Source organism: Luteococcus sediminum, from assembly GCF_054783495.1.
The window spans coordinates 1-43,404 of sequence record NZ_BAAGQL010000045.1 but is presented as its reverse complement, the minus strand read 5'-3'; the positions used below and the strand labels follow the sequence as shown (position 1 = coordinate 43,404).

The following is a 43,404-nucleotide window of genomic DNA, read 5'->3' as shown; positions in this document are numbered from 1 at the left end:
TCGCGCGCACCGCTAGCTCAACTGGCAGAGCAGCTGACTCTTAATCAGCGGGTTCAGGGTTCGAGTCCCTGGCGGTGTACCACCTGAATGAGAAGAAGGCCCCGATGAATGGTCGGGGCCTTCTTCTCGTTCCGGGGCCTTGTGGCCTCCAGAATGGCTGTCAGCGGTCGAGCAGCGCCAGCTCGTCATCGCCCAGCTGCAGCTCGGCGGCCTTGGCGGAGTCGGTGATGGACTCGGGTCGGCTGGCGCCGGGGATCGGAATGAGCTTGCTGCTCTTGGCCATTTCCCAGGCCAGTACCACCTGCTGCGGGCTCACGCCGTGCTCGCGGGCGACCTCACCGAAGGCCGAGAAGCGTTCCCCGACGGCCGTCGCATCGCCGCCCGTGCCGCCCAGCGGGCTCCAGGGCAGGAAGTTGATGCCGTGCTGGTCGCAGTGGGCGAGCTCGTTGGCCGAGCTGCGGAAGCGCGGCGAGAACTCGTTCTGGACGCTGACCAGGCCGCCCTCGTCGAGGACCTCCTGGGCCACCTCGATCTCCTCCACATTGGCATTGCTGATGCCGATGGCCTTGACCAGGCCCTCCTTCTGGAAGTCGGCGAAGTGCTGCACCACCTCGCCGTAGACCTTCCAGCGGTCGGGGCGGTGCCACTGGTACAGGTCGATGCAATCCACCTCCAGTGCGCGCAGGGATGCCTCCAGCGCCTTGCGCAGGTAGGCCTTGGAGCCGTCGCGGCCCCAAGTCTCGCCCTCTCCGCGGGTGATGCCGCCCTTGGTGGCCACCACGATGCCGTCACGGCCGGAGATCCCGCGCAGCGCGTCAGCCACCACGCGTTCGTTGTGACCCATCTGGTCCCAGCTGGGCGCATAGATGTCGGCGGTGTCGAAGAAGGTGATTCCGGCGTCCAGCGCCGCGTGGATGGTGGCGCGCGCCTGCTCCGGGCTGGGCTGCGGCTCCCGGGCCATGCTCAGGGGCATGCAACCCATCCCGATGGCGCTGACGGTGAATGGACCGAGCTGTCGAGTCCTCATGGACTCGACGCTAGCGCGTGGACGGAATGAATCCGTGGGAATCCTTGCGGATCAGCGCAAGAAGGATCTAGGCTGACACGTGTCAGGTTCTCAATGAGGAGTGCACTATGGCAGACCTTTCACGCCGTGCCTTGCTTGGTACCGCCGGTGCCGGGGCGGTTGGCACCGCACTCAGCTGGAAGCGGCTCTCTGGCCGCGACATTCCCGGACGTGGTCGCGACGAACTCAGCATCGCGATCAACGGCACGGCCCAGGACGCCGCCTCCAACCAAGGGCTCATCGACGCATTCCAGGTGAAGCAGCCCGACATCAAGGTGCGGATCGTCCCCATCCAGGGAACGGACTGGGGTGACTTCTTCGCCAAGATCCTGACGCTGGTTGCTGCTGGAACCCCACCGGACGTGGTGATGGTGGCCACGGAAGGCACGCAGCTCTTTGCCGAGCGCCTCGCCCATCCACTGGATGAGTTCGTCACGCGCGACCACGAGGAGATGCGGGAGTTCTTCGATGACGTGCACCCGTCGCTGATCGAGGCATTCATGTACCAGGGCAGTCTCTTCCAGTTGCCCTTGAGCTGGAATGCGGCGAACATCTACTTCTCGGCCAAGGCCATGGATGTTGCTGGTCTGGACTATCCGCGAATGGACTGGAGCTGGGACGACTTCCGCAGCCATCTGATGGCGATGAAGCGTAGTGCGACGGGCGCCTTCCGCCCCTTCTTCTGGACCAATCGCATGTGGGGCGGCGTCGTTCCGTGGCTGTACAGCAACGACACCTCCTTCCTCAAGCCGAGTCGATTCGAGGGAGGCAAGTGGCTCTGGGACGCCTTCTACCCCCACGAGAAGAACCGCAGTGGCGGCTACCGGTGGACCGAGCCGAATGCCGATGATCCCAAGGTGCTGGAGAGCTTTGAATTCCTGCAGTCCCTGGTGGCCGATGGTCTGGGCTCCTCGCCGGCCCAGGGTGGCGGCAATGAGCTGGTGAGCCGCTTCGGATCAGGTGTCATCGGCATGACGCCCTCCGGTGGTTACTGGGTGCACGGCTTGGCCCAAGCTGGCATGGAGCGAGACGACTATGACGTGTGCTACTTCCCGAAGGGGCGCACCCAGCAGCACCAGTTCGGCGCTGCTGGTTACGCCATCATGAAGGATTCCAAGCGCAAGGACGCTGCTTGGGAATGGTTGAAGTTCTGTGTCTCGCGCGAAGGCATGGCGATCGCGCAGAAGAACCCGGATTCCAACAGCGCCCGCCGCTCGCACAACACCGAGCTCTACAAACCGCACGGTCCCAAGCACTGGCAAGTGTTCTACGGAACCCTTGACGCCCACCCGACCACCGCGCCGATCCCCGCGCCACCCCAGGCGGCAGCGGTCGAAACGGCACTCATCAAGAACGTTCTGGGAGCGGTCACCGGTTCACAGGCGTCCGTTCGCACGTCCCTGGCCACCCTGCAGCGTGATCTCGAACTCGCGCTGGGGAAGGAGTGAAGATGAGCACCGTCACACCCGTCGTCCGCACGGATGACCAGATGACCGCACCACCCAGCTCCAAGGGACGCCCCGGAGAAGGGCGACTGGCGGCACTCCTGCTCGCACCCACGGTGATCGGCATCGGCTTGTTCACCGTGGTACCGATCATCGGATCACTGGTCCTGGCCTTCTTCAGCTGGGACATCATCTCCAGCCCCCGCTTCGTCGGCCTGCAGAATTTCCAGACCCTGGCCACCTCGCCCACCATCCGCGTCAGCTTCCTGAACACCTTCGGCTTCGTCCTCGTGGCCGTCGCACTGCAGATCGCCGTGGCTCTGGGTCTGGCGGTCCTGGTCCAGTCGAGGATGCCCGGTTGGCTTCGCGCCTTCTTCCGGTCCGTCTTCTTCTTCCCACTGATCCTCTCGGCCGCGTCGGTCTCCTTGATCATGTCCTACCTGTTCAATGAGGACTTCGGCACGGTCAACAAGATCTTGGGCCTGCTGGGGGCCAGCCCCGTGCCGTGGCTGACCAGCACCACGGGTGCCATGGTCGTCACCGTTCTGGTCTACGTCTGGCAGAACTTCGGCTTCACCTTCCTGCTCTTCATCGGAGGCCTGTCGTCCATCCCGCGGGACGTCTACGAGGCAGCAGACATCGACGGCGCGAGCACCTGGAACCGGTTCTGGCGGCTCACCCTTCCCCTGATCAGTCCCACCATGCTCGTGGCCAGCGTGATGGCCATCATCTCTGCCCTGCAGATCTTCGACCAGCCCTATGTGCTCACCCGAGGTGGTCCCGGCGATTCGACCCGCACCGCCGTCATGGTGATCTACCAGTCGGCCTTCCAGGAGCTGCACTTCGGCCTGGCCGCCGCCATTGGCCTCGTGCTGATGCTCATCATCATGTTCGTCACGTGGCTCCAGTTCCGACTCAGCCGCCGCTTCGTCTTCTACATGTGAGGGGCCACACCATGTCCACCACCACCCACGAGGGCCGCGGCTCCCGTCGCGCCCTCCAGCACGCCTCCCTTGCCGGACGCATCCTGGTCCTGCTCGTCGCCCTCTTCCTGACCCTCGGACCTGTCGTCTGGACACTGTGGGTGGCGCTGACGCCAACCGATGCAGCAGGCAATCGCACCCTCAGCCTGGCGGCCTTCCGTGATGTCTCCACCAAGGTCGACATCCTTCGCCTGTTCTGGAACTCCACCCTTGTGACCGGCTTGGCCGCGGCCGGGCAGATGTTCACCGCGGCCCTGGCCGGGTACGCCTTCGCGCGCCTGCGCTTTCGGGGAAGCAACCTGTTGTTCGGCGTCATCCTGGCCACGATGATGGTCCCGATGCAGGTGACGATCGTGCCCGTGTTCATGCTGGTTCGCGGCATGGGGCTGGCCGACACCCTGCTGGCCCTCATCCTGCCGGCCATCCCGACGGCCTTCGGCACCTTCCTGATGCGCCAGTACTTCATGGGCATCCCCGACAGCTTGGCCGAGGCTGCCCAGCTGGACGGAGCCAGTCCCTGGAAGGTCTTCTGGAAGATCTACCTGCCACTGTCCACGCCTGGTCTGGCGATCGTGGGAATCCTGGCCTTCAACGGCATCTGGAACGAGTTCTTCCGCCCGCTCATCATGACCATCAGCCAGGAGAACTTCACCCTGCCCCTGGGCATGGTGAGCCTGCAGGGCCAGCTCGGCACCGGCAGCATGTCCACCGTCCTTGCCGGAGTCGTGCTCTCCATGATCCCCGCCCTCATCGTCTTCGTCATCGGTCAGCGGCCGTTGCGTGAAGGCCTGACGGCAGGAAGCGTCAAGTGACAGATCTGGCACTGCCCATCCACCATGTCCGTCCGCCCAGGGGCTGGCTCAACGACCCCAACGGGCTGGTCCACCATGCCGGGCGCTGGCACGTCTTCTTCCAGTACAACCCTGATTCGCACCGGCACCATCGGATCCGTTGGGGCCATGCCAGCTCCGTGGACCTGCTGCACTGGCGCCTGGAGCCGGATGCCCTGGTTCCCCGAGATGGTGCCATCAACGGTGTCGGTTCGTGGAGCGGCTGCCTGACAAGTGACGAACAGGGACCAACGATCTGCTACACCGCAGTTGGCACCGACCCACGAGAGGCCGTCGGTGCCATTGCGCGGGGTAGCGATGACCTGGTCGACTGGGAGGTCGTCGAGACGGTGGCCGCGAAGCGTCATGGGCCAGCAAGGGCCGAGACCCGTGATCCCTTCGTGGTGGAGATCGAAGGCCATCGCTACCTCATCCAGGGGCACGGCGGGCCCGGGCTGCCGGCGAAGGTGCTCGTGCATGACGCCCAGGACCTGTCCCACTGGCCCCTGCTGGGAGACCTGTGCACGATCGACGACCCGGTGGCCGTCGAGCACGCCGCTGCCGACATCTGGGAATGCCCCAACCTGGTCCGTGTTGACGGCCAGTGGGTGTTGATCCTCAGCCTGTGGCGTCACGACGGCGTACAGGGGCAGTTGTCCGGTGTGCGCTGGCTGGTCGGCGACGTGCAGGTCGTGGGCGGTTGCCCGCGCTTCACCGCTCGTACAGGAGGCGTGCTCGATGACGGGCCGGCGCTCTATGCGCCCCAGGTGGTCACTCATGACGGCCGTAGCCTGCTGTTTGGCTGGTCCTGGGAGGTCGACTGTTCCGGCGAGGAAGTCTCCGAGCGTGGCTGGGCAGGAGTGGTCACCAGCCCGCGCGAGCTGCATGTGGTCGACGACCAACTGGTCCAGCAGTTCCCGGAGGAGATCTTGTCCGCCGAAGGAGCTGGGCTGGGGACCCACTGGCGCGCTTCGGAAGAGCGGCATGTGCTGTTGGAAGCAAGCAGCGCGGGCATCCTGAGCTGTATGCCCTCGGGCGGCGCCAAGGTGGTGGAAGTGCCAACGGGTGCCACCGTGTCCGTCGACGGCTCCCTGGTGGAGGTCCTTGCCCATGGGCGCAGCCACACCACGCGGATCTATCCCCACCGGGACTCGACGTGGCAGTTCAGCGGAACGGCGCGGGTGCGCTCACTTCGCGACTGACCCGCCCACGACCGCTCAGCGGTCTGGGGATGGTGGTGCGATGGATCCTCGTGGCACGGGCTCAACCTCGACCAGGACGTCCTGGTCGGGCAGAGCCCTGCCGTCGATGGCGTCGAGCAACAGTTCTGCCGCGCGTTCGCCCATGCGTCGGTGGGGGAGCAGCACGGTGCTGATCCCCAACTGCGGAGCCACATTGGGGTCGTCGTCATAGCCGACCACCGAGAGGTCCTGCGGAATGCGCAGGCCGCGCTGGGCGGCCGCGAGGAAGACTCCGGCGGCCACCCGGTCATTGGCGCACAGCACGGCCGAGGGCCGTAGCTCGTCGAGCACCCGGGCGCCCACCTCCAGCCCCTTGTCGATCTCCCAGCCGCACTCCACCACGCGGGGATGCAGGCCGTGCTCCTGCATCACGTCACGGTGGCCCCGCACGCGGAGCTCACCTGCCTCCACGCCGAGTCCACCGGCCAGGTGGACGATGTCCCGGTGACCCTGCTCGAGCAGCATGGCAGTGGCGATCCGGCCACCGGTGTACTCGTCCGGGAAGACACCGACCGCCCTGCCGCCGGGATCATGGGCATTGACCAGCAGACAGGGGGCCTCGAGGAAGGCAGGCGGCGGTTCCCACGAGACCAAGCCTTCGGCCACGAACATCAGTGCGTCACACTGCCGGGAGTGGAGCACGGCGATCGCATCGGCTTCCACCGTCTTGTCCCTGTGGGCGTCCACCACCAGCAAGAGGTGCTCTCGGGTGGCCGCCACCTGAGAGGCGCCAGACAGCATGGCGCCACCGAAGGCTCCGCTGCCCACGGAGTCGGTGACCACACCGATGGTGTTGCTGGCGGAGCTGCGAAGACTGCGCGCCACGCTGTTCGGGCGGTAGTGGAGCGCTTCGGCCGCGCGCCGGACGGCCTCCTGCTTGTCGGGGGCGATGTCACCGTCGGCTCGACCATTGAGAACCATCGACACGGCACTGCGAGAGACTCCCGCCACCCGCGCGACGTCCTTGGCCGTCACCTTGCGCGCCATCTCCCTGCTCACCTCACAAGCTGCGGGCGTGCTCGATGCGCTGGCGGCGCAACTGGTCGAGCTCGGGCATGGGCAGCGGATCGAGCTGCTGCCCGGTGGCCAGCTGCAGCAGGTGGTCGGCCAGTTCGGGGTTGCGGGCCAGCACCGGCCCGTGCGGGTAGGTGCCGATCACGCGACCATCGGGGCTGACGGCGCCCTCGGTGCCGCGGCCGTCATTGCCGACCCCCACCTCCACCCGAGCCAGGGGAGCGGCGCCCGGCCCCAGGCTGGTGTGGCCGCCATGGTTCTCGAAGCCGGTGATGATGCTCTCGGAACCGTCCGGGCGCGTCCAGCGGTGCAGCACCTCGCCCACCGCACGCTCGGGTCCGCGACGGGTGGTGACGTCGAGCAGGCCCAGGCCCTCGGTCACCTCGTCGCGGTCCCCGACGGTGAAGGAGTTGCCGCAGACCTGGTAGCCGGCGCACACGGCCAGCAGCACGCCGCCAGCCTGCAGCCCCTTCGCGAGGCCACCATCGGTGCGGATCGCCTTCAGTGCGCTGATCTGGGCCATGTCCTCGCCGCCACCGAGCAGGTAGAGCTGTGCGTCGGCCGGCACGGCATCACCGGGCTCGACGACCACCAGCTCGGCCCCGATGCCGCGCCTCCGCAGCCGCTGCACGGCCACGGTGGCATTGCCCTGGTCGCCGTAGATGCCCAGCAGGCTCTGGTAGACCAGAACGATCTTGACGGGAGTGTGTGCGGGGCTCATGCGAGGCCTCCCAGCTTGCGCAGCTTCTGGAATGGTGTGTAGGTGCTCAGGACGTCGATGACGACGTCCTCGCCGGCCAGTTCGCCGGCGCGGGCGATGGCTGCCGACAGGTCGGGCACCACCTCGTGGCCGACGCCGCCATAGGTCAGGCGCACGGCCAGGTCGAGGGCACGCGGGCCCGTGCAGATGACCCGGCGACCGGCCAGCTGTTCGTAGTCGACGTCCCACAGCCAGCTGACATCCTTGCCGTCGGCGGCGATCGCGTCGATGGCCAGCACGACGGGGTCGGTGGCGGCCAGCGGCAGGCTCTCGGCCCAGCCGGCAGGGTTCTTGCTCAGCATCAGCCGTGCCTTCACCGGCCGGCCGGAGGCGGCACCGAAGGTGGCCACGGCATAACGCCCGGCAGGGCTGGTGACCGTCTGCATGCCGCGCAGCGCCACCTCCGGCTCGATGCCCATCAGTCGGGCGGCGGCCAGCGCACAGGCGGCGTTGGCGCGGTTGAACCGGCCGGGCACCTGCAGGTCGAGGGTCCACGTGGTCCCGTCGGCCTCGGTGACCTCGTCACCGTGCACGGTGTAGTCGGCGACCGGCTGGGTGAGGGGGCACTCGGGGCAGTCCCAGTGGCCACGGTCGAGCGACCCTGGAGCGAGCGGGGCGCTCGTGTGCCGCAGCACCGCGCCGCAGTTCGGGCACAGTGCGGCGTCCTGGGTCCATCCGGCGCCGGTGTCGATCCAGACCACCGTGCGCGCGGTCCCGGCGGCCCAGGTGGTGAGCGGGTCGCAGGCATTGGCGACGACCATGGGCCCGTCGGCCCCGGCAGCCTCCAGTGCGACGCGCCAGCCGCGGCCCAGGCTCTTGATCTCGTGGTTGCGGTCCATCTGGTCGCGGCTGAAGTTCAGCAGCACCAGCACCTCGGGGCGGCCCTCGGCGATGATGCGGGGCACGATCCGTTCGTCGGTCTCCAGGACGGCGATGCCGGCCTGCGGCGCCTCGGCCAGTGCGGAGGCGACGCCGTGGTACAGGTTGGCGCCGTCGGCATTGGTGACCACCTGGCGCTGGCCGTCGGGGGTTCCGGCGCGCACGGCGGCGGCCAGCAGGTGTGTGGTGGTGGTCTTGCCATTGGTGCCGGTGACCGCGGCGATGCGCCGCTCGGCCAGCAACTTGCCCAGCGCCTGCGGGTCGATGCGCATCATCACCTGGCCCCGGATCGAGGCGCCGGAGCCGCGACCGGCCAGACGGGAGGCCAGGGCGGCGGCGCGTCCTGCGGTGGTGGCCAGGCCCAGGCGCAGGTCGGGCCGTGAGGAAGACGTGCGAGACATGGGGTCCATTGTGGCACCACGATTTTCCCGAGATGCCCACCTGGACGACTGACCGCATGGTTTTCTGGGGCATCCGGTCAAGTCCTGGCCGTCGCACCGCAGGAGAACACGAATGATGCTTGCAATCTGGGGCTACCTCATCGTGGTCGTCTTCATGATCCTGATCATGACGAAGAGGGCCACTCCCTTCACGGCCCTGGTCCTGGTCCCCCTGGTCATCGGCACGCTGGCAGGCTTCGGCCTGCGCATCGGGCCCTACAGCCTCGACGGCATCAAGGCCGTCGCCCCCACCGCGGTGATGTTGCTGTTCGCCATCCTCTACTTCGGCCTGATGATCACCGCCGGGCTCTTCGACCCACTGGTCCGTTTCATCCTGCGCATCGTCAAGGGTGATCCCCTCAAGGTGCTGGTCGGCACCGCCATCCTTGCCTCGGTGGTGAGTGTCGACGGCGACGGGAGCACGACCACGATGATCGTGTGTTCCGCCATGATCCCGGTCTACAAGCGTCTGGGCCTGAAGATGATGGACCTGGCGGTCATCGTCATCCTCGCCAACTCGGTGATGAACCTGCTGCCGTGGGGCGGGCCCACCGCCCGCATCATCGCCGCCCTGAACGTGGACGAGGGGGAGCTGCTGCGCCGCATCCTGCCCGGCATGTTCCTGGCCATCATCTGGGTGGTCTGCGTCTCGGTGATCCGCGGGCTCCAGGAGCGCAAGCGCCTGGGCATCCGCGAGCTCGACGAGGACGACATCGCCCATCTGGACGCCAGCATGTCCCACGACGACGACTACCTGCAGCGACCCCGGATGCTGTGGCCCAACTTCCTGCTCACCGCCGTGTTGATGGTGATGCTCGTCTTCGGCGGCATGTACGGCCTGCCGAAGGTGCCGGCCGCGGCGCTGTTCGAGATCGGCTTCGCGGTCGCCCTGGTGCTGAACTACCACAACGTGAAGGACCAGCAGAAGATCATCGAGATCCATGGCGCCAATGCACTGCAGGTGGTGACCATGGTGCTGGCCGCCGGCATCTTCATGGGCATGCTCAACGGCTCGGGCATGAGCCAGGCCATCGGGCAGTCGCTGGCCGACTGGGTGCCCTCCGCGCTGGGCGGGCAGTGGCCGCTGGTGACCGCCATCGTCTCGGCGCCCGGCACCTTCCTGCTGAGCAATGACGCCTTCTACCTGGGCGTGCTGCCGATCCTGGCCCAGACCGGCGCCCAGTACGGCTTCAGCCCGATGGAGATCGGCGTCGCCTCCACCGTCGGGCAGGCCTTCCACCTGCTCAGCCCGCTGGTGGGATTCATCTACCTGCTGCTCAACCTGACCGGCGTCGACATGGGCGCCTGGCAGCGGCAGGCGGGCAAGTGGGCCTGTGGAACCTTCCTGGTCTTCCTGGTGAGCATGTACGTCTTCGGGGGAGTACCGCTGTGATCCGACCGCAATCCCTGCCAGTGTCGGTGGCGCTGGATAGGGTGGGGCCATGGTGACTGACAACGGACCCCAGCCCAATGTCTTCGACATCGAGACGGAGACCAGGCAGAACGAGAACTACCGCACGGTGGCCTGGAGCGGCAAGTACCTCCAGGTGACCCTGATGAGCATCAAGCCCGGTGAGGACATCGGCCTCGAGGTGCATCACGACACCGACCAGTTCCTGCGACTCGACGCGGGCAAGGGCAAGGTGCAGATGGGCCCCTCGAAGGACGAGTTGACCTTCGAGCAGGAGGTCAGCGACGGGTGGAGCATCCAGGTCCCGGCCGGCACCTGGCACAACGTCACCAACATCGGTGACGAGCCGATGCAGGTCTACGCCATCTACGCCCCGGTGCACCACGCGGCCGGAGTGGTCCACACCGACTTCGCCGACGCCGAGGCGCAGGAGGAGGCCGGCAAGGACGAGCCGCCGAGCTGGAGCATCCAGCCCGAACAGTCGCGCTCCGACGAGATCGCCTGAGCGCTCCCGACGAGGCACTGACCACGATGCCGCCCGGCTTGCCGGGCGGCATCGTCGCGTCTTGGGAGCCTTCGGTCGACCCCGCCCACAATGGTAAAACCACACGATGTTACGGTGGCTGAAAGCTTCGCCGAGGGGTCTTCGGTGGCGTCTGGGGCCCGTTCGGTGACGACGACGAGCAGGAGGTCTCAATGCCGAGCCACGATGCCGCCGCAGTGCCCGCACGCAGGGCAGCGGTGGCCGACACCACAATCCAAACCCCCACTGGCAGTCCCACCACGAGCACGTCCCTCGCCCCGCTCGACGAGCAGCGTCGCCCGGCCGGGCACACCGGCGGCATCTCCAATGCCACCTGCAAGGTCGTGATGGCCCTCACCGGCGTCATCTTCGGACTCTTCGTCCTGGTGCACATGGTGGGCAACCTCAAGATCTACACCGGGCCTGAGCACTTCAACGGCTACGCCCACTGGCTCCGCGCCGCCTTCGTCCCCGTCCTGCCCCACGAGGGGCTGCTGTGGATCCTGCGCGCCTTCCTGCTGGCCTGCCTGGCAGGTCACCTGTGGTGCGGCTGGCTGGTGCGCACCCGCGGTCGCGCGGCGCGCGGCTCCACCCGGCGCAAGGGCATGGCAGCCTCCACCTGGATGGCCAGCTCGATGCCGCTGACCGGGCTCATCCTGCTCGGCTTCCTCGTCTTCCACCTGCTCGACCTCACCACGGGCACCGCCCCCGTCGCCGCCGACGCCTTCCGCAGCCCTGAGCTGGAGGCCTCCTTCGCCTACTCCAATGTGGTGGCCTCGTTCAGCCGCTGGCCCGTCTCGCTCGTCTACGGCCTGACCATGCTCGCCCTGTGCGCCCACCTCGCCCACGGACTGGTGAGCGTCCTGCTCGACCTGGGCGCCGCCCCCGGCCGCGCGGCGGTCAAGAAGGCCAGCGCCATTGCCCTCGCGATCGGGCTCGTGGTGGCCATCGGCAACCTGACCATCCCGATCGCCGTCCTGACAGGAGTGGTGAAGTGAGCCCCGCAAAGATCGACATTCCCCGCGCAAGTACTCCGCTCGAAATTCCCCACGCGAGCACTCCGCTCGAAATTCCTCACGCGAGCACCCCGCTCGAAATTCCCCACGCGAGCACTCCGCTCGACGGCCGTGCCCCCGACGGCGACCCGGCCACCGCGTGGAGCCGCGCCAAGTTGCACTACCGGCAGGTGAGCCCACTGAACCGGCGCAAGTTCACCATCGTCGTGGTCGGCACGGGCCTGGCCGGCTCGGGCGCCGCGGCGGCGCTGGGCGAACTGGGCTTCAACGTCGTCGCCTACACCTTCCACGACGCGGCACGCCGGGCCCACTCGGTGGCCGCCCAGGGCGGCATCAATGCCGCCCGCGCCCGCAAGGTGGACGGCGACTCCCTGGAGCGCTTCGTCAAGGACACCGTCAAGGGCGGCGACTTCCGAGCCCGTGAGGCCGACGTCTTCCGGCTGGCGGAGGAGTCGGTGCGTGTCATCGACCACATGGACGCGATCGGGGCGCCCTTCGCCCGCGAGTACGGTGGCCAGCTGCGCACCCGCTCCTTCGGTGGCGTGCAGGTGAGCCGCACCTACTACACCCGCGGCCAGACCGGCCAGCAGCTGCAGGTGGCCGCCGCCCGGTCCCTGCAACGACAGGTCAAGGCGGGCACCGTGACGCTGCGCACCCACCGCGAGGTGCTCGACCTGGTGGTCACCGACGGCAGGGTCAGGGGAGTGGTCGCCCGAGACCTGCGCACCGGCCGGATCGAGGTGCAGCCCGCCCACGCGGTGGTGCTGGCCACGGGCGGCTACGGCAAGACCTTCTTCCACTCGACCCTCGCGCACAACTCGAACGTGAGTGCTGCCTGGCGCGCCCACCGCCGCGGTGCGCTGTTCGCCTCGCCCTCCTACATCCAGTTCCACCCGACTGCGCTCCCGGTGAGCTCCCAGTGGCAGTCCAAGACCACCCTGATGAGCGAGTCGCTGCGCAATGACGGCCGCATCTGGGTGCCCAGGAAGCCCGGTGACGACCGCCCCGCCAACGACATCCCCGAGGAGGAGCGCGACTACTACCTGGAACGCAAGTACCCGGCCTACGGCAACCTGGCACCCCGCGACATCTCCTCGCGGGCGGCGCGGGAACAGATCGAGTCCGGCCACGGTGTCGGGCCGCTGCACAACAGCGTCTACCTCGACTTCCGCGATGCCATTGCCAGGCTGGGCAAGCAGACCATCGCGGAACGTTACGGCAACCTGTTCGAGATGTACCGCGATGCCACCGACGAGGACCCGTACACGGCGCCGATGCGCATCGCCCCCGGCGCGCACTTCGCCATGGGTGGCCTGTGGAGCGACTACAACATGCAGACCTCCATCGAGGGGCTCTTCGTCGGCGGGGAGGCGGGCTGGGGCTATCACGGCGCCAACCGCCTGGGCGCCAACTCGCTGCTCAGCGCCTGCGTCGACGGCATGTTCACCCTCCCGTACACGATCCCCGACTACCTCGCCGGGCACCTCAACGAACCACTGATCGGCCTCGACGACCCGGCCGTGCAGCAGACGGTCAGCCAGGCCACCGGGCGCCTCGACCGCCTCATGGGCATCGGCGGCACCACCGGCGTCGACCGCTTCCACCGCGAGCTCGGGGAGATCCTCTACACCGGCTGTGGCGTGGCCCGCAGCGCAGAGGGCCTGGTCGAGGCCATCGGCAAGGTGCGCGAGCTCAGGCAACGCTTCTGGAGCGACCTGCGCATCCCCGGCAGCGGGGCCGAGCTCAACCAGGAGCTCGAACGGGCCGGCCGCGTCGCCGACTACCTCGAGATCGCCGAGCTGATGTGCCTCGACGCGCTGGACCGCGACGAGTCGTGCGGGGCCCACTTCCGCGTGGAGCACCAGACCCCCGACGGGGAGGCGCTTCGCGATGACGAGAACTGGTGCTTCGTCTCGGCCTGGGAGCACACCCCGGGTGCCGATGGGCAGCCGGGGATGCCGGTGCGCCACGCCGAACCCCTGTCCTTCACCGCCGTCCCACTGCAGCAGAGGAACTACCAATGAGGATCACACTGGAGGTCTGGCGCCAGGCCTCATCCCAGGCACCGGGGAAGTTCGTCACCTACCAGGTCGACGATGCCACCCCGCAGATGTCGATGCCGGAACTGCTCGACCGGCTCAACGACCAGATCGTCGAGTCCGGCGGGGAGCCTGTAGCCTTCGAGAGCGACTGCCGTGAGGGCATCTGTGGCTGCTGCGGCATCACCGTCGACGACCGCCCGCACGGGCCGGTGCCCAACACGCCCACCTGTCAGCAGCACCTGCGCAACTTCAATGACGGCGACATCGTGCGGCTGGAGCCCTTCCGCTCGGCGGCCTTCCCCGTCGTGAAGGACCTCGTGGTGGACCGCACGGCCCTGGATGAGGTGGTCTCCAGCGGCGGCTATGTCAGCGTCGACACCGGCACCGCGCCCGATGCGGAGGACCGGCAGATCACCTTCGCCCGGGCCGAGAAGGCGCTCGACTTTGCGGCCTGCATCGGCTGCGGGGCCTGCGTCGCGGCCTGCCCCAATGGTGCCGCCCACCTGTTCGGCGGTGCCTTGCTGACCCACTTCGCCACCCTGCCGCAGGGCCGGGCGGAGCGGTCCAAACGGGCACGGGAGGTGGGGGCCGCACTGGAGGACAACTTCGGTCCCTGCTCCACCTACGCCGAGTGCGTGGACGTGTGCCCGGCCGGGATCCCGCTGGCAGCCATCGGTGCGGTCAACCGCGAGAAGATCAGGCTGGCCTGGCGCCGCGGCAGCGACGACTGAGCTCAGCCCGTCAGGCTGAGAAGTCCGCGCACCAGTGAGGTGGCTCCACCCAGGCTCGCCAGCAGCAGCGCCAGCTGGCGGGCCCGGGTGGCCGTCACCCGGCGGGCGAGCCGTGTACCGATTCGGACCCCCACCAGGACGGTCGTCACGACCACCAGGGGGAACCACCATGGGGGAGTGCCGGTGGAGGTGGCGCCCAGCAGGGTCTTGGCGAGCACCGAGAGCAGGCCCATCGTCATGAAGACCGGTTGCAGTGTGGCCTGGAAGGGGCGCTGTTCCCACCGGGCCAGACGCGAGTAGACCACCATCACCGGGGCTGCGATCCCTGCGGTGGTGTTGAAGGCGCCGCCCAGCAGGCCAGCCAGCCTCAACGGGCCACGGCCAGTGGCCCGAGGCAGCTCGGGAAGCCAGACGCTCACCGCGATGGCCAGCATCACCACCGAGCCCAGCACCACCTGCAGCCAGGCGGCCGACAGCTCACGCACCAGCAGTGCCCCGGCCACAGCCCCCGGCACTGCCCAGCAGACCAGCACGCCGGCCCGTCGCCAGTCGACGTCACGCCGCACCGCCAGCATGATGAGCAAGCCCGAGACGGTGGTGGTGGCATTGGTGACCAGCACGCCCTGGGCCGAGCCCAGCAAGAGCGCCAGCACCGGCGCGCAGACCAACCCCACGCCCGTGCCGGACAGTCGTTGCAGGACGGTGCCCACCAGGATGGCGCAGGCGGCCACGAGCCAGACGGTCATGGACCCATCGTGACAGGACGGGGGGGGGAGACCAGTGGGGCGCTCGCCGGGAATGGTTGAAGGCCCCGGTCTGGTGACCGGGGCCTTCAACTTCGTGGGGTGAGTAACGGGACTTGAACCCGCGACCACCTGGACCACAACCAGGTGCTCTACCAACTGAGCTATACCCACCATGAGGTCGGAACCGGAGCTCCGAACTGCTGGATCAGCCTAGCGTCAAATGACGCCAGTGTGAAATCGGGATGTCTCAGGCCGTCAGATCGGCGGGACGGGCACCGGTCAGGATGCCTTGGTGCTTGCGCGCGATCGCCTTCGCCTCACTGGTCGAGGGGCCCGGCGCGGGAACGAAGACGGCCTCGCGGTAGTAGCGCAGCTCCTCGATGGACTCCTGGATGTCGGCCAGCGCGCGGTGGTTCCCGCTCTTGGCAGGCGACTGGTAGTAGGCGCGGGGGAACCAGCGACGGCTCAGTTCCTTGATGCTGGAGACATCCACGTTGCGGTAGTGCACCCAGCCCTCCAGCTCGGCCATGTCGCGGGCCAGGAAGGCGCGGTCGGTGCCGATGGTGTTGCCGGCCAGCGGGGCCTTTCGCGCAGCCGGCGCGTGGGTGCGCACATAGTCGAGCACCTGCTTCTCGGCCTCGGCCATCGTGGTGCCCGAGGCAAGTTCGTCGAGCAGCCCCGACTTGGTGTGCATCTCCCGCACGAAGTCGCCCATCTGGGCCAGCGCCTCGTCGGAGGGTTTGATCAGGACGTCAACGCCTTCGCCCTGCACGTTGAGCTCGGAGTCGGTCACCAGGGCCGCCACCTCGATCAGCGCATCATTGGCCAGGTCGAGCCCGGTCATCTCACAATCGATCCACACCATCATGTCGTTCACCCGTCCACCCTACGCTGCCCTCCGCGCCGGGCCGCTAGCATGGACCCGGCCAGCCCCAGTAGCTCAGCGGATAGAGCAGCAGCCTTCTAATCTGTCGGTCGCAGGTTCGATTCCTGCCTGGGGCGCCATTTGACCGCCGTACAGGATGGATGCATGGAGCAGATCGCGCGAACCGCCTGGACCCTGGGTGGACAGCTGGCCCCCGACGCCCAGGTGGCTCCCGAGCGGCGTGCCCGGGCCCTGTCCGGCCTGCCCGCCCGCCCGGGGCCCCGCCGGCACTGGCTGCGACGGCTCGCCACGAGCTGGCTCACCTGGTTCAGCCTGGCCTTGTTCGTCGCCTACGGTGCCGGACTGTGGTCGGTCTGGCGGATGCTCTCGGCCGACCAGGTGACCCCCGAGGGCACCATCCCCGGCCTGGACTGGCCCACCATCAAGCAGTGCGCCCGCTACGCCGCACCCACCGCACTGGTCTGGTCGCTGGCCTTCATCCTGCTCGACCGGCTGCGGCCGCTGCGGCCGCTGTGGTGGCTGCTGGCCTTCGGCTGGGGCTCGTGCATGTCCATCTGGTTCAGCATCCACGTCAACTCGTGGGTCTCCACCCTGCTCAACGTCTCCGCGAGCCCCGGCGACCCAGCCGCCCAAGCCAGGCCCGCCGTCTTCGCCGCCCCCTTTGTCGAGGAGGCATCCAAGGCCACGATCATCTTCCTGGTGGCGGTCCTGGTGCGCTACCGGGTCGTCTCGGTGCTTCAGTCCGTCTGCCTCGCGGGACTGGCGGCGGTGGGCTTCGCCTTCACCGAGAACATCGTCTACTACGCTCGCGCCATGGTCTACGGCTCGGTCACCATCGGCACCGGCGACGTCGAGGAGGCCGTGCAGCAACTGGTCTTCCTGCGTGGCGTGATCACCAGCTACGGCCACCCGCTGTTCACCATGTTCACCGGCATCGGCATGGTGCTGGGGCTGCGCACCCGCAGCAAGCTGGTGCGCGTGCTGGCACCCCTGACCGGCTTCGTGCTGGCCGCCCTGGGGCACATGTTCTTCAACGGCATGAGCTCACTCAGCCAGGACTCGATGACCTCGCTGGTGATCCGCTTCGTCCTCGTGGTCGGCTTCATGCTGCTCTTCCTGCTGCGCCAGCTGTTCAAGGAGCTCAAGCGGATCCGCACCCGCCTGGAGGACTACCAGCGCCTCGGCTGGCTGGCCCCCGGGCTGGCCGAGACCTATGGCAGCGCCCGCTCCCGCAGCTGGCTGCTGGTCGTCGCGGCCCGCCGCGGCTGGCGCTGCCTGCGCGACACCCTGTCCATGATGCGCGCCGCCACCGAGCTGGCCTATCTGCGCGACGCGATGGTGCGGGGGATCGTCGATGCCGCCGGCCAGGAGCGCGAGGCCGAGCTGCTCACCCAGATCGCAGCACTGCGGCCCGTCGCCCTGCACCAGGCCAATGGCCTGCGCCTCGACCTGCCCTGGCACCGCCTCGCCGTCTGGCGCCGTCGCCGGGCCAGGCAACTTGGCGCCCACGGGTGAGCCCACGCAGGGGAAACCCTCAACCACCGGGGAGCGTGACACTCCACTTCATGCCAAGGTGGTGCAGTGATCTGCGGGGCACGCCCTGCATCCAGCCGAAAGGAAACCGGTGAGCAGTCAACTCCTGGCCCAGTCCCTGACCGAGCTGCGCGAGTCCCTCGCGCCCGTCAGGCTTCCCCTCGCTCTTCCCCAGGCCATCGAGCAGGCCCGGGCCGCCCGGGAGATGTCGACCCAGCTCGACGACTACGTGCTGCCCCGCCTGGCCACCATCGAGGCCCCGCTGCTGGCCGTGGTCGGCGGCTCCACCGGCGCAGGCAAGTCGACGCTGGTCAACTCGCTGGTCGGACGAGTCGTCACCACCCCCGGCGTGATCCGCCCCACCACCAAGTCCCCAGTGCTGATCTGCCACCCCGACGACGTGCGCTGGTTCGCCGACGAGCGGATCCTGCCCGGCCTGGTGCGTTCGCGTGCCAGCTCCCAGGACTCCAACAGCCTGCAGGTGGTCGACGAGCCCACCATTCCCCGCGGCCTGGCCATCCTGGACGCCCCCGACGTCGACTCCGTCGTCGAGCAGAACCGCCAGCTGGCCGCCCAGCTGCTGCAGGCCGCCGACCTGTGGGTCTTCGTGACCTCCGCCGCCCGCTATGCCGACGCCGTCCCGTGGGACTTCCTGAAGCAGGCCGTCGACCGCAGCGCCGCCGTGGCTGTCGTGCTGGACCGCATCCCGCCAGCCGCCATGAACCAGGTGCCGCCGCACCTGGGCCGGCTGATGACCGAGCGTGGGCTGGCCGACTCGCCGCTGTTCGCCGTCCCCGAGACCGAGACGACCAGCGAGGGCCTGCTGCCCGACGCCGCCGTCTCCCCGATCCGCACCTGGCTGGCCACGCTGGCCGCCGACCAGGCCAGCCGCCAGCGCGTGGTCATGCAGACCCTGGACGGCGCCATCGGCTCGCTGCTCACCCGGGCCCCGGCCGTCGCCGATGCCATCGATGCCCAGGCCGACGCGCTGGAGAGCCTGCGCAGTGACGCCGCCGCGAGTTATGCCGAGGCCGTGCGTGCTGTGAGCGTGCAGTCGGCCGACGGCACCCTGCTGCGCGGCGAGGTGATGGCCCGCTGGCAGGAGTTCGTCGGCACCGGCGAGTTCATGAAGACCGTCGAGCACCGCATCTCGTGGCTGCGCGACCGGGCCGTCAGCGCCTTCAAGGGCACGCCCCCGGAGGCGGACAACGTGAAGGTGGCCGTCGAGTCCGGCCTGGAGGCCCTGGTGCTGGAGCAGGGCGAGGCCGCCGCCGAACGCGCCGAGGCTGCCTGGCGCGCCACCCCCTTCGGTCGCGACGTGCTGCGCGCCAACACCGGCGTGGACCTCGCGCGCACCTCGCCCGGCTTCCAGGCCGAGGTCTCGCGCGCCATCCGCGAATGGCAGGGCGACGTGATGGAGCTGGTACAGGAGGTGGGCATGGGCAAGCGCACCCAGGCCCGTTACCTGGCGCTGGGTGTCAACGGCGTCTCGGTGGCGCTGATGGTCTACGTCTTCGCCCACACCGCCGGCCTGTCCGGCGCCGAGGTCGGCATCGCCGGCGGATCGGCCGTGCTGTCGCAGAAGCTGCTGGAGGCCGTCTTCGGTGACGATGCGGTGCGCCGCCTCGCCGAGCAGGCCAAGCAGCACCTGGATGCCCGCATCGAAGGCGTGATGGCCCAGGAGATGCAGCGTTTCGACGACGCGCTGCGCGGCATGGCCTCCGACCGTGACCAGGCCGTGCGCATCCGCGAGGCCGTCGAGGCGGTCACCTTCGCCCGCCATCAGGACGAGGACGTGATGGCCGTCGACGCAGCCCTGCAGCCGCAGGAGATTGCCGCGGCCGGCAGCGACCAGACCGTCGACCGCTCCGACGACGCCGAGCGTGAGGTCGGCCACCAGGAGCGACCCGAGCTGGAGGCGCCGCGCGCCGACCGCAACCCGATCCAGATCAACACCGTCACTGGTCTCGATGATGCCGAGGTCGTCGAGGCCGAGATCGTCACCGACCGACAGGACCTGCGCTGATGGCACGCCGCAATCCCGACCGCTCCACCGTCGCCACTCGGGTGGTGGCCCTGTCCGAGACCGTCGAGCTGTGCGACGGCCGCATCGAGCCCGGGCTGCTGGAACGGGCCCGCAGCATCGTCGGTCACACCGACCAGCGGATGGCCTTCAGCGGTGACCTCACCGTCGTCGCGCTGGCTGGCGCCACCGGCTCGGGCAAGTCGTCCACCTTCAACGCCCTGTCGGGCACCCAGCTGGCCGTCCCCGGCGTCACCCGGCCCACCACCAGCAAGGCGATGGCCGCCTGCTGGGGCCGCGAGGTGCCCAATGACCTGCTCGACTGGCTGCAGGTGCCCACCCGGCACGTCGTCAGCGGGGGAGACCCGGCCCTCGACGGGCTGGTCCTGCTCGACCTGCCCGACCACGACTCCACCGAGCGCGCCCACCGCGACGAGGTGGACCGCCTGGTGCAGCTGGTCGACATGTTCATCTGGGTGGTCGACCCGCAGAAGTATGCCGACGCCGCCCTGCACGACCGCTACCTCAAGCCGATGGCCGACCACGCCGACGTGATGCTCGTCGTGCTCAACCAGGCCGACCGCCTGCCGGCCGGCCAGCTCGAACCGACCATGCGCGACCTGCGCAATCTGCTGGACTCCGAGGGCCTGGGCAAGGCGCGCATCGCCGCGATCAGCGCCACCACGGGGATGGGCGTCGACGAGCTGCGCGCCCAGCTCAAGAAGGCCGTCCAGGACAAGCAGATGGCCGCCAAGCGGTTGGAGGCCGACGTCATCCGTGTGGCCCGCGAGCTGCAGGCAGAAATAGGTCATGCCGAGCCGACCGAGATCGGCAAGTCCCGCGAGTCCCCGCTGAACAAGGCCCTGGGCGAGGCCGCGGGTGTGGGTGTGGTGAGCGAGGCGGTGCTGAAGGCCACCCGCCACCGTGGCACCCTGGCCACCGGCTGGCCGGCGATCAGCTGGGTGAAGCACCTTCGTCCCGACCCGCTCAAGCGCCTGCACCTGGATGCCATCAGCAGTCGCACCGGCAAGGCCGGCAAGTCCGACTCGCTGGAGCCCGTGCGCGTGCAGCGCACCGGTATCAACAGCGGGCAGCGCGGCTTCAACGGCGTCCAGCAGGCCCGCGTCGACTCGGCGGTGCGCTCGCTGGCCGACGAGGCCTCCGCCGGGTTGCCGCGCGGCTGGCAGGACGCAGTGCGCCGTGCCTCGCGCCGTGACGAGGACAAGCTGGCCGACGAGCTCGACCAGGCCGTGGCCACCACCGACCTGGCGATGGACCGCGGCAGGGGCTGGTGGAAGATCTTCCAGGTGCTGCAGTGGATCCTGATCACCGCCGTGGTGATCGGCGCCGGCTGGCTGGCGCTGCGGATGGCGCTGATGTACTTCGGCTTCCCGCCGCTCTCGCTCGGCCCGACCTATCGCGGTTTCGCCACGCCCACGCTGATGGTGATCGGCGGCGTCGCGGCAGGCCTGCTGCTGGCCGCCATCAGCCGGGTGCTGGTGGAGTTCGCCGCCAAGCGCAAGGCCGAGCGCGCCACCCGCGTGCTGGAGAAGGCGATCGGCGAGGTCTCCCGCCAGCGGATCATCGACCCGGTCAACAGCGAGCTGCGCCGTTACGAGCAGGCGAGGGACCAAGTGGCACGAGCTCTGTGAGCAGTCTTTCCCCGGGTCGGGCTCACTGCCCGGGCACCCGGAAGACGGTGGCCAGGAAGTGCACGCTGACCTCGAGTTCGTTGAGGCCGGCGAGACGCTCCTGGCCCTCGCGCGGGGTGTTCCACCGGTAGGGCGTCATGCCCCAGACCTCGTGCAACTCTTGGGCGCTGGCCAGGTGGACGGTGTCGGTGAACCGGCGCCGCTCCACCACCTCCAGCTCCTCGGTGAGCCGCACCAGCTCGTCGTGGGGGCGGTAGTGCGGGTACAGCACCTGGCGCAGCTCGGCCAGGTGTGAGTCGCCGGGGGAAACCACCAGGATCCGTGACCCGGGCCGGGTGACGCGGGCGAACTCGGCCTCGTGCAGCGGCGCCATGATGCTGGCCAGCAGGTCGACGCTGCCGTCGAGCACCGGCATGTCGATCACCGAGGCGACGGCCGGCAGCACCGACGGGGCGCGTCGGGCGGCCAGCTGCATCGCGGGACGGGAGATGTCGAAGGCCATCGTGGGTGCCTCACCGGTCTCCAGCGCATCGGCCATGGCCGCGGTGAAGGTCCCCTCGCCGCAGCCGACGTCGAGCAGTGACGCGACGGGCTCGTCGGCGTGCAGGTCGGTGACCAGCTGCCGCACGCCGTCGGCCAGGACCCGGTAGTGCCCGCGGTCGAGGAAGCGGCGACGGTCGGCCACCATCTCCTTGTCGTCGCCGATCACCTCCTTGCGCGCCTTGCCGGGGCGCAGCAGGTTGGTGAAACCCTGCTTGGCGCGGTCGAAGCGGTGACCCCGTTCGCAGACCAGCTCCCGGGCCTCGACCGCCAGCCGATGGTGGCAGACGGGGCAGGCCGCGATGCCGTGCGGTGTGGGCTGGGTGGGTTCGGTGGTCTGCGTCACCCGACGAGCCTAGTCACTCCATCCACCATCCCGGCGACGAGCTTGATGTCGCGGTGCGTGCGTCACAGGAGGTCAGCGCACCAGCTTGGCGCGCTCGCCCACGGTGATTGCCGCCGGGGTGACGACCCGGGCGTAGACGCCCAGGTTCATGTCGCGCTCCTGTCCGAGGCGTTCCAGCCAGTCCTCCCCGGCTGGGGCACCGTCCTGCGGCACGTCGATCATCCGGCAGCGAGGGATGCGTTCGGTGACGTGGAGGCGCGCGATGTCGAAGGCCAGGTCGCGCCCCACCCAGGTCTCCTCCACGAAGGGCGTGCTGGTCTGCAGCACCACGTTGACGCGGAGGCGGCGGGGATCGGCGTCGATTCCCCACTCGCGGGCACACCAGTCGAGGGTCGCACTTCCGACCAGGGAGACGGGGCTGCCGTCGTGGTGTGGCGCGAGGCCCTCGGGGTGGAGGGAGACGGGCGTGCCCATGCGCGCCGAGAGGTGGGTATCCAGCTCGGGGTCTCCGGCCATCCAGCTCTGTCCGTCACCGTCCACGGGGACGGTGAAGCCTTCGGTGCGGGCCGAGAAGTCGAAAACCTCGTCATGGCGACGGAAGCGGCGCGAGTCCTTGCCCGAGACCAGGTGCCCCTGGTCGTCGACGACCGCGAACCAACGGTCGCCCGCCACACCACGGTGGTCGAGCTGGACGAAGCGGAGTTCCTCGCCGCCCATCGACTTGACGGGATAGCGGCGGATGCGGGTGACGCGCAAGGGCATGGACCAAAGCTAGTGGGCGGCGCTGTCGCTGCAAGGGCCCTGTTGGGATGGCAACTGCCCGGTGACCGTGGCCCCAGGTCGCCCGTCTTGTGGGCATTTGTTGTTGGTCCACCCACCACAAATGCCCACAAGACGACGGTGAAGGCGTCACGCAGACGGTTGGCTCCCTGTCGCTGGCTGGCCGGGACTTGCCTCACCCGGGCCAGGGGCGGCGGCCACAGGCGGTGCGACGCGATTGATGGTGCGGGGCAGGAAGATGCCGAGCAGTGGCCCCATGGACAGCGCGACCACCCCCCCATTCCAAAGCCCAGGGTTCCGCCCAGAAGCCATCCGAGGGTGGCGACTGTCACTTCAATCCCCGTGCGTACCCGGCGTACTGGCTGCTTGGTGATGCGGGTGAGGCCGACGCTCGGGGCATCCGCACACTGCTGGTGACGACCAGCAGGGTCGTCGACGAAGGGAGACATCACTGCTCACGCCGGAAGTCTGATCAATTCAGCCCAGGTTCAACGGCGTGCGTCCGGCAAGGTCGGATGTTGCCGGGGGCAATCGCACACCAGTCCAAGGCCTTGTCCATGCGATATTCGCAAGGTAACTTGTTGTCATGGACGAGCCGATCATCGCCGCCTCGGCACTCAAGCACGGTCTCGGTGAAGAAGAGATCCTGCACGCATACCGCAACCCGATCCGTGCGTGGGACCTCGGCGACGGGTTCACGATGATCGTGGGTGCCAACCAGGCGGCGATCATCCTTGAGGTCGGCTACATCCAGGGCTCCACGGCCATCGTGATCGTCCACGCGATGCGGGCCCGCGAGAAGTTCCTGAGGTGATGACGATGCCCCGTACTGTCGACGAGATCCTGGCCCATGCGGACGAGTTGGCCGCGCGCTTCGAGAACTACGAACCCAGCGAGGCCGACGAGCTCGACATCACGGCCGTCAGGGCCCTCTGTGCAGCCGTGGCCGAGCAGTCTGCCGCTGAGCGGCACGTGCTCGAAGCGGTTCGCACCGCGCGCCAGGCAGGCATGTCCTGGAATGCGATCGGAACCTTTGTTGGAACGTCCGGCGAGGCTGCGCGGCAGCGTTACATGGCGAAGGTCGCCTGAACGGTCCGTTGGGCGCGCCCTGCGGTCAGTCGACCCGCGGCACCGGTGGGCAGCTGGGGGAGCGCCCAGCTCGCCGCCGTCACTGTCAGACCTCTGTACCCCTGACATCTTCAAGACCACCTGCATCGGGTGGGTTGTCCACAGCTGCCGGGCGCCGAGGATTCGTCCACAGCCCCGGCTGACGGTGATCCTGACACGTAGCCAATCCCCACACTCCTGGTGATGACCAGCGGGGTCGTCGACGACGAAGGAGGGCGACCATGCAGGACGCACAGATCAGCATGACCGGCAATGTCGGCACCGAGGTGGAGATTATGAGGGGCGAGGGATGGGCCTTGAGCCGCTTCCGCCTCGCCTGCACGCCCCGCCGCCTGCGGCAGGGGGAGTGGAGCGACTTGGAAACGAACTGGATTGGAGTCAACTGCTGGGGCCGGATGGCCGAACACGTCCAGGCATCGCTGCACAAGGGCGACCCGGTGGTGGTCGTCGGTCGCCTTCGCACGTCGGCCTGGGTGGACAAGGAAGGCCAGCGCCAGGAGCGGCTCGTGGTGGAGGCCAGCAGCCTCGGGCCGGACCTGTCGCGGTGCCGCAGCACGGTGGAGCGCATCGCGGCCATGCCGCGGACCGAGACCACCCCGGACGGGGAACGGGTCGACCTGGACACGGGTGAGGTGCTGGAGGTCCCGCAGGAGTCCCAGGAGGAGGTGGAGGGCTGACGACGGGTCCAGGGGGCAGCGCCCCGAGCTGGCATACTGGACGTTGACTTCTGGCTCCCTTCCGAGCCGGATACACCAGACCTCGAGCGAAGGACGTCTGCCACCCATGGCTGAGTTCATCTACACCATGCACAACGTGCGCAAGAAGATCGGCGACAAGCTGATCCTCGACAACGTCACCCTCTCCTTCTTCCCCGGCGCCAAGATCGGCGTCGTCGGCCCCAACGGCGCCGGCAAGTCGACCATGCTGAAGCTGATGGCAGGCATGGACCAGCCCAACAATGGCGAGGCCCAGCTCATGAAGGGCGCCTCGGTGGGCATCCTGCTGCAGGAGCCGCCGCTGACCGAGGACAAGACGGTCCTGGAGAACGTTGAGGAGGCCGTCGGCGAGATCAAGGGCAAGCTCGACCGCTTCAACCAGATCGGCATGGAGATGGCCGAGCCTGACGCCGACTTCGACGCCCTGATGGCCGAGATGGGCGAGCTGCAGACCGACCTGGACAATGCCAGCGCGTGGGACATCGACGCCCAGCTGGCCCAGGCCATGGAGGCTCTGCAGTGCCCGCCCGGCGATACCCCGGTCAACGTCCTGTCCGGTGGTGAGCGTCGTCGGGTCGCGCTGTGCAAGCTGCTGCTGGAGGCCCCCGACCTGCTGCTGCTCGACGAGCCCACCAACCACCTCGACGCGGAGAGCGTGAACTGGCTCGAGGGTCACCTCAAGACCTACCCCGGCGCCGTCCTGGCCGTCACCCACGACCGCTACTTCCTGGACAACGTGGCCGAGTGGATCTGCGAGATCGACCGCGGACGCCTGCACCCCTACGAGGGCAACTACTCCACCTACCTGGAGACCAAGCGCAAGCGCCTGACCGTCGAGGGACAGAAGGACGCCAAGCGCGCCAAGATCCTCGAGAAGGAGCTGGAGTGGGTCCGCTCCAGCCCCAAGGCCCGCCAGGCCAAGAGCAAGGCGCGACTGGCCCGCTATGAGGAGATGGCTGCCGAGGCGGAGCGCAACCGCAAGATCGACACCTCCGAGATCAACATCCCGGCCGGTCCCCGCCTGGGCAACACGGTCATCGAGGTGGACAAGCTCAAGAAGGGCTTCGGCGACCGCGTCCTGATCAACAACCTGTCCTTCAGCCTGCCCCGCAACGGCATCGTCGGCATCATCGGCCCCAACGGCGTCGGCAAGACCACGCTGTTCAAGACCATCGTCGGCTTCGAGCAGCCCGACGACGGCTCGGTGAAGGTTGGCGAGACGGTGAAGTTCAGCTACGTCGACCAGAACCGTTCCGGCATCGACGGCAGCAAGAACGTGTGGGAGGTGGTCTCGGACGGGCTCGACTTCCTCAAGGTCGGCAACTTCGAGATGAACTCGCGCGCCTACGTCGCCAGCTTCGGCTTCAAGGGCCCCGACCAGCAGAAGCTGGCCGGCGTTCTCTCCGGCGGTGAGCGCAACCGCCTGAACCTGGCGCTGACGCTGAAGCAGGGCGGCAATGTGCTGCTGCTCGACGAGCCCACCAATGACCTCGACGTCGAGACCCTCTCGAGCCTCGAGGACGCCCTGCTCGAGTTCCCCGGCTGCGCCGTCGTGATCTCCCACGACCGCTGGTTCCTCGACCGCATCGCCACCCACATCCTGGCCTGGGAGGGTGACGACGAGGACGAGAGCAAGTGGTTCTGGTTCGAGGGCAACTTCGCCGACTACGAGGCCAACAAGATCGAGCGTCTGGGCGCCGAGGCTGCGCGTCCGCACGCCAGCAAGCACCGTCGCCTCACGCGCGACTGATCACACGGCTGGCTGAGCCTCTCGCACGCACGACGGCCGGGCTTGTCGAGATCCCTTTGGGCTCGACAAGCCCGGCCGTCGTGTCATTTCCGAGCCCGTCGCCCTTTCGTTCCCCGAGCCTGTCGGGGGGATCACGCGGCCAGTTGGGCCAGCTCCGTGATCGTCGCGAGGCTGGTGCGGCGGCAGCCACCCAGTAGTGGCGCCCCGGCCTGGCTCCACTGCGGCACCAGGGCGGCAAGAAGACCCCTCACACAGCACAGCAGGGCGAGAAGGAAGGCGCCCAGCTCGCGCAGGAATGCTGTCGACATCGGACTGTCCAGCACCGCCGCATCAGGCCCTGACCACCACGCCACGGAATGGCTCTGCTGGTCGGGGAAGAGCAACCAGGAATGTCCCGAACGCACCAGCCACCAGACCTCCATCGGACCCTTGGGATTGGGGACCAGCCATCGACGGACGACCGCATCCCGGTCGAGGAGCAACTCACGCCGCCCTCACGCCGTCCTCGCGCCGTCAGGGCGGCCACGGACCCTGGCCCAGATCCACGGTGCCCCGGAGCGCCAGCGGCAGCAAGAGGTAGAAGGTTGCCAAAGCCCACCATGAAGCACCTAGGAACAGCACTGCCGTGCCAACACCGTCGAGCGGTCACCGACCGGTTCCGGACTGCGCGCCCCGAAGCACACCGCGTAGATCGGTACGAAGATCACGCCGAGGCGAATCGTCCACATCCGAATCGTGTCCCACAAGGATTTCCCGACGGCCTCTCCGCACGCCAACATCCAGTTGGGGTCCATGTCCTTCATGGGAGTACGCCGTGGATCATGGCCTGGGCCCGGGCATCCGACAGGCCGCTGTGCCGCCCGGCAACTCGTGGCGGTGCGTGGCCACCTAGCGGTAGACGGGATTGGCAAGCCAGCGCACCGGGGTGTGACAGAGCAGCAGCCCGACGGTGCGCAGCGGCTGCGGACCGGTGGCCAGGGCACGCCCGATGGCCGCGGCACCGTGGGTGACGGTGCCGTCGTCGGCCACGAAGGGGATCTCCCGGAGGGCCCGTTCCTCATCGATTCCCGATGCCTGCAGCAACTCCGGTGTCATGGGCTCGACGCTGGCGTGAAGGCCCCGCCCCTCGAGCCAAGCGGCGCATCGCGTGCAGAAGCCACAGTCCGGGTCGTAGAGCAGTCGGCCAGTCATGGGGCCAGTGTGGCACCATCATCCGCGTGAGTGACAGACGCGGCTTCCTGCTCGACACCCGGCCCTTCACTGCGTCGCGGCACTTCACCTGGATGTGGCTGGGTGCGCTGGTGGCCGGCGTCGGCAATGCGCTGACCGCGGTGGCCGTCGGCCTGCACGTCTACGAGTTGACCCACTCGACCTTCGCGGTCTCCATGGTGGGTGTCGCGGCGTTGGTGCCCACGCTGTTCGCTGGACTCTACGGCGGAACCATCGTGGACCGCTTCGACCGTCGGCTGGTGGCCCTCGCCTCGGCCGTCCTGGCCTGGCTGGCGACCGCCGCAATCCTGCTGCTGGCCGTGCTCGAACGCGAGACCATCTGGAGCCTCTACATCCTGTCCGCCCTCAACGCCATGGGCGCCACCCTGGTCTCCGCGTCGCGGCAGGCCATCATCCCCAACCTGCTCGAGCCCGAACTGCTGCCCGCCGCCGGCGCCCTCAACGGGATGAGCATGGGGCTGGTGGTCACCCTCGGCCCGGCACTGGCCGGACTCCTGGTGGCCCGCCACGGCTTCGCCATCACCTACGGGCTGGACCTGCTGCTCTTCTGTGGCGCCTTCCTCGGCCTGGCGGCCCTGCCGACGATGCCGCCCGAGCCGGGAGCCGAACACAAGACCTGGGCTGCGATCCGGGAGTCCTTCCGCTACATCCGCTCAACGCCCGTGGTGGCGATGAGCTTCATCGTCGACATCGTGGCCATGACGCTGGGCAATCCGCGCTCCCTCTTCCCGGCTCTTGGCACGGTGGTGATTGGTGGGGGAGCCGTGAGCGCCGGGCTGCTGGCAGCGTCGTCGGCCATCGGTGCCGTGCTGTGTAGCCTGTTCAGCGGTCGCATCGTCGGCTGGAAGCGGCACGGACGGGCGGTGAACCTGTCGGTGATCGCCTACGGCGTGTTCACCGCCGGACTGGGGATCGTCGCCCTCCTGGTGCACACCGGGCACTGGCCGGGCGGCGTGGGCAGTCCCGATCGGCTCAACCACTCCGCCCTGGCCGCGTCGATGCTGATGCTCTTCGGCATGGGCGCCAGCGACAACGTGTCCGCGATCTTCCGCAACACCATCCTGCAGCAGGCCGTGCCGGACAACATTCGCGGCCGGATGCAGGGGATCTACATCATGGTGGTCACCGGTGGTCCGCGCCTGGGGGACCTCTTCGTCGGGCTGGTGGCGCTGGGTGCCGTGTGGGCGCCGCCGCTGGTGGGTGGCCTGGCCATCACCGCAATGGTGGCCGCCCTCATCCGGCTGGTGCCGGTCTTCCACCACTACGACGCGACCGCCTGAGTTCACTTGCCGTCGGGCATCTCGATCTCGCCCAGCTCGCTCCAGTCGTCCTGGGGAATCTCGTAGGAGATGACCTTGGGGCGAGTGGCGGCGTACTGGCCCTGCTCCTCCATGGCCTTCTTGAAGTGCTCGCTGTTCACGTGCGCGGCGCCGGCCTCGCCATCCCTGTAGGCCTCGATCAGGATGTACTCGCACGGGTTGTCGACGCTGCGCGACCAGTCGAACCACAGGCAGCCGGGCTCATTGCGGCAGGCCTCGGTGAACTCACGGGCGAGCGACATGAAGTCGTCGGCGTACTCGGGCTTGACGTCCCACTTCACGGTGATGGTGATCATGTCCACCAGCCTGCCAGATGGTGGGAAATCGTTCAGTCGCAGCCGTTGGGGCCACAGGCCGGCCCGGACGTTCCAGTCCCGTCGAGGCCCGGCACCGGCAGCGACTGGACCTGCGGGTGCAGCTCTGTCCAGGCCTGGCTGAGTGCCTGCGCGAAGGCCTCGGCCGGCTGGGCGCCGGAGATGCCGTACTTGTTGGCCAGCACGAAGAAGGGCACGCCCTGGATGCCGAGGTGGCCGGCAAGGTTGATGTCGTTCTGGACGGCCTGGTCGAGCTTCTCGGCCACCGGGCCGTCGCCGACTGCCAGACGTGCGGCCTGCTCGTCGAGCCCTGTCTCGGTGGCCAACCGGACGAGCACCTCGGCGTCCCCGATCGACTCCCCGTCGGTGAAGTGGGCCCGGAACAGGGCCATCTCGAGACGCTGGGCCGTGTCACCGTCCTGGTCCTCCACGCGGGCGGCATGCAGCAGGCGGTGGGCGCGGCGACTGTTCGCCACGGCAAGCGACTCGAAGTCGAAGGTCAGGCCCTCGGACTCGCCGGCCGCAGCGACCTGCTGGAAGATCTGGCGCACCTGTTCCTCGGGCATGCCCTTGGACCGGGCGAGGTACTGGGCCTCGGTGCCGTCGAAGGACTCGGGAAGGGCCGGGTCGACCTGGAAGCTGTGCAGTCGGACCCTGACCTGCTCCCGGTGCTCGAAGCCGTCGAGCACGCGCCGGAAGCGCGTCAGTCCGATGTAGCACCACGGGCAGGCAATGTCGGACCAGATGTCGATCTCCATGGCCGCTGCAACCAGCCAGGAACCTGCTTTGTTCCCGTCGGGGCTGCGACCAGCCCACGCACGACTGTGGCGACCCTTGCGCGTCCCTGGAAGCGCTGTGTCAGAGCCATCCGGTGGAATGTGGGTCAGGGACGAGAGGACGCAATGAGGCTGGTCCACGTGGACGGCTCCGGCGCGCAGCGCTCCGGGATCATCTGCTTCAGCTGGGCGGGGGTGGTCGATGACGACTGGGCGCAGGTACTGGGGCGTTGACTCGACCATCGCGACGCGCATGCACTGGTGGTGATGGACGGCGGCGGTACCGACACCGGCCATGTCACCGCGCACCGGGCGCTGTGACCCGGCCGGCGACGGGTCCTGGAAGACCCGATGTTCCAGCACTCCGACCGCAGCCAGTGGCTCCAGAGGCCGACATGGTGGCCTATTCCGCCTATCAGCAGGTGCTGGCGCATCCGTGGAAGAGCTTCGCCCGCCACTGGTACCCGATGCTGCGTGGCAATGACGTGCTGGGCGGCCCATGGCGGCTCTGAATCCCAGGCTGACAAGAACGGGCTGCAGGTGCACGGGCCCGGAGGAGAAGCTGGACCCGTTCCCCTGTATGCACAGAAGGGGTCCGCAGGTCCACGGTAGGTCGGATCGGTGACCGGCCCAAGCGGACGCCGTCAGCCCACGCCGTGGCGGGGGAGGAGCTCTTTGGCACCGGCCATCACCCGCACAGCCTGGCGCACCTTCGCGGCCGTGGGGCGGCGCAGGCGCACGAAGATCCAGTACCCCTTCACGTCGAGCCGGTGCACCCGCTGGTCGTAGAGGTATTCCATCAACCGCGGGCTGGTCACCTCATGGCCAACGCGCTCGTCGGAGGAGCGCACGGCGAAGTCGTCGGCGAAGTCGAGCCATTCGGTGGTGACGGTGCCGCGCTTCACCAGCGGGCGACGGGCAAAGTGCACGCGGTCGGGGACAGGCCGCTGCAGGGGGAGCATCACCACACAGGCCAAGCCCGCTTCGTCGACTCCCACGAAGCGCGTGCCGTCGACCTCGCCACGGAACATGCCCCAATACTGGCTTGCCGGCCGGATCTTCCACAGGAAGAAGAGCACTTCCCGATCCACCGGTGTGAACCTCCAGCCGCCGTCGAGCACGTACTGGGGGTCGAATTCGCCGATGGCGTGGGTCGTGACCTCAGGGTAGGGCGGGTCGACGGCCCACGCATCCAGCTCGCCGCTGGCCAGGCGCCGTTCAACGAGCTGGTGGAAGCCCACCAGCCGTCGAGCCACGCGATCGGCACGGGACATGGGCTGGGATGCCACCACATGCCGCCCGTCGATCCCCAGCGTCAGCGCGCTGCGACGCCCCTGCTGCTCGAGCCACTCCCAGGCCCCGGGGTCCAGCAGCGCGGTGGCCATCGACTCGTCGACGCAGTGCACCCGCCAGGTGCGACCGTCATAGGGGTCCTCGTCGGCCGGGAGGTCCACCTGGACCAAGGGGGGGCGGGGGTCAGCTCGCCGACCGCCTCGAACAGGTCATTGCCCACCAGAAAGGGCAACAGCGGACGGGAGAGCTCCACCGCCATCATCGAGGCCACCACGGCCACGTAGGGCAGCTGGGTGTCCGGATTGATGGCGATGCCCCGCCCGTTGAGCCCGAGCACCTCCACACCGTCCACCTCCACCCGCCTGTTGGCCACCACGCCGTGACCGGCGGAGCCTGGATGGACCGACGGGACCTGCCGGGTCGCCGTCTCCTCCCACCGCAGCCTGCGCCGGAACCAGAGCATGTCAGCGGTGGGCCGCGATGAGCTCGCCCAGCGTCATGGCATCGCGCGCCTCAAGGTCCTTGACCTGCTTGCGGCAGCTGAAGCCGTCGGCCAGCACGATCGCATCGGGGTGCTTGTGCAGGGCGGGCAGCAGGTCGTGCTCGGCCACCTTCACGCTCACCTCGTAGTGACCCTTCTCGACGCCGAAGTTGCCGGCCAGACCACAGCAGCCGCCCAGCGTGATGACCTCGGCGCCGGTCCGCTCCAGGATGGCGGCATCGGCGGCCCAGCCCAGCACCGACGCATGGTGGCAGTGCGGCTGCGCGATGACGGTGTGCCCCGAAAGGTCCGGGAGCTCCAGGTCCTCGACGGTGGACAGCAGCTCCGCCAGCGTGTGGATGCCGTCTGCCACCGGCTGCACCCGCTCGTCGCCGTGCAGCAATTCCTTGGCGTCGCTGCGCCAGACCGCCAGGCAGCTGGGTTCCAGGCCCACCACCGGGATGCCCGCGGCGACGATCGGGTGCAGCACGTCGAGGGCGCCGCGCAGCTGGCGACGGGCCCCGTCCAGCTGACCGGTGGTGATCCAGGTGAGCCCACAACAGGCCATCTCCTGCAGCACCCGCGGCTCGAAGCCGGCCTGAACCAAGGTCTGCACCAGTCCGGCGAGCTGGTTGCCGACGAAGGCGTCGGTGAAGGAGTCCACCCAGATGACGCACTGCTTGCCAGGGGCGACGCCACTGCGAAGGCCCGGCCTGGTCTCCGGCTCCTGCTGCTCGGGGTGCTCATAGGGCGTGGGCGCGGTCTCGTCGGCGTGCTGCGCCTCGGCGGGAGTTCCCGCAGTCGGTCCGGTCGCCTCCGGGATCGTCGCCGCACGGTCCTTGAACTGCGCCCGGGCGCTCCCGTCCACCCGGAACTCGGGCATCGGGCGTCGCTGGTCCACACCAGCAGCCAGCCGCACCAGGTGCTTCAGCCCCGGCAGCTGGGTGCCCAGATTGGCGACGGCGCCCACCCCGGGAACCTTGGTCACCAACCGGCCCCAGCGCGGCAGCCAGCCCAGCGCGTAGTGGCTCATCGGACGAAGCCGTCCCTTGTAGCTCTCGTACAGCACCCGCGACTTGTAGGAGGGCATGTCGATCCCCGTCGGGCAGTCCGACGAGCAGCCCTTGCAGCTCAGGCAGAGATCCAGCGCCTCGTGCACCTCGGGCGAGCGCCAGCCCTGGCTGACCAGCGAACCGTTGACCATCTCCTGCAGCACGCGGGCGCGGCCACGGGTGGAGTCCTTCTCGTCGCGGGTGGCCTGGAAGCTCGGGCACATCACGCCACCTCCGGCCGTGGAGTCGGCCAGGCACTTGCCGACGCCGGTGCACTGGTGCACGGCGGTGACGAAGTCCGGGTCCTCGGTGCGCAGCGGGGAGGTGACCGTGGCCGCCACCCGGATGCTGTCCTCGACGGGAACCGGGTCGACCAGCACGCCCGGGTTGAGCAAGTTCTTCGGGTCGAAGAGCTGCTTGACCTGACCGAACAGGCCGATCGCCTCGGGGGAGTACATGGCCGGCAGCAGCGCCGAGCGGGCGCGTCCGTCGCCGTGCTCGCCGCTCATCGAGCCGCCGTGGCTGGCGGCCAGTCTGGCCGCCTCCTCGACGAAACGGCGGTAGGCGGCGGGCCCCCCGGGCCGGTCCAGCGGGAAGTCGATGCGGCAGTGGACGCAGCCGTCACCGAAGTGGCCATAGGGCAGTCCCTGCAGGCCGTGCTCGGTCAACAGCGCGTCGAAGTCGCGCAGGTAGTCGCCCAGCCGCTCGGGCGGTACGGCGGCATCCTCCCAGCCGGCATAGGCCGGGTTCTCCAGGCTCACCCCGGCCAGGCCGGCGCCGTCGGCGCGGATCTTCCACAGCTGCGCCGCCAGGGCCGGATCGTCGACCACCCAGCCCTCAAGCGCATCGCAGTCATCCACCAGCGCCTCGCAGCGGGCGCGCACCTCGGCGCGGTCCTCGCCGACCAGCTCGACGAAGACCCAGCCGTCACCGCGGGGCAGCTCGGGCAGGGCGGAGCTGCCGTGCTGGCGCTCCACCACCTCGTAGATACGACGGTCCATGCCCTCGCAGGCCACAGGGGAGTGCTTGAGGATGGTGGGCATCTCGTCGGCGGCCTCCGGCATCGACGGATAACCCAGCGCCACCATCATGCTCACCGGGGCGTCGGCCACCAGTCGCACCGTCGCCGACGTGATGACGCCCAGCGTCCCCTCGGTGCCGCTGAAGAACTTGGCGACGTCGAAGCCCTTCTCCGGCAGCAGGTGTTCCAACGAGTAGCCGGAGACCTGCCGGCTGAAGTGCCCGAACTCGGTGCGGATGGTGCCCAGGTTCGCGGCCACCAGCTCCCGCAGGCCCGGCAGGGGGCCGAGTTCGTCGGCGCCCTTCTCGAGGTGCAGCAGCTCGCCGGTGCCGGTGAGCACGTCGAGGGCCACCACATTGTCGGCGCTTCGGCCATAGCCCAGGGCGCGCGGGCCGCAGGCATTGTTGCCGATCATGCCGCCGATCGTGCACCGAGTGGCGGTCGATGGGTCGGGGCCGAATCGCAGCCCGTGCGGGCGTGCCGCCACCTGCAGCGACTGCTGCACCACACCCGGCTGCACCACCGCGGTACGGGCCTCGGGATCGATGGTGCCGATGGCATTGAGGTGGCGGGAGACGTCGATGACCAGGCCCTCGCCGACCGCATTGCCGGCGCAGGAGGTACCGGCGCCCCGCGCGACGATCGGCAGCCCCACCTCGAGGGCGGCGCGGGTCACCGTCACCAGCTCGTCGACGGTCCGCGGCCGAGCGACGGCCTGCGGCACCACCCGGTAGATGGAGCCGTCGGAGGAGTAGAGGGCCCGGGTCAGAGTGCCCGCATCGGTGCAGGCGGCGGTTCCCGGCTGGGTTAGGAAGTCGTCGAGCGTGGTCACACGCTCAGTCTTGCACCGCCATCACGGCCGTCATCACCCGTCCCAGCGCCGCGAAGTCCTCGGGAGCGCAGGCATCGACGAGGATGCGGCGCACCGCCGCGACGTGCGAGGGGGCGGCGCCGACCAGAAGCTCATGGCCCGCCGGGGTGAGCACCGCGACCACACCGCGCCGGTCCTCGGGGGCCGACGTGCGCTCCACCCAGCCCGACTTCTCCATCCGGCTGACGGCATGGGTGAGGCGCGAGCGGGACTGGTGCACCATGTCGGCCAGCTCGCTCATCCGCATCCGCTGGCCCTCGGCCTCGCTGAGCACCACCAGGATCTCGTACTCGGCCAGGTCGAGGCCGTGCCGGCGCAGGTCCTGGTCGAGGTAGTTGTCGACCCGGGCAACGGCCAACAGATAGGTGCGCCAGATCCGTTGCTGCTCTGCGTCCAACCAGCGGGTCTCACTCGTGTCCATGGGTTGATCATAATGAACAGGAGCCCGGCCCGGACGCTGGATGGGTAGCCCCCGGGCAGCCACCAGTAGGATTTGTGCTCGACACGAAAGGCTGGTGAGGCGTCGATGACGCTCCAGGAAGAGATAGGTCAGGCGTGTGCCCCGAGCATCGCGCAGATGCTGGTGGACCGGGTGGAGGCGACGCCGGACGGCCTGGCCTTCCTGGTCCCCGACCGCGCGCCCGAGGGGCCCAACCAGTGGGAAGAGGTCAGCTGGGCCGCCTTCGGTGAGCAGGTCGACGAGCTGGCGGCAGGGCTGCTCTCGCTCGGCCTGGCCCCCGAGGACCGGGTCGCGATCAGCAGCCAGACCCGCTACGAGTGGATCCTGGCCAGCCTGGCCACGCAGACCGCGGCTGGTGCCGTGACCGCCATCTACCCCAACACCACCGACCACGACGTGCTGTACATCATGCAGGACTCGGCTTCGGCCGTCCTGGTGGCCGAGAACCAGGCACAGGTGGCCAAGGTCCAGCTGCACGACGACGAGCTCTACGACCAGGTGCGCCACATCGTCATCATGGACGACGACCGCACCGCCGCCGAACGCGTCGACCAGCGCGTGCTCACCTGGCAGCAGCTGCAGGAGCGGGGCCGCACGCTGCTGGCCGAGCAGCCCGAGCGGCTGCGGGAGGTGGTGACCGGGATCGAGCCGCACCATCTGGCAACCCTGATCTACACCTCGGGAACCACCGGCCGTCCCAAGGGAGTGGAGCTCGACCAGCGGGCCTTCGCCTTCGTCGCCAATGGTGTCGCGCACATGGGCATGATCGACGCGACCGACCGCCACTACCTGTGGCTGCCGCTGTCCCACGTCTTCGGCAACTGCCTGGTGGCAGTCCAGCTGGCGCTCGGCTTTTCCACCGCCGTCGACGGCCGCGTCGACCGGATCGTCGCGGGTCTGGGAGAGACCCGACCGACCATCATGTGCGGCGCCCCGCGCATCTTCGAGAAGGTGCGCGCCGCCGTGATCACCGCCAATCCGACCTCGGGCGTGAAGTCGAAGGTGGCGCAGTGGGCCTTTGCCGTCGGACGCGCCTCACGCCCCTACCGGCTGGCCGGCAGGCCGCTGCCCAAGAGGCTCGCCGCCCGCTATGCCCTGGCCGACCGGCTCGTGTTCAGCAAGCTGAAGAAGACCATGGGCGGCAACATCCGCTTCCTCATCTCGGGATCGGCCAAGCTGTCCAGCCAGGTGCAGGAGTGGTTCTACTCGGCCGGGATCACCGTCATCGAGGGCTACGGCTCCACCGAGACCACCGCCATCGCCTTCCTCACCCCCCACGGCCAGCCGCGCTTCGGCAGCGTCGGCCCGGTGCTGCCGGGCCTGGAGGTGAAGATCGACGACGACGGCGAGGTGCTGCTCAAGGGCCCCACCATCTTCCGCGGCTACCATGGCGCGCCCGAGAAGACCGCGCAGGTCTTCGACGAGGACGGCTGGTTCCACACCGGCGACCTGGGCGAACTGGACGGCGACGGCTACCTGACCGTCACCGACCGCAAGCGCGACCTGATGAAGACCTCCGGCGGCAAGTACGTCGCCCCGCAGAAGGTCGAGAATGCCATCACCGCCAACATCCCCTATGTCAGCCAGGCGGTGGCGCTGGGCGAAGGCCGCAAGTACATCGTCGCCCTGGTGACCATGGAGCGCGAGGCCCTGCTGAAGTGGGGCCGCAACCACGGCCATCCCAATGCCAGCTACGAGGAACTCACGCAGCTGCCCGAGATCAAGGCCTCGATGGACCGCTTCATGGCCAAGGCCAACACCCGCCTGGAGCGATGGGAGACCGTCAAGCGTTTCGCCATCCTGGACCACGAGTTCAGCGTCGCCGACGGCGGCGTCACCCCCAGCATGAAGGTGCGCCGCGGGGTCATCGCCAAGAAGTACGCCCACGTGGTCGACTCGCTCTACGACGCGGAGGACTGAGCCGGTGGGATTCCCGACCGCGGTGGTCGAGGTGCCCCTGCGCTGGGTGGACCTCGACCTGCAGGGCCACGTCAACAACTCCATGGCGGTGGAGTACATGCAGGAGGCCCGCGCCGGGCTGATGGTCGACACCCCGGTCGAGCACCTGATCGGCGGGGGAGTGGTGGTGGTGGGCCACCAGGTGGACTACCGTCGCGCCATCGCCTTCAGCCGTGAGCCTCTGCAGGTGCGCATCGGCATCACCCACGTGGGCGCCTCGCGCTTCGACCTGGCCTATGAGCTGGTGCAGGAAGGCCAGGTGTGCGTGAGCGCCACCAGCCGCATGTGCCCCTTCGACTTCGCCAGCCAGCGCCCGCGCCGGCTCACCGCCGACGAGCGGGCCTGGTTCGCCGGAGAGGCCGAGGAGCGTGAACCGATGCCGCCGTTGACGGCACCGGCGCTGGAGGGCCGTGGCCACGTGCATCTCGTGCAGGTGCGCTGGGGCGACCTGGACCGTTACGGCCACGTCAACAACGTGCGCTACTTCGACTACGTTCAGGAGGCCAGGATCGACGCCACCACCTCGGTGGACCCCGCCATGGCGCGCGACGGCGGCCAGACCCGGTGGGTGGTGGCCCGGCAGGACATCGACCACCTGGCCCAGATCGACCACCGCCCCGAGCCCTTCGCGGTGCACACCGCCGTCACCGGCCTGGGACGCACCTCGATCCGGCTCGCGGCCGAGATCGTCGACCCGCTGGGCGGCAGCGTCCTGTGCCGGGTGCGCACCGTCCAGGTGTGCACCGACGCGCAGGGCACCAAGCGGGAGCTGCCCGAGTCCTCCCGCGAGGCGCTGGGACGCCTGCTGGTCGGCTGGCACCGGTCCGTCATGCAGTGAGGGCCTGCCATCCCGACCACGGGGTGGCAGGCCCTCACTGCGTTGGCGAGGCTCAGACCTGCAGCCAGGCCGCGGCATCGGCGGGCAGCTGGCCGTCGACGAGCTTGACACTGGAGACCAGCACCTGCCCGTAGAGGGCCACCGGCTCGTCGCCGAAGTTCACCACGCACCGCAGGCCCGGCTCCCGGGTGAAGCTGAGCACCTGTTCGGGCGCCTCGTCCCAGGCCATCAGGCCGTCGCCCAGGGCCTGGTGCTCGTGCCGCAGCCGCAGCAGTTCGCGCACCAGTTCCAGCATCGAGGCCGGATCGTCCTGCTGCTTCTCGACGGTCCACGGAGCCCAGCTGGCCGGCTGGGGGAGCCAGGGCTCGCCGTCGGGCTGCTCGGAGGCCCAGCCGAAGGGCGGCTCGTCGCCGGTCCACGGGATCGGCACCCGGCAGCCGTCGCGGCCACGCACCGTGTGGTTGGAGCGCACCCAGGTGGGGTCCTGCAGGACCTCCTCGGGCAGGTCCTCCACCTCGGTCAGGCCCAGCTCCTGTCCCTGGTACAGGTAGGCCCCGCCGGGCAGGGCGAGCATCAGCATCACGGCGGCCCGGGCACGGCGCCGGCCGAGCTCCACGTCGGTGAGCTGGTCGGCGAAGCCCTCCTGCCAGTGCGGATCGTCCTCGTGGGCCAGCGTGCTGTAGCGGCGGCCCGACTTGGCCTTGCCATAGCGGCTGGCAACCCGCATCACGTCGTGGTTCTCCAGCACCCAGATGGTGGGGGCACCGACCGCCGCGTGGCCGTCGATGCCGGAATTGATCGCCGTGCGCAGGCTGGTGGCACTCCACTCGGAGGTGAGGAAGTCGAAGCAGAAGGTGGTGTGCAGCCGGTCGGGCCGCACATAGTCCACCAGGCGGTCCAGCGGCAGGTAGGCCTCGCTGACGAAGATGCGCTCGCCCAGCTCGGTGCCGGCATAGCTCTCGGCGATGGCGCGCCAGCGGCGCTGGATCTCGGCCAGGCCGGGCTGGTCCCACATCGGGGCGCCGACGGTCTTGGTCACCTCGCCGAAGCCGGTCTTCGGGTCCATCGGGACGTCGGGCCAGCTGAGGTCCTTGACGAGGCTGTCGGCGACGTCGATGCGGAAGCCGTCGACGCCACGGTCGAACCAGAAGCGCAGCACCGAGTCGATCTCGGCGCGCACCTGTTCGTTCTCCCAGTTCCAGTCGGGCTGCTCCGGGGCGAACATGTGCAGGTAGTACTGGCCAAGGGTTCCGTCAGGGTTGGTGGTGCGCTCCCACATGGACCCGCCGAACAGCGCGCCCCAGTTGGTGGGGGGCTCGTCGCCGTCGGGGCCCTTGCCGTCGCGGAAGACGAACAGGTCGCGCTCGGGGGATCCGGGCTGGGTGGTCAGGGCCTTCTGGAAGAGCGGGTGGTCGATGGAGCAATGGTTCGGCACCAGGTCGATCAGCACCCGCAGTCCCAGGGCGTGGGCGGTCTGGACGAACTCGTCGGCCTCGGAGAGGGTGCCGAAGTCGGGGTGGATGTCGCGGTAGTCGCTGACGTCGTAGCCGCCGTCCCACAGCGGCGAGGGGTACCAGGGTGAGACCCAGACGGCGTCGACCCCCAGTTCCTTGAGGTGGGGCAGGCGCTCGATCATGCCCCGTACATCACCGGTGCCGTCGCCGTCGGCGTCGGCGAAACTGCGTGGATAGATCTGGTAGGTGACGGCATGGCGCCACCAGTTCGGGTCCTGGAAAGTCACCGGTCAACCCTAGTCAGTGGCACCTACCGGGTGGAAACCCGCAGCTGGGTGTCACCTGTGTGCACTGCTCACCACTCGGCGACGTAAGATCTTGCGGTCGCGTACCTCAAGTGCGCCTGCAACAGGAGATCTTCGTGTCCACATCCACCACAGCGCCGGTAGGACAGCCAGACAGGGCCAGCATCAAGGAGCTGACCCTGCGCGGTGTCATCATCGGCGGCATCATCACGCTCGTGTTCACCGCGGCGAATGTCTACCTCGGGCTCAAGGTGGGACTCACCTTCGCCACCTCGATCCCGGCCGCCGTCATCTCGATGGCGATCCTGCGGATGTTCCACGACCACACCATCGTCGAGAACAACATCGTCCAGACCATCGCGTCCGCCGCCGGCACGCTGAGCGCGATCATCTTTGTCCTGCCCGGCCTGGTGATGCTCGGCTACTGGCAGGGTTTCCCCTACTGGACCACCGCCGCCGTCTGCTTCTTCGGCGGTGTGCTGGGCGTCATGTACTCCATCCCGCTGCGCCGCGCCCTGGTGACCGGCTCCGACCTGCCCTACCCGGAGGGCGTCGCCGCCGCCGAGGTGCTGCGCGTCGGTGACTCCGCCGAGGGCGGCCAGGAGAATGCTCAGGGCCTCAAGGTGATCATTGTCTCCGGCCTGGCCGCCGCCGCCTTCACCATCATCGCCAAGATGAAGCTCGTCGCCGAGGGTGTCCAGCACGTCTTCCGCGTGGGCACCGGCGGAACCATGGTCGGCTCCAGCCTGTCGCTGGCGCTGATCGGCGTCGGTCACCTCGTGGGCATGACCGTCGGCATCGCCATGGTCGTCGGCCTGCTGATCAGCTATGGCGTCATCCTGCCGATGATGACCCGAGGCCAGCTCGACCCGGCCCTGCCGCTGGCCGACGGCGTGAAGGCCGTCTTCTCCAGCGACGTGCGCCTGATCGGCGCCGGCACCATGGCGGTTGCCGCCGTGTGGACCCTGGTCAAGATCATCGGCCCCATCATCAAGGGCATCAGCCAGTCCCTGGCCGCGCACCGCCAGGCCAGCGCCGACCTCGCCATCGAGGAGCGCGACCTGTCCATGAAGGTGGTCATCGGCACCACCCTGGCCTCGATGCTGCCCATCGGCGCGCTGCTGTGGCTGTTCACCCAGGGCACCCCACTGGAGGGCAACTCCACCGGCCTGGTGATCACCTCGGTGCTCTTCGTGCTGCTGGTCGGACTGTTCGTCGCCTCGGTCTGCGGCTACATGGCCGGCCTCATCGGCGCCTCCAACTCGCCCATCTCCGGCGTCGGCATCATCGTCGCCATCGCCGCCGCACTGCTCATCAAGGGCGTGCACGGCGCTGGCACCGGCGAGATGACCGAGGCGCTGGTGGCCTACACCCTGTTCACCACCGCCGTCGTCTTCGGCGTCGCCACGATCAGCAATGACAACCTGCAGGACCTCAAGACCGGCCAGCTGGTCGGCGCCACCCCGTGGAAGCAGCAGGTCGCGCTGGTGATCGGCGTGGCCTTCGGCTCGGCGATCATCCCGCCGGTGCTGGGCGTCATGAACACCTCCTTCGGCTTCGCCGGCGCCCCCGGCGCCGGCCCCGGAGCGCTGGCCGCCCCGCAGGCCTCGCTGATCTCCACCCTGGCCAAGGGCGTGCTCGGTGGCGGCCTGGACTGGAAGCTGCTCGGTCTGGGCGCCCTGATCGGCTGCGTCGTCATCGCCATCAACGAGGTGCTCGGCCTGACCAGCAAGGGCCGCCTGGCGCTGCCTCCGCTGGCCGTCGGCATGGGCATGTACCTGCCGATCAGCCTCACCCTGATGATCCCGATCGGCGCCCTGCTGGGCCTGTTCTACGACAAGTGGGCCAACCGCACCGCCAACCCGGAACGCTCCAGGCGGATGGGCACCCTACTGGCCACCGGCCTGATCGTCGGCGAGAGCCTGTTCGGCGTCATCTACGCCGGCATCGTCGCCGCCACCGGTTCCGAGGAGCCGATGGCCGTCATCACGAGCAAGGCGTGGGCCAACCCGGCCCAGCTGGCTGGCATCGCGGTCTTCGCCGCGCTGGTCGCCGCGCTGTACGTGTGGACCAGGAAGAAGGCCGTCGAGAAGGCCTGACCGCCCAACCCGGACCCGACGGCCGAGCCTGTCGAGGCCCCTCGACAAGCTCGAGAACCGCACGAGAAGGCGCCCCCACCATCGCGGTGGGGGCGCCTTGCGACCTGAGTGAGCGAATACCGCTGACGGAGGGTTCGCTCTAGAATGGCGCTAGGTCGTTAGCCAGTTCCTGATGTTCCCTGTCTGTGAATCAATCGCGACTAGGACTTCGCGGTTCTTTGCAGCGCGTTGGCGAGCTAATTCCCAGCCTGCAGTATAATCGCTCGATCTCTTCACCGCTCGCTGCCGCGAATTTCCGGGGCGATACTCAGCCCAGGTCGTCCCCTCGAAAGTCAGTGTGCGCACGCATGGGAGCGTGAACTTAATCTTGCGTGTTCCCTGAGTCACTCGCTGGGGGAACTGTCTTAGGTACTGGCTTCCAACGACATCGAAGCTCAAGGCAACTTGCAAAATTTGAGCTGGCATTGCATTTAGCACTGCAAGGGGAGTGCCTAGCATGGACTCATGTGCGGCCTCGTGTCGAGCATCCGCGGCTGCGGTGAAGAGTGCCTTGATGCTGCCGTTGCGCATCTGATCCTGAGCGCGCCAAAATTGGGTCATTTCACCCCAGGGATCCTTTGAACCCAGCATTGCAAGAATACTCGCAATATCTGTTTCAGAGTAGTTGGAGCTCCTCTTTGCGAAGGCTAACTGGTGCGACTTGACCACGGTTGTGTCGAAAGTGGCCAGCGAAGCGCTGACCTCTCGAATTATCTGACGAGACCCTAGGGAGTCATGACTCATGGCATAGGGTAGGCAAGACACGGCGCGCTTGAGAAAAGGAATCGCGTCGTCGGGAAAGTGCTTGGCTGAAACCCGCTGTTGATCCAATTCATCGGACCATTCCCTGCCTCGGTCTTCGATAAAGCGTTCGAGTGACTGGAAGCATGAAACTGCGACGCCCCGCTGGAGCGTATCCAAAAGAGAGCGATTCAATCGACCCGATGCGATCTCTTCAAGGGAAACTATGCAGACATCGGTGCGATCGATAAGATCCTCGATGGAGGACATTATTCTCCTCGAAGAATAGCCTGCATGGTCTCCACGCGGAGACGCACCTTCACGGGGTTGTTAGTGCCTTGCCGGACGCTATTGTCGAACTTGGCATCGTGGAAGGCTTGTTGGGTTCGTTCCATGAGATCGACGGTCGCCCACTTTTCCCTATTGATGCTGTCGACGGCTATCATCTGGGCTTCGTAAAGCGCTCCCAAAGTCTGGTTTCTCCAAGACCTTTGGGCTGGGTCCCAGCGCTGAAAAGCGTGTTCTCCCCAGAGTTCTTGGCACGATGAGATGGCGGAATTGAAATCCATTTCCATGTCCGCCAGTATGCGGCTATTCGCACTTGGCCGTGGTGCCTTGGCTGGTCAAGCGGTGTTGCCGCGCCCGGTGGGCGCTGCGGAGCAGGATACGGG

38 protein-coding genes and 3 tRNA genes are annotated in these 43,404 nt (G+C 68.4%); 22 read left to right on the top strand and 19 right to left on the bottom strand.

The annotated features are described in order from the left end of the window. The first annotated feature begins 6 nt into the window (after positions 1 to 6). A tRNA-Lys gene (locus ACYVKA_RS14305) sits at positions 7 to 82 on the top strand. Between the two features lie 78 nt (positions 83 to 160). Here ACYVKA_RS14305 and ACYVKA_RS14300 read toward each other — a convergent pair. Beyond that, positions 161 to 1,027 (bottom strand): aldo/keto reductase, encoded by an 867-nt coding sequence (locus ACYVKA_RS14300; protein ID WP_460706418.1) that lies wholly within the window; start codon positions 1,025 to 1,027, stop codon positions 161 to 163. Positions 1,028 to 1,134: 107 nt separating this feature from the next. On the opposite strand from ACYVKA_RS14300, the gene ACYVKA_RS14295 reads away from it, so the two are divergent. The 4 genes from ACYVKA_RS14295 to ACYVKA_RS14280 are packed head-to-tail and all read left to right on the top strand — an operon-like array spanning position 1,135 to position 5,526. Further along, the gene (locus ACYVKA_RS14295) at positions 1,135 to 2,514 is read left to right on the top strand and encodes an ABC transporter substrate-binding protein (RefSeq protein ID WP_460706416.1); all 1,380 of its coding nucleotides are present in this window, start codon (positions 1,135 to 1,137) and stop codon (positions 2,512 to 2,514) included. A 2-nt stretch (positions 2,515 to 2,516) separates the two neighbouring features. After that, on the top strand, positions 2,517 to 3,455 hold the full coding sequence (locus ACYVKA_RS14290) for a carbohydrate ABC transporter permease (RefSeq protein ID WP_460706414.1): 939 nt from the start codon (positions 2,517 to 2,519) through the stop codon (positions 3,453 to 3,455). Positions 3,456 to 3,466: 11 nt separating this feature from the next. Further along, a complete protein-coding gene (locus tag ACYVKA_RS14285) occupies positions 3,467 to 4,306 on the top strand; it encodes a carbohydrate ABC transporter permease (RefSeq protein ID WP_460706412.1) in 840 nt (279 codons plus the stop codon). After that, positions 4,303 to 5,526: a glycoside hydrolase family 32 protein gene (locus tag ACYVKA_RS14280; protein ID WP_460706410.1), complete on the top strand. Its 1,224-nt coding sequence runs from the start codon at positions 4,303 to 4,305 to the stop codon at positions 5,524 to 5,526. The genes ACYVKA_RS14285 and ACYVKA_RS14280 overlap by 4 nt, the downstream gene beginning before the upstream one ends. A gap of 15 nt (positions 5,527 to 5,541) precedes the next feature. Here ACYVKA_RS14280 and ACYVKA_RS14275 read toward each other — a convergent pair whose 3' ends face one another. From ACYVKA_RS14275 to ACYVKA_RS14265, 3 genes are read right to left on the bottom strand one after another with little or no spacing between them, the layout of a single operon-like run. Further along, entirely contained in the window at positions 5,542 to 6,564 is a 1,023-nt protein-coding gene (locus ACYVKA_RS14275) for a LacI family DNA-binding transcriptional regulator (RefSeq protein WP_460706408.1), read from the bottom strand. A gap of 1 nt (position 6,565) precedes the next feature. Next, complete coding sequence (locus ACYVKA_RS14270) at positions 6,566 to 7,300, bottom strand: type 1 glutamine amidotransferase (RefSeq protein ID WP_460706406.1); 735 nt, start codon at positions 7,298 to 7,300, stop codon at positions 6,566 to 6,568. Beyond that, positions 7,297 to 8,490, bottom strand: coding sequence for a DUF1727 domain-containing protein (locus tag ACYVKA_RS14265; protein WP_460706422.1), 1,194 nt, complete (start codon positions 8,488 to 8,490; stop codon positions 7,297 to 7,299). The genes ACYVKA_RS14270 and ACYVKA_RS14265 overlap by 4 nt, the downstream gene beginning before the upstream one ends. A gap of 241 nt (positions 8,491 to 8,731) precedes the next feature. Between ACYVKA_RS14265 and ACYVKA_RS14260 the strand changes: the two genes are divergently transcribed. The 5 genes from ACYVKA_RS14260 (at position 8,732) to ACYVKA_RS14240 (ending at position 14,381) form a co-directional block, all read left to right on the top strand. Then, a complete protein-coding gene (locus tag ACYVKA_RS14260) occupies positions 8,732 to 10,051 on the top strand; it encodes a CitMHS family transporter (protein WP_460706404.1) in 1,320 nt (439 codons plus the stop codon). Between the two features lie 49 nt (positions 10,052 to 10,100). Next, the gene (locus ACYVKA_RS14255; protein WP_460706402.1) at positions 10,101 to 10,574 is read left to right on the top strand and encodes a cupin domain-containing protein; all 474 of its coding nucleotides are present in this window, start codon (positions 10,101 to 10,103) and stop codon (positions 10,572 to 10,574) included. A 191-nt stretch (positions 10,575 to 10,765) separates the two neighbouring features. After that, the gene (locus ACYVKA_RS14250; RefSeq protein ID WP_460706400.1) at positions 10,766 to 11,590 is read left to right on the top strand and encodes a succinate dehydrogenase cytochrome b subunit; all 825 of its coding nucleotides are present in this window, start codon (positions 10,766 to 10,768) and stop codon (positions 11,588 to 11,590) included. A gap of 71 nt (positions 11,591 to 11,661) precedes the next feature. Next, positions 11,662 to 13,632 carry a fumarate reductase/succinate dehydrogenase flavoprotein subunit gene (locus ACYVKA_RS14245; RefSeq protein WP_460706420.1) on the top strand — a complete coding sequence of 657 codons (1,971 nt, stop codon included), beginning with the start codon at positions 11,662 to 11,664 and terminating at the stop codon, positions 13,630 to 13,632. Next, a complete protein-coding gene (locus ACYVKA_RS14240; protein ID WP_460706398.1) occupies positions 13,629 to 14,381 on the top strand; it encodes a succinate dehydrogenase/fumarate reductase iron-sulfur subunit in 753 nt (250 codons plus the stop codon). Before ACYVKA_RS14245 ends, ACYVKA_RS14240 begins: the two co-directional genes overlap by 4 nt. A gap of 2 nt (positions 14,382 to 14,383) precedes the next feature. Here the strand turns inward: ACYVKA_RS14240 and ACYVKA_RS14235 are convergent, their stop codons facing one another. From ACYVKA_RS14235 to orn, 3 genes are all read right to left on the bottom strand, one after another. Beyond that, positions 14,384 to 15,127 (bottom strand): TSUP family transporter, encoded by a 744-nt coding sequence (locus ACYVKA_RS14235; protein ID WP_460706396.1) that lies wholly within the window; start codon positions 15,125 to 15,127, stop codon positions 14,384 to 14,386. A gap of 95 nt (positions 15,128 to 15,222) precedes the next feature. Next, positions 15,223 to 15,298: transfer RNA gene (locus ACYVKA_RS14230), tRNA-His, on the bottom strand. Positions 15,299 to 15,374: 76 nt separating this feature from the next. Next, the gene (gene orn / locus ACYVKA_RS14225) at positions 15,375 to 15,995 is read right to left on the bottom strand and encodes an oligoribonuclease (protein WP_394277750.1); all 621 of its coding nucleotides are present in this window, start codon (positions 15,993 to 15,995) and stop codon (positions 15,375 to 15,377) included. 61 nt (positions 15,996 to 16,056) lie between these two features. Between orn and ACYVKA_RS14220 the strand changes: the two genes are divergently transcribed. The 4 genes from ACYVKA_RS14220 to ACYVKA_RS14205 all read left to right on the top strand — a co-directional run bounded on the left by ACYVKA_RS14220 (position 16,057) and on the right by ACYVKA_RS14205 (position 21,221). Further along, positions 16,057 to 16,132: transfer RNA gene (locus tag ACYVKA_RS14220), tRNA-Arg, on the top strand. A 25-nt stretch (positions 16,133 to 16,157) separates the two neighbouring features. Beyond that, positions 16,158 to 17,528 carry a PrsW family intramembrane metalloprotease gene (locus tag ACYVKA_RS14215; RefSeq protein ID WP_394277746.1) on the top strand — a complete coding sequence of 457 codons (1,371 nt, stop codon included), beginning with the start codon at positions 16,158 to 16,160 and terminating at the stop codon, positions 17,526 to 17,528. Between the two features lie 109 nt (positions 17,529 to 17,637). Next, entirely contained in the window at positions 17,638 to 19,572 is a 1,935-nt protein-coding gene (locus ACYVKA_RS14210; protein ID WP_460706394.1) for a GTPase family protein, read from the top strand. After that, the gene (locus ACYVKA_RS14205; RefSeq protein WP_460706392.1) at positions 19,572 to 21,221 is read left to right on the top strand and encodes a YfjP family GTPase; all 1,650 of its coding nucleotides are present in this window, start codon (positions 19,572 to 19,574) and stop codon (positions 21,219 to 21,221) included. The genes ACYVKA_RS14210 and ACYVKA_RS14205 overlap by 1 nt, the downstream gene beginning before the upstream one ends. A gap of 22 nt (positions 21,222 to 21,243) precedes the next feature. On the opposite strand, the gene ACYVKA_RS14200 is transcribed toward ACYVKA_RS14205, so the two are convergent. Together ACYVKA_RS14200 and ACYVKA_RS14195 are read right to left on the bottom strand one after the other, a co-directional pair. Continuing rightward, positions 21,244 to 22,107, bottom strand: coding sequence for a putative RNA methyltransferase (locus ACYVKA_RS14200; RefSeq protein WP_460706390.1), 864 nt, complete (start codon positions 22,105 to 22,107; stop codon positions 21,244 to 21,246). 72 nt (positions 22,108 to 22,179) lie between these two features. Next, the gene (locus ACYVKA_RS14195) at positions 22,180 to 22,869 is read right to left on the bottom strand and encodes an MOSC domain-containing protein (RefSeq protein WP_460706388.1); all 690 of its coding nucleotides are present in this window, start codon (positions 22,867 to 22,869) and stop codon (positions 22,180 to 22,182) included. Positions 22,870 to 23,473: 604 nt separating this feature from the next. On the opposite strand from ACYVKA_RS14195, the gene ACYVKA_RS14190 reads away from it, so the two are divergent. The 4 genes from ACYVKA_RS14190 to ettA all read left to right on the top strand — a co-directional run bounded on the left by ACYVKA_RS14190 (position 23,474) and on the right by ettA (position 26,481). Continuing rightward, positions 23,474 to 23,701 carry a hypothetical protein gene (locus ACYVKA_RS14190; RefSeq protein WP_460706386.1) on the top strand — a complete coding sequence of 76 codons (228 nt, stop codon included), beginning with the start codon at positions 23,474 to 23,476 and terminating at the stop codon, positions 23,699 to 23,701. 5 nt (positions 23,702 to 23,706) lie between these two features. Further along, positions 23,707 to 23,976 carry a hypothetical protein gene (locus ACYVKA_RS14185; protein WP_460706384.1) on the top strand — a complete coding sequence of 90 codons (270 nt, stop codon included), beginning with the start codon at positions 23,707 to 23,709 and terminating at the stop codon, positions 23,974 to 23,976. A 260-nt stretch (positions 23,977 to 24,236) separates the two neighbouring features. After that, on the top strand, positions 24,237 to 24,692 hold the full coding sequence (locus ACYVKA_RS14180) for a single-stranded DNA-binding protein (RefSeq protein ID WP_460706382.1): 456 nt from the start codon (positions 24,237 to 24,239) through the stop codon (positions 24,690 to 24,692). A 106-nt stretch (positions 24,693 to 24,798) separates the two neighbouring features. Further along, positions 24,799 to 26,481: an energy-dependent translational throttle protein EttA gene (ettA, locus tag ACYVKA_RS14175; RefSeq protein ID WP_394276359.1), complete on the top strand. Its 1,683-nt coding sequence runs from the start codon at positions 24,799 to 24,801 to the stop codon at positions 26,479 to 26,481. Between the two features lie 131 nt (positions 26,482 to 26,612). Here ettA and ACYVKA_RS14170 read toward each other — a convergent pair whose 3' ends face one another. Both ACYVKA_RS14170 and ACYVKA_RS14165 read right to left on the bottom strand, forming a co-directional pair. Then, positions 26,613 to 26,903 carry a hypothetical protein gene (locus ACYVKA_RS14170; RefSeq protein WP_460706380.1) on the bottom strand — a complete coding sequence of 97 codons (291 nt, stop codon included), beginning with the start codon at positions 26,901 to 26,903 and terminating at the stop codon, positions 26,613 to 26,615. A 466-nt stretch (positions 26,904 to 27,369) separates the two neighbouring features. Further along, on the bottom strand, positions 27,370 to 27,672 hold the full coding sequence (locus tag ACYVKA_RS14165) for a thiol-disulfide oxidoreductase DCC family protein (protein ID WP_460706378.1): 303 nt from the start codon (positions 27,670 to 27,672) through the stop codon (positions 27,370 to 27,372). A 26-nt stretch (positions 27,673 to 27,698) separates the two neighbouring features. Between ACYVKA_RS14165 and ACYVKA_RS14160 the strand changes: the two genes are divergently transcribed. Then, positions 27,699 to 28,991 carry an MFS transporter gene (locus ACYVKA_RS14160; RefSeq protein WP_460706376.1) on the top strand — a complete coding sequence of 431 codons (1,293 nt, stop codon included), beginning with the start codon at positions 27,699 to 27,701 and terminating at the stop codon, positions 28,989 to 28,991. Between the two features lie 2 nt (positions 28,992 to 28,993). On the opposite strand, the gene ACYVKA_RS14155 is transcribed toward ACYVKA_RS14160, so the two are convergent. The 5 genes from ACYVKA_RS14155 to ACYVKA_RS14135 all read right to left on the bottom strand — a co-directional run bounded on the left by ACYVKA_RS14155 (position 28,994) and on the right by ACYVKA_RS14135 (position 35,259). Continuing rightward, positions 28,994 to 29,326, bottom strand: coding sequence for a putative quinol monooxygenase (locus ACYVKA_RS14155; protein WP_460706374.1), 333 nt, complete (start codon positions 29,324 to 29,326; stop codon positions 28,994 to 28,996). Positions 29,327 to 29,358: 32 nt separating this feature from the next. Then, a complete protein-coding gene (locus ACYVKA_RS14150) occupies positions 29,359 to 30,102 on the bottom strand; it encodes a DsbA family oxidoreductase (protein WP_460706372.1) in 744 nt (247 codons plus the stop codon). Positions 30,103 to 30,764: 662 nt separating this feature from the next. Continuing rightward, positions 30,765 to 31,574: a hypothetical protein gene (locus ACYVKA_RS14145; protein ID WP_460706370.1), complete on the bottom strand. Its 810-nt coding sequence runs from the start codon at positions 31,572 to 31,574 to the stop codon at positions 30,765 to 30,767. 303 nt (positions 31,575 to 31,877) lie between these two features. Continuing rightward, positions 31,878 to 34,799 carry an FAD-binding and (Fe-S)-binding domain-containing protein gene (locus ACYVKA_RS14140; protein ID WP_460706367.1) on the bottom strand — a complete coding sequence of 974 codons (2,922 nt, stop codon included), beginning with the start codon at positions 34,797 to 34,799 and terminating at the stop codon, positions 31,878 to 31,880. Between the two features lie 4 nt (positions 34,800 to 34,803). After that, a complete protein-coding gene (locus ACYVKA_RS14135) occupies positions 34,804 to 35,259 on the bottom strand; it encodes a MarR family winged helix-turn-helix transcriptional regulator (RefSeq protein WP_394275149.1) in 456 nt (151 codons plus the stop codon). Between the two features lie 105 nt (positions 35,260 to 35,364). Between ACYVKA_RS14135 and ACYVKA_RS14130 the strand changes: the two genes are divergently transcribed. Together ACYVKA_RS14130 and ACYVKA_RS14125 are read left to right on the top strand one after the other, a co-directional pair. Further along, positions 35,365 to 37,218 carry an AMP-dependent synthetase/ligase gene (locus ACYVKA_RS14130; RefSeq protein WP_460706365.1) on the top strand — a complete coding sequence of 618 codons (1,854 nt, stop codon included), beginning with the start codon at positions 35,365 to 35,367 and terminating at the stop codon, positions 37,216 to 37,218. Positions 37,219 to 37,222: 4 nt separating this feature from the next. Then, positions 37,223 to 38,095: an acyl-CoA thioesterase gene (locus ACYVKA_RS14125; RefSeq protein ID WP_460706363.1), complete on the top strand. Its 873-nt coding sequence runs from the start codon at positions 37,223 to 37,225 to the stop codon at positions 38,093 to 38,095. Between the two features lie 52 nt (positions 38,096 to 38,147). Here ACYVKA_RS14125 and ACYVKA_RS14120 read toward each other — a convergent pair whose 3' ends face one another. After that, positions 38,148 to 39,836 carry a glycoside hydrolase family 13 protein gene (locus ACYVKA_RS14120; protein ID WP_460706361.1) on the bottom strand — a complete coding sequence of 563 codons (1,689 nt, stop codon included), beginning with the start codon at positions 39,834 to 39,836 and terminating at the stop codon, positions 38,148 to 38,150. Positions 39,837 to 39,970: 134 nt separating this feature from the next. Here ACYVKA_RS14120 and ACYVKA_RS14115 point away from each other — a divergent pair, with 134 nt between their 5' ends. After that, on the top strand, positions 39,971 to 41,953 hold the full coding sequence (locus ACYVKA_RS14115) for an OPT family oligopeptide transporter (RefSeq protein WP_460706359.1): 1,983 nt from the start codon (positions 39,971 to 39,973) through the stop codon (positions 41,951 to 41,953). Between the two features lie 150 nt (positions 41,954 to 42,103). On the opposite strand, the gene ACYVKA_RS14110 is transcribed toward ACYVKA_RS14115, so the two are convergent. Beyond that, the gene (locus tag ACYVKA_RS14110; RefSeq protein WP_460706357.1) at positions 42,104 to 43,003 is read right to left on the bottom strand and encodes a hypothetical protein; all 900 of its coding nucleotides are present in this window, start codon (positions 43,001 to 43,003) and stop codon (positions 42,104 to 42,106) included. After that, complete coding sequence (locus ACYVKA_RS14105; protein ID WP_460706355.1) at positions 43,003 to 43,308, bottom strand: hypothetical protein; 306 nt, start codon at positions 43,306 to 43,308, stop codon at positions 43,003 to 43,005. Before ACYVKA_RS14105 ends, ACYVKA_RS14110 begins: the two co-directional genes overlap by 1 nt. Between the last annotated feature and the right edge of the window lie 96 nt (positions 43,309 to 43,404).

Bases quoted from the DNA above. Each gene is read 5' to 3' on its own strand.
- ACYVKA_RS14185 (WP_460706384.1), top strand. From the start codon at position 23,707: ATGCCCCGTACTGTCGACGAGATCCTGGCCCATGCGGACGAGTTGGCC.
- ACYVKA_RS14195 (WP_460706388.1), bottom strand. From the start codon at position 22,869: ATGCCCTTGCGCGTCACCCGCATCCGCCGCTATCCCGTCAAGTCGATG.
- ACYVKA_RS14285 (WP_460706412.1), top strand. From the start codon at position 3,467: ATGTCCACCACCACCCACGAGGGCCGCGGCTCCCGTCGCGCCCTCCAG.
- ACYVKA_RS14235 (WP_460706396.1), bottom strand. From the start codon at position 15,127: ATGACCGTCTGGCTCGTGGCCGCCTGCGCCATCCTGGTGGGCACCGTC.
- ACYVKA_RS14110 (WP_460706357.1), bottom strand. From the start codon at position 43,003: ATGTCCTCCATCGAGGATCTTATCGATCGCACCGATGTCTGCATAGTT.
- ACYVKA_RS14265 (WP_460706422.1), bottom strand. From the start codon at position 8,490: ATGCGCATCGACCCGCAGGCGCTGGGCAAGTTGCTGGCCGAGCGGCGC.
- ACYVKA_RS14300 (WP_460706418.1), bottom strand. From the start codon at position 1,027: ATGAGGACTCGACAGCTCGGTCCATTCACCGTCAGCGCCATCGGGATG.
- ACYVKA_RS14130 (WP_460706365.1), top strand. From the start codon at position 35,365: ATGACGCTCCAGGAAGAGATAGGTCAGGCGTGTGCCCCGAGCATCGCG.
- ACYVKA_RS14240 (WP_460706398.1), top strand. From the start codon at position 13,629: ATGAGGATCACACTGGAGGTCTGGCGCCAGGCCTCATCCCAGGCACCG.
- ACYVKA_RS14260 (WP_460706404.1), top strand. From the start codon at position 8,732: ATGATGCTTGCAATCTGGGGCTACCTCATCGTGGTCGTCTTCATGATC.
- ACYVKA_RS14170 (WP_460706380.1), bottom strand. From the start codon at position 26,903: ATGGAGGTCTGGTGGCTGGTGCGTTCGGGACATTCCTGGTTGCTCTTC.
- ACYVKA_RS14105 (WP_460706355.1), bottom strand. From the start codon at position 43,308: ATGGAAATGGATTTCAATTCCGCCATCTCATCGTGCCAAGAACTCTGG.
- ACYVKA_RS14205 (WP_460706392.1), top strand. From the start codon at position 19,572: ATGGCACGCCGCAATCCCGACCGCTCCACCGTCGCCACTCGGGTGGTG.
- ACYVKA_RS14165 (WP_460706378.1), bottom strand. From the start codon at position 27,672: ATGACTGGCCGACTGCTCTACGACCCGGACTGTGGCTTCTGCACGCGA.
- ACYVKA_RS14180 (WP_460706382.1), top strand. From the start codon at position 24,237: ATGCAGGACGCACAGATCAGCATGACCGGCAATGTCGGCACCGAGGTG.
- ACYVKA_RS14250 (WP_460706400.1), top strand. From the start codon at position 10,766: ATGCCGAGCCACGATGCCGCCGCAGTGCCCGCACGCAGGGCAGCGGTG.
- ettA (WP_394276359.1), top strand. From the start codon at position 24,799: ATGGCTGAGTTCATCTACACCATGCACAACGTGCGCAAGAAGATCGGC.
- ACYVKA_RS14150 (WP_460706372.1), bottom strand. From the start codon at position 30,102: ATGGAGATCGACATCTGGTCCGACATTGCCTGCCCGTGGTGCTACATC.
- ACYVKA_RS14135 (WP_394275149.1), bottom strand. From the start codon at position 35,259: ATGGACACGAGTGAGACCCGCTGGTTGGACGCAGAGCAGCAACGGATC.
- ACYVKA_RS14190 (WP_460706386.1), top strand. From the start codon at position 23,474: ATGGACGAGCCGATCATCGCCGCCTCGGCACTCAAGCACGGTCTCGGT.
- ACYVKA_RS14215 (WP_394277746.1), top strand. From the start codon at position 16,158: ATGGAGCAGATCGCGCGAACCGCCTGGACCCTGGGTGGACAGCTGGCC.
- orn (WP_394277750.1), bottom strand. From the start codon at position 15,995: ATGATGGTGTGGATCGATTGTGAGATGACCGGGCTCGACCTGGCCAAT.
- ACYVKA_RS14270 (WP_460706406.1), bottom strand. From the start codon at position 7,300: ATGAGCCCCGCACACACTCCCGTCAAGATCGTTCTGGTCTACCAGAGC.
- ACYVKA_RS14155 (WP_460706374.1), bottom strand. From the start codon at position 29,326: ATGATCACCATCACCGTGAAGTGGGACGTCAAGCCCGAGTACGCCGAC.
- ACYVKA_RS14255 (WP_460706402.1), top strand. From the start codon at position 10,101: ATGGTGACTGACAACGGACCCCAGCCCAATGTCTTCGACATCGAGACG.
- ACYVKA_RS14295 (WP_460706416.1), top strand. From the start codon at position 1,135: ATGGCAGACCTTTCACGCCGTGCCTTGCTTGGTACCGCCGGTGCCGGG.
- ACYVKA_RS14290 (WP_460706414.1), top strand. From the start codon at position 2,517: ATGAGCACCGTCACACCCGTCGTCCGCACGGATGACCAGATGACCGCA.